The sequence below is a fragment of the Streptomyces sp. NPDC002676 genome, assembly GCF_053592455.1.
Window position 1 is genome coordinate 114205 of record NZ_JBSFVT010000003.1, and the last position, 57255, is coordinate 171459.

Sequence of the window (57255 nt, forward strand, 5' to 3'; positions counted from 1 at the left end):
CGCGTCCAGGAGGAGCTTCTCGTCGTCCGTGGCCCGGACGATCGCCGGGATCGCCTCCAGGCCGGCCTCACGGCAGGCTCGCCAGCGCCGCTCGCCCATGATCAGCTCGTACCGGGCCGGGCCCAGCTGCCGGACGACGACGGGCTGGAGGAGACCGACCTCCTTGATGGAGGTCACCAGCTCGTGCAGTGCGTCCTCGTCGAAGACCTCACGCGGCTGGCGCGGGTTCGGGGTGATCGAGTCGAGGGGGATCTCGGCGAAGTGGGCACCCAGCGGAGGCGCGGGCGTCTCCGGGGCAGGGCCCGCCGAGGGCTCCTCGGGTTCACGTGAAACAGGCGGCAGTGTGGCGACCTTCGCCGCGGCCACACCGCGGTCGGTCGTCAGCACCGGGAGGGCAGCGGGAGACGCGGACGCACCACTCCCCATCGCGGCCGGGGCCGGGTTCTTCTCGGTCGGGGCAGCAGGGATCAGTGCGCCGAGACCACGGCCCAGCCCCCTCCGTCGTTCACTCACTGGATCCCCTCCACCATGCTCGGGTCGTTCTGGGCGCCGATATGGGCCTGGCTCGCGTCATAGCTGATGCCGATGCCCTTCAGCGCGATTTCTCGGGCCGCCTCAAAATAGGAGAGGGCACCGCTCGATCCTGGATCGTAGGTCAGCACCGTCTGCCCATAGCTCGGCGCCTCGGAGATACGGACCGAGCGGGGAATGCTCGTCCGCAGCACCTCGTCGCCGAAGTGGGTGCGCACCTCTTCCGCGACCTGGGAAGCGAGACGCGTCCGGCCGTCGTACATGGTGAGCAGGATGGTCGACACATGCAGGGTGGGGTTGAGGTGCCCCCGCACCAGGTCGACATTGCGCAGCAGTTGGCCCAGGCCCTCCAGCGCGTAGTACTCGCACTGGATGGGGATGAGGACCTCCTGGCCCGCGACCATCGCGTTGACCGTCAACAGGCCCAGGGACGGCGGGCAGTCGATGAGGATGTAGTCCAACGGCTGCTCGTACGCCTGGATCGCCCGCTGAAGCCGGCTCTCGCGGGCCACCAGCGACACCAGCTCGATCTCCGCACCGGCGAGATCGATGGTGGCGGGGGCGCAGAAGAGTCCTTCGACGTCCACCACGGGCTGGACGACCTCGGCGAGAGGCCTGCTCTCCACCAACACGTCGTAGACCGAAGGGACTTCGGCGTGATGGTCGATCCCCAGAGCCGTGGACGCGTTGCCCTGGGGGTCGAGGTCGATCACCAGGACACGGGCACCGTGCAGAGCCAGCGAAGCGGCAAGGTTGACGGTCGTCGTCGTCTTGCCCACACCGCCCTTCTGGTTGGCGACCACGATCACTCGGGTCTGCTCCGGTCGCGGCAGGCCTTCGCCGGCCCGCCCCAGAGCCTCCACCGCCAGTTGGGCAGCACGACCGATGGGAGTGTCGTCCATCGGGGACGGTGTTTCACGTGAAACATCCACCCCCATCGACTCGGTACGGGGACCGGGGACCGGATCGGTCATCGGTCCCGCGATGTTGGCGTCGGACCGCAAGGATTCACTCTCCTCGACTTCAGGCTCGCAATGAACAGAGCCTCCCATGTCTTCGGGGTCGTGAACCAGTGAGGCCTGGTGTTCTGTGGAGAAATCCACCTCTGTGGACAACTCCGTACCCCGGGAGGGGGGCGGAGCGCTCCGGGAAGGGGCCGGAGCACCCGGGGAGGCCGTGTCCTCTCCAAGCGAACCGAGAGGCTTCCGGTCGCGAGGTTCGGCCGCAGCGCGGCCACGACTGATGATGCCGTGCAGCAGTGAGCGACGTTTCACGTGAAACACGATGCACAGCGCCGACGACCGGACCTCAGCGACACTCCGGCTTGCATGGGTTTGGCAGCTTGTGTGGAGTACGTCTCGTCGTCAGGACGGATCAGCGGCGCCGACGCGCACGACCGGCCCGAGCCGCCTTCGCCCGCTTGGCCGCGAACCGCACACCGCCCGGAGACTCTCCGACCTCGACCCGCACGACCGTGGACAGCGGATCCACCACGCCCTCACCCACATGCAGGATGGACGTGGAGACCGCACCGAGCTTGCTGAGCGCCGCGGCCGCGGCCTTCAGCTCCTCCTCGGCGGTGTCGCCCTTGAGCGCGAGCATCTCGCCGTACGGACGCAGCAGCGGGATGCCCCAGGTGGCCAGCCGGTCCAGCGGGGCCACGGCGCGGGCGGTCACCACATGGACCGGCGGCAGCGTGCCCAGGACCTCCTCGGCGCGACCGCGCACGACCGTGACGTGGTCGAGGCCGAGCAGCTCGACGACCTCGGTGAGGAAGTTGGTGCGCCGCAGCAGGGGCTCCAGCAGCGTGATGTTCAGATCGTCCCGGACCAGGGCCAGCGGGATGCCCGGCAGCCCGGCGCCCGAGCCGACGTCGCACACGGTCACCCCCTCCGGAACAGCCTCCGAGAGCACCGCACAGTTCAGCAGGTGCCGCTCCCACAGGCGGGGCACCTCCCGTGGGCCGATCAGGCCACGCTGTACGCCTGTCTCGGCGAGCAGCTCCGCATAGCGGACCGCATCGGCGAAGCGATCACCAAATACTTCCCGCGCCTGCTCGGGCACGGGGGGAAGCTCCGCTGCCTCCGTCACGGGGACCGTCCTTCCGTACAGCGCCGGCGCTCCGCGCGCCGGCCACCAGAACTACCAGGCTGACAAAGTTCGGCCCCGCCTGCGCTACAGACGGGGCCGGTGAAACGTGGGACCGATCAGGCGGGCAGCACGACGACGAACCGCTGCGGCTCCTCGCCCTCCGACTCGCTGCGCAGTCCGGCGGACTTGACCGCGTCGTGCACGACCTTGCGCTCGAACGGGGTCATCGGCTTGAGCTTGACGGGCTCGCCGGTGTTCTTGGCCTCGGCCGCGGCCTTGGCGCCCAGCTCGGACAGCTCGGTCCGCTTCTTGGCCCGGTAGCCCGCGATGTCCAGCATCAGCCGACTGCGGTCACCGGTCTCCCGGTGCACGGCCAGCCGCGTCAGCTCCTGCAGCGCCTCCAGCACCTCGCCGTCCCGGCCGACCAGCTTCTGCAGTTCACGGCTGCTGGTGTCGCTGATGATCGACACGGAGGCGCGATCGGCCTCGACGTCCATGTCGATGTCGCCGTCGAGGTCGGCGATGTCCAGCAGACCCTCCAGGTAGTCCGCCGCGATCTCACCCTCCTGCTCCAGGCGGGTGAGGGTGTCTGCACCCTCGGCAGCGGCGGAGGTGGTGCCTTCCGTCACGGGATGGGCTCCTTCTTACTTCTTGGACGGGGACTTGGGCCGCTGCGGGCCACCCTTGCGCTGGCCGGACTGGGCCTTGCTGCGGGTGCCGTTGCCGGGCTTCCGCGACTGCTGGGCAGCGGCGGGCTTGGCGTCCTGCGGCTCGTCGGACTTCTCCAGCGAGGTGGACTCGGTGTCGCCCGCCTGCTTGGGCCCGCCGGACTGACGCTGGGCCTTGGTCTGGCGCTTGGGCTGCTGGCGCCGGGCCGCGGCGGCGGTGGTCGTGCCGCCGTCCTCGGTCTCCAGCACGGCCTGCGCCTCGCTCTTCACCACGGTGCCGTCGGCCTGGGCGGCAAGGCCGGCCTTGCTCAGGGAGTTGATGAACTTGCGCTCGAACTCGTTGCGGTCGCGGCCCTTGGCGACGATGGCCTTGATGATGGCCTTCTCGCCGCGCCGGCTGACCTTGCCGTGGTGGGTGACGTGCTTGGTCAGGCGCTCCAGGTAGGCGGCCTGGGCCTTGGAACCCGGGGTCGGGTTGTTGCGGATGACGAACATCTGCTGGCCCATGGTCCACACGTTGGTGGTCAGCCAGTAGACGAGGACACCGACGGGGAACCGGATGCCGAAGAAGGCGAACATGATGGGGAAGACATACATCAGCATCTTCTGCTGCTGCATGAACGGCGTCTTCACCGTGGTGTCGACGTTCTTCGTCATCAGCTGGCGCTGCGTGTAGAACTGCGACGCGGACATCAGGACGATCATGACCGCGGTGACGACGCGGATGTCCGTCAGCGAGGCGCCGAGCTTCGCGGCCGTGTCGGCGCCGTCCAGGAACTTCGCGGCCAGCGGGGCGCCGAAGATGTGCGCGTGCTGCGCGCTCTCCAGCAGGTCCCCGTTGATGACGCCGACCTTCTTGCCGCCCGCGATGCCGTTGAGCACGTGGTACAGGGCGAAGAAGAACGGGGACTGCGCCAGGATGGGAAGGCACGAGGACAGCGGGTTGGTGCCCGCGTCCTTGTACAGCTTCATCATCTCTTCGGACTGACGCTGCCGGTCGTTCTTGTAGCGCTCCTGGATCTTCTTCATCTCCGGCTGGAGCGTCTGCATCGCGCGCGTCGCCTTGATCTGCTTCACGAAGAGCGGGATCAGGCAGATGCGGATCAGAATCACCAGGGACACGATGGACAAGCCCCAGGCCCATCCGGTGTCAGGGCCGAAGATCGCGCCGTACACCACATGGAACTGGACGATGACCCATGAAACGGGTGTCGTGATGAAGCTGAAGAGGCTGGCAATCGTGTCCACTAATCATGCTCCTTGGGCATGGGGCGAGGTCTCTGCGGCCGGGCTCGAAGGAAGCTCAGTGGGAGTCTTCTCCTCGGTGGCCGGTTCGGCGGCGGAGGGCCCGCCCTTGCGTGCACGCCAAGCGTCACGCAACAACTCGTGCCACCGCGGGCGCTTGCGTGGCGGAACATGGTCCACACCGCCGAGCGACCACGGATTGCACCGGAGGATGCGCCAGGCGGTCAGTGCCGTTCCCTTGATCGCACCGTGCCGGTCGATGGCCGTGTAGCCGTAGTGGGAGCACGACGGGTAGTACTTGCACACCGGCCCCAGCAATGGACTGATCGTCCACTGGTACAGCTTGATCAGGGCCAGCAGTGGGTACTTCATCGCGCGCCCCCTCCCAGCAGCCGCTCCAGGGCGGCATCGAGGTCTCGGGCCAGCTGTGCGTGGTCCGCGTCGCCCGCTCCGGGCAACGCTCGTACGACTACCAGGCTACCGGGGGGAAAGAGGCCGACTCGGTCGCGCATCAGATGGCGCAGTCTGCGCTTCACTGTGTTGCGCACGACCGCACCACCCACGGCCTTGCTCACGACGAAACCCGCACGCGTCGGGGGAGCGCTCTCCCCAGGCGCGTGCGGGTCCGTGGCACCGCTACGAAGGTGGACGACGAGGGTCGGGCGACCTGCCCGACGACCCCGTCGTACCGCGGTCGCGAAGTCCTCGCGCCGCCTCAGCCGATGCTCGGTAGGCAGCACGACGTCATGACCTGATCAGGATCAGGCGGACAGGCTGGCGCGACCCTTGCTACGGCGGTTCGCGAGAATCGCGCGGCCGGCACGGGTGCGCATCCGCAGGCGGAAGCCGTGGGTCTTCGCGCGACGACGGTTGTTCGGCTGGAAGGTGCGCTTGCTCACTCGGGGGCTCCAGAAAGAATCAGTAGTGGCGGGGTGCCGTCCTGGCTGTCACCGTGCGCCCACGAGTAGCTCGCGTCACGCCCGAGTGCACCGCTTCCCGATCACCTGAAGTGATCTGTGCCCATCGGAGGCAGGCGGCAGCAGCCATCGACAACTCGACCTGGTTACGGTACGCGGGGCTACGCCATCCGGTCAAACCGGGGGTGACTGAGAGACACTATCCACAGGCTGGGGACAACAACTTGAACCCTACCCGCCGCGCTGACTACCGTGGCTGAACTCCGATTCGTTCCCTTATCCCCAGCCGAGCGGGATTGCCCCCGCCCGTCCACCCGAGATTCATCCCGACCCGTCCGCGAACCACACGTTCGTGGGACCTGTGAGAGAGCGTGCCCTGTGGCTGACGTACCTGCCGATCTTGCCGCAGTGTGGCCACGCGTACTGGAGCAGCTCCTCGGCGAGGGCCGCGGTCAGGGTGTCGAGGCGAAGGACGAGCACTGGATCCGGCGCTGCCAGCCGCTCGCGCTGGTCGCGGACACCGCGCTGCTCGCCGTGCCGAACGAATTCGCGAAGAACGTACTGGAGGGCCGTCTCGCGCCGATCGTCAGCGAGACGCTGAGCCGCGAGTGCGGCCGGCCCATCCGCATCGCCATCACCGTGGACGACTCCGCCGGCGAGCCGCCGGCTCCCGCGGCCCGCCCCGCCCAGCAGCCGCAGCCCCGCTACGAAGAACCGCGCTACGAAGAGCCCCGCTACGAGGAGCCGGAGCTGCCCTCCGGACCGTACGAGGGCTACGGTCGCCACCGCGCCGGCGACCAGCTCCCGGGCACGGACCCGGCGTCCCGCCCGGACCAGCTGCCGACCGCCCGCCCGGCGTACCCGTCCGAGTACCAGCGCCCCGAGCCCGGCGCCTGGCCGCGGCCCGCGCAGGACGAATACCGCCAGGACGAGTACCGGAAGGACGAGTACAGCTGGCAGCAGCAGCGGCTCGGCTTCCCGGAGCGGGATCCGTACGCCTCGCCCTCGCAGGACCCGTACGCCACCCCGGCCCAGGACTACCGCTCGCAGGGCATGGACCGCCCGTCGTACGAGCAGCAGCGCGGCGAGTACGACGCCCCGCGCGCGGAGTACGACGCACGCCAGGACTACGACTCCGCGCGCTCCGAGTACGACCAGCGCGACCCCGGCCGCCGTGAGCGGACCGAGCAGCCGGGCGGTGCAGGTCCCGCGCACCGCGCGGGCACCGGCCGCCCGGACGTGCCGGCGCCGGGCGGCGCCGGTTCGCTGGCCGCGCAGTCCTCGGCGGCGGGCGGTTCCGGCGAGCCGACGGCACGGCTGAACCCGAAGTACCTCTTCGACACCTTCGTCATCGGCGCCTCCAACCGCTTCGCGCACGCCGCCGCGGTGGCCGTCGCCGAGGCGCCGGCGAAGGCGTACAACCCCCTCTTCATCTACGGGGAGTCGGGGCTCGGCAAGACGCACCTGTTGCATGCCATCGGGCACTACGCGCGCAGCCTCTACCCGGGCACGCGCGTGCGGTACGTCAGCTCCGAGGAGTTCACCAACGAGTTCATCAACTCCATCCGCGACGGCAAGGGCGACAGCTTCCGCAAGCGCTACCGCGAGATGGACATCCTGCTCGTGGACGACATCCAGTTCCTCGCGGACAAGGAGTCGACGCAGGAGGAGTTCTTCCACACGTTCAACACGCTTCACAACGCGAACAAGCAGATCGTGCTGTCCTCCGACCGGCCGCCCAAGCAGCTGGTCACGCTGGAGGACCGGCTGCGGAACCGTTTCGAGTGGGGCCTGATCACCGACGTCCAGCCGCCCGAGCTGGAGACGCGCATCGCGATCCTGCGCAAGAAGGCGGTGCAGGAACAGCTCAACGCCCCGCCGGAGGTGCTGGAGTTCATCGCCTCCCGGATCTCGCGGAACATCCGCGAGCTGGAGGGCGCACTGATCCGGGTGACGGCGTTCGCCTCGCTCAACCGGCAGCCGGTGGACCTGGGTCTGACCGAGATCGTCCTCAAGGACCTGATCCCGGGCGGCGAGGACAGCGCGCCCGAGATCACCGCGACGGCCATCATGGCGGCCACCGCCGACTACTTCGGGCTGACGGTGGAGGACCTGTGCGGCACCTCGCGGGGGCGCGCGCTGGTCACGGCCCGGCAGATCGCCATGTACCTGTGCCGCGAGCTGACGGACCTGTCGCTGCCGAAGATCGGCGCGCAGTTCGGCGGACGCGACCACACGACCGTCATGCACGCCGACCGCAAGATCCGCGCGCTGATGGCCGAGCGGCGCTCGATCTACAACCAGGTGACCGAGCTGACGAACCGCATCAAGAACGGCTGACCGCCGGGCGTACGGCCGCGCCGGAGGGGGCGCCCTCGGGGACATCCCGGGGGCGCCCTCCGGCGTTCAGGAGGCCCTCGGCGGCCGTTGGCGGCCGTTGGCGAGCCCGTCGTGGAGACTCCCGGACCCGTCGTCGAGGTCCCCCGACCCGTCGTGGAGGCTCCCGGACGGGTTTCCAACGACCTTCCAACGACCTTCCAGCGACCTTTCAACGGGCTCGCGGCGGGCTCCGGCGCCTCCGGACCTCTCGCTCCCCGGCCACCCGCCGTTCGATTAAGTGCCTGGTTACGGCCACTCTCCACAGATTCGGTGACTTTCTGCCGTCCACATCCTGGGGACTGTGGAGTTGTCCCGAACTGCGTCCACAGGGAGGCTGTTCACCCGGCGTCCGCCCAGCTCAGCTGCCTGTGGAATCGTGGACGAACGATCTCCACAGACTGTGGACGAAGCGAAGATCCACAGACTGTGGACGAAGTTGTCCACGGGCAACCCACAGGCTGGGGCCGGTTGTCCCCAGCGATCCCCGGCTTCTCCACATGGCTGTCCGCTGTTCGGCAACGCAACGCACCCGCTCACCGCGTCGAGTGAAAGGCGTCACACGAAGATGCCGGATTGGGGTGTGGGAAACGTGGGTAAACCTGGGGACGCAGCTGGGGAGAACTGCCCTCGGGCTGTGGGCGGGGTGTGCAGAACTTTCTGTTCTCCACAGAAACCCCGGGTTGTCCACGGCCTGCACCCACAGGGCCGGTGGATAAAAATCCTGCTCTGACCTGGGAAAACAGGGTTATCCACGGTATCCACAGGCCCTACTACTACTCCCGACTAGAGAGAGCTGGGAATCCGTTTCGAAGCGGGACCTGTGCACAACTCGCTCCGCCGTGCCCGGCTGCCCCTCCGCCCGACTTGACCCCGACGGGCACCTACTGTCAGTGCGGTGCGTCAGACTGGTCCCCGGTGTCCTTCCCTCCGCAGTGGGCGGTGACACCGAGTCGGAGGACTCAGTAGCAACAGCAGGAGGCGGCTTACGGTGAAGATCCGGGTGGAACGCGACGTACTCGCGGAGGCAGTGGCCTGGGCGGCACGCAGCCTTCCGGCCCGTCCGCCGGCGCCTGTCCTCGCCGGCCTGCTGCTGAAGGCCGAGGACGGCCAGCTGAGCCTGTCGAGCTTCGACTACGAGGTCTCCGCGCGGGTGAGCGTCGACGCCGAGGTCGAGGAGGAGGGCACCGTCCTCGTCTCCGGCCGCCTGCTCGCCGACATCTCCCGTGCCCTGCCCAACCGCCCGGTGGAGATTTCCACAGACGGTGTACGGGCGACCGTGGTCTGCGGCTCCTCCCGCTTCACCCTCCACACCCTGCCTGTGGAGGAGTACCCGGCGCTGCCGCAGATGCCGAGCGCGACGGGCACCGTGCCCGGTGAGGTCTTCGCCGCCGCCGTCTCCCAGGTGGCCATCGCCGCGGGCCGGGACGACACGCTGCCGGTGCTCACCGGTGTGCGCATCGAGATCGAGGGCGACACGGTCACCCTGGCCTCCACCGACCGCTACCGCTTCGCGGTCCGCGAGTTCCTGTGGAAGCCGGAGAACCCGGACGCCTCCGCGGTCGCCCTGGTCCCGGCCAAGACGCTGCTGGACACCGCCAAGTCCCTCGGCGCCGGTGACAGCGTCACGCTGGCGCTGTCCGGCTCGGGTGCGGGCGAGGGCCTGATCGGTTTCGAGGGCGCGGGGCGTCGTACGACCACGCGGCTGCTCGAGGGCGACCTGCCGAAGTACCGCACGCTGTTCCCGACCGAGTTCAACTCCGTCGCCGTGATCGAGACCGCGCCCTTCGTGGAGGCCGTCAAGCGTGTGGCCCTGGTCGCCGAGCGCAACACCCCGGTGCGGCTGAGCTTCGAGCAGGGCGTGCTGATCCTGGAGGCCGGGTCCAGCGACGACGCACAGGCTGTGGAAAGGGTCGACGCGCAGCTGGAGGGCGACGACATCTCGATCGCCTTCAACCCGACCTTCCTGCTGGACGGTCTGAGCGCGATCGACTCTCCGGTGGCGCAGCTGTCGTTCACGACGTCCACGAAGCCGGCGCTGCTGAGCGGGAAGCCGGCGGTGGATGCGGAAGCCGACGACGCGTACAAGTACCTGATCATGCCGGTGCGGTTGAGCGGCTGACGTTTTCCACAGCTGTGCACAGTGCCGGGTGCCCCGAGGGTGCCCGGCGCTGTTGCTGGGCGGGTGTCGGGTCGCTTGCCGGCGGTGGGCGTTTTCGCAGGTGAGCGCGTATGCCCACAGCTGTGCACGAAGGGTCGCGATTAGGCTCGGACCCGGGCACGAAGGTGCCCCAAACGCCACCAGCGACCCTAAGGAACACAACTGATGGAGCTCGGTCTCGTCGGACTCGGCAAGATGGGCGGCAACATGCGCGAGCGGATTCGCCGCGCGGGCCACACCGTCGTCGGATACGACCGCAATCCCGACCTCGCGGATGTCCACAGCCTGGAAGAGCTTGTGGGCAAGCTCAGCGCTCCGCGCGTCGTCTGGGTGATGGTCCCGGCCGGTGAGCCCACCCAGTCCACGATCGACGAGCTGGCCGAGCTGCTGGAGCCCGGCGACGTGGTCGTGGACGGCGGCAACTCCCGCTGGACGGACGACGAGAAGCACGCCGAGGAGCTTGCCGCCAAGGGCATAGGCTTCGTCGACTGCGGCGTCTCGGGCGGTGTCTGGGGCCTGGAGAACGGCTACGCGCTGATGTACGGCGGCGACGCCGAGAACGTCGCCAAGGTGCAGCCGGTCTTCGACGCGCTCAAGCCGGAGGGCGACTTCGGCTCGGTGCACGCCGGCAAGGTCGGCGCGGGCCACTTCGCGAAGATGGTCCACAACGGCATCGAGTACGCGATGATGCAGGCCTACGCCGAGGGCTGGGAGCTGCTGGAGAAGGTCGACTCCGTCACGGACGTCCGTGAGGTCTTCCGCTCCTGGCAGGAAGGGACCGTCATCCGGTCCTGGCTGCTCGACCTCGCCGTCAACGCGCTGGACGAGGACGAGCACCTGGACGGGCTGCGCGGTTATGCACAGGACTCCGGTGAGGGACGCTGGACTGTGGAAGCCGCGATCGACAACGCGGTCCCGCTGCCCGCGATCACCGCGTCGCTGTTCGCGCGGTTCGCCTCCCGCCAGGAGGACTCGCCGCAGATGAAGATGATCGCCGCGCTGCGCAATCAGTTCGGCGGCCACGCCGTAGAGAAGAAGTAGTCCACAGATCCGCAGGGTCGCCTCCGCGATCCACAACCCCGGGGGAGGTCGGCGAAACGACCATGCACGTCACGCATCTTTCGCTGGCCGACTTCCGCTCGTACGCCCGGGTCGAGGTACCGCTGGACCCGGGCGTCACCGCCTTCGTCGGCCCGAACGGTCAGGGCAAGACCAACCTCGTCGAGGCGGTCGGCTATCTCGCCACGCTCGGCAGCCACCGCGTCTCCTCCGACGCCCCGCTGGTCCGCATGGGCGCCGAGCGGGCCGTCATCCGGGCGCAGGTCAGGCAGGGCGAGCGGCAGCAGCTGATCGAGCTGGAGCTGAACCCCGGCAAGGCGAACCGCGCCCGCATCAACCGGTCCTCGCAGGTCAGGCCGCGGGACGTGCTGGGGATCGTACGGACCGTCCTGTTCGCGCCCGAGGATCTCGCGCTGGTCAAGGGCGATCCCGGTGAGCGGCGCCGCTTCCTGGACGAGCTGATCACCGCCCGAGCCCCGCGCATGGCGGGGGTGCGCTCCGACTACGAGCGGGTGCTCAAGCAGCGCAACACGCTCCTCAAGACCGCCGCTCTCGCGCGGCGGCACGGCGGGCGTTCCATGGACCTTTCCACCCTCGACGTGTGGGACCAGCACCTCGCGCGCGCGGGCGCCGAGCTGCTCGCCCAGCGGCTGGACCTGATCGCCGCGCTGCAGCCGCTGGCCGACAAGGCGTACGAGCAGCTGGCCCCCGGCGGCGGCCCGGTCGCGCTGGAGTACAAGCCGTCCGCGCCCGGCGAGGCGCACACGCGCGAGGACCTGTACGCGCAGCTCATGGCGGCCCTCACGGAGGCGCGCAAGCAGGAGATCGAGCGGGGCGTCACCCTGATAGGCCCGCACCGGGACGATGTGCTTCTCAAACTCGGCCAGCTGCCCGCCAAGGGCTACGCCTCCCACGGCGAGTCCTGGTCCTACGCCCTCGCCCTGCGCCTGGCCTCGTACGACCTGCTCCGCGCGGAGGGCAACGAGCCGGTGCTGATCCTGGACGACGTCTTCGCGGAGCTGGACGCGCGCAGACGGGAGCGGCTGGCCGCACTGGTCGCGCCCGGCGAGCAGGTGCTGGTCACCGCCGCCGTGGACGACGACGTACCCCATGTACTGGCCGGCGCCCGGTACGCGGTGGCCGACGGGACGGTGGAGCGCGTATGAGTACCGAGGAACCCACCCCGAAGGCCACCGGGAAGCCGAAGGAGCCCGGGAAGGCGCCCGAGCCCTCCGGTGTCGACCTCGCGCGCGTGGCGTTGCGCGCCGCGAAGGAGCAGGCACGCGCGCGCGGGGATGCGGCGCGGCAGAAGAAGCAGGCCCGGCGCGGCGGCGGTCTGCGCTCCGGCGCGCGCGCCGACGGCCGCGACCCGATGGCGCTCGGCTCCGCGATCAACCGGCTGATCACCGAGCGCGGCTGGGAGGCCCCGGCCGCGGTGGGCGGGGTCATGGGCCGCTGGCCGCAGATCGTCGGGGAGGACCTGGCCAAGCACTGTGTGCCGCAGCGGTACGACGAGGACGAGCGCGTGCTCACGGTCGGCTGTGACTCCACGGCCTGGGCGACCCAGCTGCGGCTGCTCGCGCCGACGCTGGTCGCCCGCCTCAACGAGGACCTCGGCCACGGCAGGGTCCGGCTGCTCAAGGTGCAGGGCCCCGGCGGCCCGGCCCGCCGCTACGGCCCGCTGCGCGCTCCGGGGAGTACGGGGCCCGGCGACACGTACGGCTGACGCCCCCGAAGACCCCTGAGGCCCCCCCGAAGACCCCTGAGGTACGGGTGACGTACCTCACGTCACCCCTGCCCGGGTGCGGTGCGGACGTATCCCCGTGCACAGGCGCGTTCCGGGCCTGGCACACCCTCGTACACAGGTGTGGATCGCCATCTGACCCGGGAGTAGCCAAGGGTTGACGGCTCGAAGCGCTGAGTGCCACTGTGAGCCGCTTGAAGACCCCTTCCGTATATCGGGACCCGGCCGAGACCGGTTGAGGGCGGCACATGGGGACTCAGGTACCGGCAAACCCCCATCACTGTCGGCGCTACCGGTAGACTGGAACGTAATCCCGCCCCAATCGTGGGGACCGCCCGGGAAAAGCTGAGCAAACGCTGATCAAGGCTTACCAACGCAACATGCCGCAGCCGCTCCGGCAACCCTCTCCCAGAGAGGGGTACCCCCAGGAGCCCGGCTCGTGCTGTGCCAGAAAGGGCGCTTCGTGGCCGATTCCGGCAACCCCAACGAGAACATCCCGTCCACCGACGCCGGCGTGAACGGCGAGGCCGCAGACTCGGGCGCAGCCTCCGCCTCCTACGACGCCAGCGCCATCACCGTGCTCGAAGGGCTGGACGCGGTCCGCAAGCGGCCCGGCATGTACATCGGTTCCACCGGCGAGCGCGGTCTGCACCACCTGGTGTACGAGGTCGTCGACAACTCGGTCGACGAGGCGCTGGCCGGGTACGCGGACACGATCGACGTGACGATCCTCGCCGACGGCGGCGTGCGCGTCGTCGACAACGGCCGTGGCATCCCCGTGGGCATCGTGCCCTCCGAGGGCAAGCCGGCCGTCGAGGTCGTGCTCACCGTGCTGCACGCGGGCGGCAAGTTCGGCGGCGGCGGTTACGCCGTCTCCGGCGGTCTGCACGGTGTGGGTGTGTCCGTCGTGAACGCGCTGTCCACGAAGGTCGCCGTCGAGATCAGGACCGATGGCCACCGCTGGACGCAGGACTACAAGCTCGGCGTCCCGACGGCCCCGCTCGACCAGCACGAGGCGACGGACGAGACCGGCACCTCGGTCACCTTCTGGGCCGACCCCGACATCTTCGAGACCACCGAGTACTCCTTCGAGACGCTGTCGCGGCGTTTCCAGGAGATGGCGTTCCTCAACAAGGGTTTGACGATCAAACTCACCGACGAGCGCGAGTCGGCGAAGGCCACCAGCGGCGCGGACGAGGCGGGCGCGGACGAGAGCGCCGAGGTCAAGTCGGTCATGTACCACTACGAGGGCGGCATCGTCGACTTCGTGAAGTACCTCAACTCCCGCAAGGGAGAGGCCGTCAACCCCACGGTGATCGACCTGGAGGCCGAGGACAGGGACAAGAGCCTGTCCCTCGAGGTCGCGATGCAGTGGAACAGCGGCTACAGCGAGGGTGTGTACTCCTTCGCGAACATCATCCACACCCACGAGGGCGGTACGCACGAGGAGGGCTTCCGCGCGGCCCTCACGAGCCTGATCAACAAGTACGCGCGCGACAAGAAGCTGCTGCGCGAGAAGGACGACAACCTCACCGGTGACGACATCCGTGAGGGTCTGACCGCGATCATCTCGGTCAAGCTGAGCGAGCCGCAGTTCGAGGGCCAGACGAAGACCAAGCTGGGCAACACGGAGGCCAAGACCTTCGTGCAGAAGGCGGTCTACGAGCACCTCAACGACTGGCTGGACCGCAACCCGGTCGAGGCGGCGGACATCGTCCGCAAGGGCATCCAGGCGGCCACCGCGCGGGTGGCGGCCCGCAAGGCGCGTGACCTGACCCGCCGCAAGGGCCTGCTGGAGTCGGCGTCCCTGCCGGGCAAGCTGTCGGACTGCCAGTCCAACGACCCGACCAAGTGCGAGATCTTCATCGTCGAGGGTGACTCCGCCGGCGGCTCGGCCAAGTCCGGCCGGAACCCGCAGTACCAGGCGATCCTCCCGATCCGCGGCAAGATCCTCAACGTGGAGAAGGCCAGGATCGACAAGATCCTGCAGAACCAGGAGATCCAGGCGCTGATCTCCGCCTTCGGCACCGGTGTGCACGAGGACTTCGACATCGAGAAGCTCCGCTATCACAAGATCATCCTGATGGCGGACGCCGACGTCGACGGCCAGCACATCAACACCCTGCTGCTGACCTTCCTGTTCCGCTTCATGCGGCCGCTGGTCGAGGCCGGGCACGTGTTCCTGTCCCGTCCCCCGCTCTACAAGATCAAGTGGGGTCGGGACGAGGTCGAGTACGCGTACTCGGACCGTGAGCGCGACGCCCTGCTGGAGCTGGGGCGCCAGCGCGGCAAGCGCGTCAAGGAGGACTCGATCCAGCGCTTCAAGGGCCTCGGCGAGATGAACGCCGAGGAACTGCGCGTGACCACGATGGACCAGGAGCACCGGGTCCTCGGCCAGGTCACGCTGGACGACGCCGCCCAGGCCGACGACCTGTTCTCGGTCCTGATGGGCGAGGACGTCGAGGCCCGACGCCAGTTCATCCAGCGCAACGCCAAGGACGTCCGCTTCCTCGACATCTGAGTCGGTCTCAGCTGACCGCACCAGGAAGGATCTTCACCAGCAATGGCCGACGAGAACACCCCGAGCACTCCCGAGACCGAGGGCGGCGAGACCGTCCTGCGTGTCGAGCCCGTCGGGCTCGAGACGGAGATGCAGCGCTCGTACCTCGACTACGCGATGTCCGTCATCGTCTCGCGTGCGCTGCCCGACGTCCGGGACGGCCTCAAGCCCGTCCACCGCCGCGTGCTGTACGCCATGTACGACGGCGGCTACCGCCCCGAGCGCGGCTTCTACAAGTGCGCCCGCGTCGTCGGCGACGTCATGGGCAACTACCACCCGCACGGCGACTCCTCGATCTACGACGCCCTGGTGCGCCTCGCCCAGCCGTGGGCGATGCGGATGCCGCTGGTGGACTCCAACGGCAACTTCGGCTCTCCGGGCAACGACCCGGCGGCGGCCATGCGCTACACCGAGTGCAAGATGGCGCCGCTGTCGATGGAGATGGTCCGCGACATCGACGAGGAGACCGTCGACTTCACGGACAACTACGACGGCCGCTCCCAGGAGCCGACCGTCCTGCCCTCCCGCTTCCCGAACCTGCTGATCAACGGCTCCGCCGGTATCGCGGTCGGCATGGCGACCAACATCCCGCCGCACAACCTGCGCGAGGTCGCGGCCGGCGCCCAGTGGTACCTGGAGAACCCGGAGGCCTCCCACGAGGAGCTGCTGGACGCGCTGATCGAGCGCATCAAGGGCCCCGACTTCCCGACCGGCGCCCTGGTGGTGGGCCGCAAGGGCATCGAGGAGGCGTACCGCACCGGGCGCGGCTCCATCACGATGCGCGCGGTGGTCGAGGTCGAGGAGATCCAGAACCGGCAGTGCCTGGTGGTCACCGAGCTGCCGTACCAGACGAACCCGGACAACCTGGCGCAGAAGATCGCCGACCTGGTGAAGGACGGCAAGATCGGCGGCATCGCGGACGTCCGCGACGAGACGTCGTCCCGTACGGGCCAGCGCCTGGTGATCGTCCTCAAGCGGGACGCGGTCGCCAAGGTCGTCCTGAACAACCTGTACAAGCACACCGACCTGCAGTCGAACTTCGGCGCCAACATGCTGGCGCTGGTCGACGGCGTGCCGCGCACGCTGTCCCTGGACGCGTTCATCCGCCACTGGGTGACGCACCAGATCGAGGTCATCGTCCGCCGGACCCGGTTCAGGCTGCGCAAGGCCGAGGAGCGCGCGCACATCCTGCGCGGTCTGCTGAAGGCCCTGGACGCCATCGACGAGGTCATCGCGCTGATCCGGCGCAGCGAGACCGTAGAGATCGCGCGCACGGGCCTGATGGGCCTGCTGGAGATCGACGAGATCCAGGCGAACGCGATCCTCGAGATGCAGCTGCGCCGGCTCGCCGCCCTGGAGCGCCAGAAGATCGTCCAGGAGCACGACGAGCTCCAGGCGAAGATCACCGAGTACAACGAGATCCTCGCCTCGCCGGTCCGCCAGCGCGGGATCGTCAGCGAGGAGCTGGCGGCGATCGTCGAGAAGTACGGCGAGGACCGCAAGACCAAGCTGATCCCGTACGAGGGCGACATGTCCATCGAGGACCTGATCGCCGAGGAGGACATCGTCGTCACGGTCACGCGCGGCGGCTACGTCAAGCGGACCAAGACGGACGACTACCGGGCGCAGAAGCGTGGCGGCAAGGGCGTGCGGGGCACGAAGCTGAAGGAAGACGACATCGTCGACCACTTCTTCGTCTCCACCACGCACCACTGGCTGCTGTTCTTCACCAACAAGGGCCGGGTGTACCGGGCAAAGGCATACGAACTGCCCGAGGCCGGCCGGGACGCGCGCGGCCAGCACGTGGCGAACCTGCTCGCCTTCCAGCCGGACGAGGCGATCGCTGAGATCCTCGCGATCCGCGACTACGAGGCGGTGCCGTACCTGGTGCTGGCCACCAAGTCCGGCCTGGTGAAGAAGACGCCGCTGAAGGACTACGACTCGCCGCGCTCCGGCGGTGTCATCGCCATCAACCTGCGCGAGCGGGAGGACGGTTCGGACGACGAGCTGATCGGCGCCGAACTCGTCTCGGCCGACGACGACCTGCTGCTGGTCAGCAAGAAGGCGCAGTCGATCCGGTTCACCGCCTCGGACGACACCCTGCGCCCGATGGGCCGCGCCACCTCGGGTGTGAAGGGCATGAGTTTCCGCGAGGGCGACGAGCTGCTCTCGATGAATGTGGTCCGACCCGGTACGTTCGTGTTCACTGCCACCGACGGTGGGTACGCGAAGCGGACCGCCGTCGACGAGTACCGCGTCCAGGGCCGCGGCGGCCTCGGTATCAAGGCCGCCAAGATCGTGGAGGACCGTGGTTCGCTCGTCGGCGCGCTGATTGTCGAGGAGCACGACGAGATCCTCGCGATCACCCTGTCCGGCGGTGTGATTCGTACGCGAGTCAACGAGGTCAGGGAGACGGGCCGTGACACCATGGGCGTCCAACTGATCAACCTGGGCAAGCGCGATGCCGTGGTCGGTATCGCACGTAACGCCGAGGCGGGGCGCGAGGCGGAGGAGGTCGACGGCGATGAGCCCGTGGACGAGACCGCCGAGGATGCCGCGACCACCGGCACGGACGAGGGTGAGGCGCCCTCGGCCGAGTAGCACGAGGAGAGAGTCATCGTGAGCGGAGCCACGGGCGCCGGATCGGCCGGTACCTCCACGGGTACGGAAACGGACGGCGGCGGCCGTGGCTCCGCCGCGCGTGCGACGGATTCGCACACGACGCAGCTGCGCAAGGTCGACGCAGGCCAGGCCGGCGCTCCCGCAACCGAGGCGCATGGATCCCAGGGGGGAACTGTGACGGACACCCGAGGCCCGCAGATCCAGCCGGGCACGGCCCCGGGCGACGGGCGGTCCGCGTCCCCGCTGCCCGGGGAGCGGCGCCCGGAGCAGCCCGCCGGGCCGTACCACCCGCCGCAGGCCTATCCGGCGCAGGAGCCGGCCGGGGCCGTACGCCGGCCGCGCACCGGCGCGCGCACCACGCCCCGCGTCCGCAAGGCGCGGCTGCGCGTGGCCAAGGCCGATCCGTGGTCGGTGATGAAGGTCAGCTTCCTGCTCTCCATCGCGCTCGGCATCTGCACGATCGTCGCGTCGGCGGTGCTGTGGATGGTCATGGACGCGATGGGCGTCTTCTCGACGGTCGGCGGCACGATCTCGGAGGCGACGGGCTCGAACGAGGCGAACGGCTTCGACCTCCAGTCGTTCCTCTCCCTCCCCCACGTCCTGATGTTCACGACGATCATCGCGGTCATCGACGTCGTCCTCGCGACGGCGCTCGCGACGCTCGGCGCGTTCATCTACAACCTCTCTGCGGGCTTCGTGGGCGGCGTGGAGCTGACCCTGGCCGAGGACGAATGACGGTCCCCCGACAACCGATTTTGGGACTGACGTGGTCGTGCGCTAATCTTCAGGAGTCAGCGCGCGGGACACACACCGCAAAGCGCGGCGGGGCTATAGCTCAGTTGGTTAGAGCGCATCCCTGATAAGGATGAGGCCACAGGTTCAAATCCTGTTAGCCCCACCAGCACGAAGACCCCCGGTCCAGCAGGACCGGGGGTCTTCGGCATGTACGGAGAGTCGTGCGGAGAGCTGTGCGGAAAGCCGTGTGGCGGGCAGAAAAGTGGGCAGCAAAAGGCCCGACCGCTGGCGACGGGGGATGCACCAGCGATCGGGCTATGGCCAAGGGTAACAAGGTTGCCTGAGGCATGGGGCCAAGTCCGGCGGAATTCAGGATTGTTGGCCGATCATCGTCGAATCGGCCGTGTCTCCTCCACCGTTTCTCCAGCGCCTACTCGTCGCACGGGGGGTCGTAGGACAGGCGCGGCAGGTACTCGTGCCACCGTTGCCGGGTCAGGACGTCCGGGGTGACCGCGCAGATGTGACGGATCGCCTGCTCGGTGTCCAGGCTCCACAGGCGGACCGTGTCGGTGCCGCTCGACACCCCGAGCACGTTGCTGGCCGGGCTGAAGGACAGGAAGTTGCCGGTCTTGGCGTTCGGGCTCATCGACTGGCCGATGGGTGTGGCCTCGGAGGGGCGGGTGACGTTCCACAGCCGGACCGTGTTGTCGTCGCCGCCGCTCGCCAGGGTGTTGCCGCTCGCGCTGAACGTGAGCGAGGTGACCGCCTCGGTGTGGCCGGTGAGGGGGGAGCCCAGCGGGCTCGCCGCACCCGGGTCGGTGACGTCCCACAGGCGGACCGTGTCGTCGTCGCTGCCGGAGGCGAGGGTGTGGCCGGCCGGGCTGAAGGCGAGCGTGTTGACGGGCCCGGAGTGCTCCGTGAGCGGCCGTCCGAGCGGTACGACACGGGCCGGGACTCTCACGTTCCACAGGCGGACGGTGCTGTCCGCGCTGCCGGAGGCGAGGGTGTGGCCGTCCGGGCTGAAGGCGAGGGCGTTGATGTAGCCGCGGTGGCCGGTGAGCGGCGGGCCGAGCGGTACGGCGCGGGCGGGGTCCGTGACGTTCCACAGCCGGATGGTGCGGTCGTCGTAGGCCGTGGCCAGCGTGCGGCCGTCCGGGCTGTAGGCCAGCGCGTCCGGGCCCATGAACCGGGTCCGCAGGGCCAGGGGGTGCCCGAGCGGCACGGGACGGGCCGGCCGGCGTACGTCCCACAGATACACCGTGCGGTTGCCCGTGAGGACGGCGAGGGTGTGGCCGTCGGGGGAGAACACCATGGCGCGCTGGCCGCCGTCCGCGCGCATGAACGGTTCGCCGAGCAGCACGGGCCGGCCGGGGGCGGTCACGTTCCACAGCCGGATGCGGCCGTCGCGCCCGGCGGTGGCGAGCACCTTCCCGTCCCGGCGGAACGCTCCGCCGCGGCCGACCATGTCCGACGTCGGCACCGACCACAGGCGGACCTTGCTGTCGCCGCTGCCGGTGGCGAGGGTGTGCCCGTCCGGGCTGAACCCCAGGGCGTACATCTCGCCGCTGCTGCCCGCGAGCGGCTCGCCGACCTGCGAGGGCGACGCCGGGTCGCTGACGTTCCACAGGCTGGCCGTGCTGTCCGCGCTGGCGGCGGCGAGCATGCCGCCGCGCGGGCTGAAGGCCACCGACCAGATGGGACCGGTGTGGCCGGTGAGCGGGCCGCCGATCGCCGCCGCGCGGGACGGGTCGGTCACGTCCCACAGGCGGATGGTGTCGTCCGCGCTGCCGGAGGCGAGCGTCTGCCCGTCCGGGCTGAAGGCCAGCGAGTGCACGAGGTCCGTGTGGCCCTTCAGCAGCGGGGGCAGCTGCTTCGGCCGGCCCGGGTCGTGCACGTCCCACAGGCGGATCGTCTGGTCGTCGCCGCTCGCCGCGAGCGTGCGCCCGTCGGGGCTGAACGCCACGCAGCGCATCGCGGCCGAGGAGCCGCGCAGCACGCCGAGCGGCGTCGGCCGGGCGGGGTCGGACACGTTCCACAGCCGGACCGTGTGGTCCTCGCCGACGGAGGCCAGCGTGCGCCCGTCGGGGCTGAACGCGACCAGGTAGATGGTGCCCGTGTGACCGGTGAGGGGCTTCCCGAGCGGGGACGGCCGCGCGGGGGAGCGCACGTCCCACAGCCGGATCGTGCCGTCGTCGCCGGTGCTGGCGAGGGTGTGCCCGTCCGGGCTGAAGACCGCGCTGGAGACCCAGCTGGTGTGGCCGGTGAGCGGCTTCCCGAGCGGCCTGGGCCGGCTCGGGTCGTGTACGTCCCACAGGCGGACGGTCCGGTCGTAGCTGGCGGTGGCCAGGGTGCGGCCGTCGGGGCTGAAGGAGGTCAGGTAGACCGCGCCGGTGTGGCCGAGCAGCGGGGTGGCCAGCGGCGCGTTCACGATCGAGAGCAGCCTGCTGAGGGTGCCCTTGTCGTGCGAGCGCAGCCGGTGCGCCACCAGGTCGAGTTGGGCGGCCAGCGACGGATCCGTGTGCTGCACCCGGTCGGCCTCGGCGAGCACCTGCTCGAACACGGCGTCGTCCCGCTGCTGCCAGGCGAGCACCGCCGAGCCCGCCGCGAGGACGGCGAGGGCCATCACGACCGCCACCGCGCCCCGGCTGATCCACACCGTGCGCCTGCGCAGCCGTACCGAGGCGGCCAGGAACTGCATCGCGCCGCGCGTCAGATAGGTGTCGCCTGCCGAGCCGGCCCAGCTGCGGGCCTGCTCCAGCCGGGAGCCGCGGTAGAGCAGCGAGTTGTCGCGGCCCGAGTCCTCCCAGGCCCGGCCGTCCTCCTCCAGCCGCTGGCGCAGCAGGTGGTCGTTGCGGCCCTCGTCGATCCAGTGCCGCAGCCGCGGCCAGGCGTGCAGCAGCGCCTCATGGGTGATCTCGACCGTCTCCGCGTCGAGCGTCACCAGCCGGGCGCGCACCAGCGCTTCGAGCGACTCCTCCGTCTTGCCCGGGTCGGTGGACTCCGCCGCCAGCTGGCGCCGCGTCCCGCGCCGGCGCGTGGCCTGCGTGTCCTCGCCCAGCCGGACCAGCCGCAGCAGGAGCAGCCGCGCGGCCGTACGGGCGGCGGGGTCCAGGCCGGACCAGGCGCGCTCGGCGGTCGCCGCCACCGCGCCCTGGATGCCGCCGGCCGCGCGGTATCCGGCCAGCGTCAGCCTCCCCGCCTTGCGGCGTTGCCAGGTGGCGAGCAGGGCGTGCGACAGCAGTGGGAGCACCCCGGCGTCGTGCGCCCCACGCGGCCCGTCGGCGCTGACCTCGCGGACGATCAGCTCGGCCAGCCCCGGTTCCAGCTCCAGCCCGACGGCCTTGGCCGGGCCGGTCACCGCCTCGCGCAGCTCCGCGGTGGTCAGCGGGCCGAGCACCATGTGCCGGTGCTGGAGCGCGTCGGCGAGCTCGGGATGGCGCAGGCACTGCTCGTAGAAGTCGGCACGGATGCCGAGGACCACCAGCACGGGCGCGCCTTCGCCCAAGGCGCCGGGCGGGGTGCAGGCGGCGTGCAGGAGCTGGATGAAGGTACGCCGGTCCGCCTCGTCGGCGCAGAGGGTGAACGTCTCCTCGAACTGGTCCACGATGACGACCGGACGCACGTCCGCGGGCGCCTCGCGGCGGGCCCACTCCCGCAGGGCCGCCCGCACCGCACGGCCGGTCGCCGGGCTGTCCGCCCCCGGCGCCGCCGGGTTCTGCGCCGCCGCCAGCTCGGCCTCCCGCGCGCGCTCGGCGACGGGGGCCAGCTCGGGTATGCACCGGGTCAGCTCGGCCAGCGGATCGGCTCCGGGGACGAACTGGAGGACGGCGCCGGGGCGGTCGGCAGGATCGGCCGGGTCGGTCCGGTCGGTCAGATCCGTCGGATCTGTGGAGGCGGTGGGGGCAGCGGTGCGTTCGGCGGGGTCCGCTGCGGCCGGACCGGCACCGTGGCCGTGGTCCGTCAGGGCGCCGTCGCGTACGGCGGGCACCAGGCCGGCGTTCAGCAGGGACGATTTTCCCGCTCCGGAGGCGCCCACCAGCATCACCAGGCCGCCCGTCTTCCCGGCGGCGTGGAGCTGGCAGACGAGGGCATCGGTGCTTCGTTCCCGGCCGAAGAACCAGCGGGCGTCCTCCTGGCGGTACGGCGACAGGCCCCGGTAGGGGCACACGCCACCGGTGACGGGCGGGGCCTGGGCCGCCGCGGCCGGGGTCTCCGCCTCGGCCGGTGCGGGCCGCTCGCCTGCCGGGTCGGCCACCGCCCGCTCCCACAGCCGCTGCCAGTGGGCCAGTTCGTACAGGCCGCTGGAGACCGGAACGGGCCGGGCGCGCCGCGCCTCGGGTATCAGGATGTGCAGGACCGCCGCGAGGGCGGTGAACTGCGCGGGGACGTTCTTGGCCCGCCGCCAGTCGCTGATGCGCTGGGCGGACACGCGGACGGGGCGCCCGCGTTCGTCGACCCGCTGCAGCCGTACGACCCCCTCGGACACGCTCTTGAGAGGAGGGTTCCCGGCCTCCTTGTAGAGCAGCGCGAGGCGCTCGGCGAAAGCTGTGCGTGCCCCTGAGTCGGAACTCAAGGTCCCACCCCTTACTTCCCCCGCAGCTGGACGTCCGGACCGGAAAACTCACCTTATACGCCTGACCTGCGGATTAGCCCAGGACCGGAGACCGGAATCTCCTCGTCGGCAAAAACAGGTGGCAGGATTTCGACGCAGTGGCAGACCGGTCACACACCGTCTGGACAGACCACCGACTCAGCGCTCAAAGAGGCAGCCATGGCGCCGAAGGTTCTCGGTCAACTTCCGTCGAAGCGCATGACACAGGTCATTTGATCCATGATTCGTTCGATTCGTGCCTGATTCGCCGACTTGGCATGAGTCGACTGCCCCGTACCGTCCGGCACCGGTCCCCGCGTGGGGAGGGACCGGTGCCGGACGGACAGGGGTCTCGCCCTGGAAATCTGACGCACCGTCAGTTAAGGTTCCGGCCCGCCTGCCGTTCGCCCATGGGGTGAGAAGGGGTGTGTGCCATGGAGAAGCGTCCCCCGTGCCCGCGACCGCCCGGTGCACCGCGCTGGGTCGCGATGTTCTACCAGCCCTCCCGGGACTCCTGGGCGGTGGGCGCGGAGTCCCCCGACCGGGGGCCCGTGCTGTACGCCGTCGGGGACATGACCCAGACCGTACGGGCGCGCGGTGACGAGGCGACCGTCGCCCTGTGGGGTCCGAAGGACGGCGACTGGCACCGCTTCGACGCCCCTGGCCCCCAGGCCCGCGCCACCGCGCCGGAACCGACCCCGGACGGCCCGGGGGAGCCGGCCCGGCTCGCGGAACGCATGACGGACCGTCGGCACCAGGTGCTCCTGGCCGGTCTGAGCAGGGCGGGCCTGTACGAGCTGACCCCCGAGGACGGCGAGGCGGTCCGCGAGATGGCCGACCGGCTCGGCGAACCGACGGTCCGCAGGGTCGCCCACTGGCTCTCCTCGGCCGGGGACGGGCGCTGACGCCGGTTCGGTGAGCGGTCCGCAGGGCAGTTACGTCCTCGAAGGCTCCGAGCTGACCGGAGGGACGCATGCCGGAGGAACGTATGAAGGTCTCCGTGGACCGGAATCTCTGCTACGGCTCCGCCGAGTGCGCGCACCGGGCTCCGTCCGTGTTCGCGTTCGAGGACGGCTACGGCGTCGTCCGGCCCGGCCGGGAGGCGGCCGGGGACGATCCACAGGTGCGGGAAGCGGTGCGGGAGGCAGCCGAGAAGTGCCCCTCGCAGGCCATCGCCGTCGCCGAGTAGCCGCGGAGCAGACGGAGCCGGCGCCTCAGTCGTCGGTGCCGGCCGTGTAGCGCCAGCCGAAGTTCGCCAGTGCCCGGGCCCTGGCCTCCGCGACCGCCATGCGGGCCATGCGTTCGGCGGGGTCGACGTGGGAGGCCTGGCCGGTGGCCTGCCCCTCCCACTTGCGGTACAGCAGGCCGACCTCCGCCGAGAACCAGCCACGGCTCACCGCGTTCAGCGCCAGCAGCAGCCCGGTGTCCTCCGAGGCCGGCAGGGCCATCCAGCCGCCCAGGGCGGTCAGCAGCTGCCGGCGGACGCAGAGGGTCGCCGGGTGGACCTGGGCGCGGAACCCGTTCTCCTTCCAGAAGGAGAGCACGGCACCGCGCTCGACGGGGCCCTCCTCCGGGTCGCCGGGGAAGCCGACGGTCGAGCCGTCCGGCAGCAGGTCGAGCACTCGGGACGTCGTCCAGCCGATCGTGCCGTCCGTCTCCAGCACGGCCAGGTCGCGGGCGAGCGTGCCCGGCGGCAGCTGGTCGTCGGCGTCCAGGACCTTCACGTACGCGCCCGAGGCGTGCGCCAGCGCGATCGTCCGGGCGACGCCGGGCCCGCCCGGACGCCCCTGGCGGAAGGTCACCCGCGCGTCGTCCGGGACGTACGGGCGGACGTCGTCCGTGCTGCCGTCCTCCTGGATCACCCACTCCCAGTCCCAGCCGTCCGGGAGCCGCTGCTCGCACAGCGACTTGTACGCCTCCGGCAGGAATCCGGCGGAGGGGCCGTGGACAGCGGTGACAACGGTGATGCGCCGGGTCACGGCGGCAATCACCACCTTTCCAGAGCAGTGGTGAAGAGCAACTCGGTACGGTCGCCCGGCAGTACGACGTAGGCGACCTCGACGACCCGGCCGCCGGTGTCGTACGAGGTCTTGCGGAGTGCGATCACCGGCGCGCCCGGGGGCAGTTCCAGCTCCCGGGTCTCCTCGGGCGTCGGCGGACGCGCCGTGAACCGCTCCTCGATGCGGTCGAGTTCGAGGCCCACGGTGGACAGCTGATGGTGGGTGCCGCCGGGCCAGGGCTCGTTCGACGCGTCCAGGAGGTCGGGGTTGGGCGCCACCACGGAACGCGGGAGGTAGGAGGTGACGAGGCTGAAGGGGGCCGTCTCGGCGGCGTGCCGGGTGCGGTAGCGGCGTTCGAGGAGAGCCGTGCCCGCGGGCACCCCGAAGAGCTCCGCCAGCTCCCTTGACGCCCCGGTCTCGCGGTACCGCGCCAGGAAGACGAGGTCGCCCGTGGCCAGGCCGGTCTCGTGCTCGGTCGCGCCGGTCGAGGACCGGACGGCCGGCCGTTTGTGGACCCGGTCCTTCTCCCACTGGTGGCGCCGGTTGTCGCGCACGGTCCGGGTGCGCGGGGCGATCCCCCCGCACGCCTTCTCTTCGTATGCCTTGGGCACGGCTTCAGCCTATGACCAGCGGCTCCAGAACGCGCGAGACCCCCGGCCGGGCCCGGCCGGGGGTCGTTCCGTGTCGACTCGACTGATGTGCTGCGTACGCAAGTCGCCGTGGTGTCGAGCCTGCGGTGTCGCGCGCGTGCGGCCGGTCAGCAGTCGAGCGGGGCCGTGGACTGGGGCAGGGACCCGGCGCTCTCGGCTTCCGTCTCGGTGAGGGGTTCGTTGAGGGGCTCGGCGAGGTTCTCGTTGCTGGGCCGGTGCCTGCAGCTCGGAGACTTTCCGTGGGCCTCGGCGCCGATGCGCTGCTTGATCGTGGGGGGCAGGGCCGTGGCATGGGACCAGTACCAGGACCAGTAGGGCGTCTGCGGGACCGCCGGAACCGTCCGGTGCGGGGTGCTGTCGCTCTTCGGGTTCTCGGTCCGGGGTGCGGCCGTCGCGGTGGCGGTGGCGGCGGTGACGAGTCCGAGCGCCGTGCACAGCGCGAGGAAGGCGGTGACGATGGCGGTCCACAGCTTCATGACCTTGTTCTCGGCCATGGCCCCTCACTTTCAGGTTGGGCGATTTGCGTACTTTCCTCATGATGTGTATGGGGATCGCGAAGTGGTGGACCCACGCTCGTGGCGCGTCGATGTTCAGATCAACACCACTCGGATGGGTGCAAGAGAGGCAGAAAACGCTCAAAACCTGGTGAGGAGGAGCGAAGGGGGAGCAAACTAACCGTCCGTGCGGGTGTGATCACCCTGCGGTCGAAACGCCGGTCGACCTGGCCTATTGCGCTGCCGGAGGCGGGAGTTGGGCCCCGGCGTAGGTCACCGATCGATATCGGCCGGTGTGTATAGTCGGGCGCCAGAGGTCCACTACGTCAAGGAAAGACGAGGTCGCGCGGTGAAGAAGCTCCTCCTGGTCGCACTGGCCGCCATCGGCGGGCTCCTCGTGTACCGCCAGATCCAGGCGGATCGCGCCGAGCAGGATCTGTGGACGGAAGCCACCGACTCCGTGTCCACGGGTTCGTGAGTGCCGATACCAGAAACTGACACGGACCCCGGTCGCCCGAGCGGCCGGGGTTTCGTGTTGCCGGGCTCCGGCGGGTGGTGTACGGCCCCGGGCGGTGCCCGCTGACCGCGGTCCCGACAGGGCGGGCGTTTCGGACGGCCGCACGCATTGCCCGGATGGCGCAGCGGTGCGCGGGGCAGGATGGGCCACGTTCCGGGTGACGGGTGCGGCGCGGTTGCGTGGTGCGGAGCGGCTGGGGGTGCTGGTGCGGAGGCGCGGGCGTACGAGGGTGTGGGCGCCGGGCGTACGGCGGCAGGTTCGCGCCATGGCGGTGGCCATGACTGTCGCCGTCGCTGTGGCCGTGGGGGCGCTGCCGGGCGGGGCCGCGTCCGCCGCGGGCGCGCGGCCGGGATCGTACGGCTTCGCGCCCGGCGCCGGTAGGGTCACGGGGGCCGAGGGCCCCGTCGACGCCGTACGGCTGGAGCCGGGCCGGACCTACCGCAGCTCCCTCCCGAAGAACGGCAGGCTGTACTACCGCCTCGACGTCGCCGCCACGACCACGGCATACGTCCCCGTCACCGCCGTACCGCCCGCCGACGCCACCGTCACCGCCACCGACGGCATCCGTGTGTCGGTCCAGGACGCGCACGGGGGCTCCTGCTCCTTCGCCTCAGCCCGCTTCGGTGCCGGGCTCAGCCCCCGCCCCGTCACGGCCCTCGGCCGGCGCGAGCCCGGCAAGGGGCTGTGCCAGGGCCCCGGCCCGTACTACGTGCTCGTCGAACGCCTCGACGCCGAGGGCGCCGGCGCCGCGGCCCCGGCGCAGCGCTGGGACCTGGAGCTCGCGGCCGTCACGGAACCGCGGCTGGCGCGGCCCGGGCCCACGACGGCTCCGCAGGCCGGGGACTCCGCCTCCCCCGAACCCCTCACCGGCAAGCCCGAGGACCGCTCCGGCGGCGCGGGCTTCACCTGGGCCCGCCCGCTCGGCCAGGGGGTCTGGCGCACCGGCCTGGCACCCGGCGAGACCGCCTTCTTCAAGGTGCCGCTCGACTGGGGCCGGCACCTTCAGGCCACCGCCGAACTGGGCGATGCCCCGGGCCGCGGCTATGTCGGCGGCGCGCTGAACCTCTCCCTCTACAACCCCGCGCGCGGCTACGTCGACGACACCGGCCTCGGCTACACCGGCACCGCGAAGTCCGCCTCCCTCAACCCGCTGCCGCCGGTCGAGTACGCCAACCGGTACGCCGTCATCGGCCGGGACGCCGCCATGCGCTTCGCCGGGGACTACTACCTCGTCGTCCACCTCAGCCGGCAGCTGGCCGGACCGTTCGGACAGGGGCCGTTCCCCGTGACGCTGCGGGTACGGGTCGACGGGCAGGCGCACGCCGGTCCCGGGTACGCCGGGCGGCCCGAGCCGGACGGCGTCTTCACGGTCACGGACCAGGACCGGGAGGCGGCGCGGGCGGGCGGTACGGGCGGTACCGGGGGCGGCGGCACCGGCGGCGGCGACACCGCGATGAAGGCGGTCGCGGTCGGCGGGATCGGTACGGGTACCGCGTTGCTGCTGGTGCTCGGCGGCTGGACGGTCGCCGCCCGGCGGGCTCAGACGCGGGTCAGAGCCCAGAAGCCCACGGCGTAGCAGACCAGCGCCAGGAGCAGCACCGGGATCGCCACTTTGGCCGGGGGCCCGGGGCGCCGGTTCGCACGCCGGGCCCGCCGGCCGCGTACGGAGGGTGCCGACGGAGGCGGTGGGGCCTCGGCGGTGTACGAAGCGGTGGAGCCGGTGGACCCGGTGGAGCCGTCGCCGTGGGGCCAGGCCGCCGGGGCCGGGTAAGCCGGAGGCGGGGGTGGGGGCGTGGGCGGGGAGTACGGCTGCTGGGGGTGAGGCTGGGGTGTGTACGACTCCGGCGGGTACGGGGGCTGTGCGGCGGCCGACGGCGTCTGCGGCGGCGGGAGATGGAAGCTCCCCGTGTCCGACATGGTGGACGGCGGCGCGGCGGAGGGGAGGTCCTCGCCCGTGACCGCATGCATGCCGGAGTCGGTGCTGCCGGAGCCGGTATCGGTGTCCGTGCGGGAGTTCGTGGCAGCGCTCGGGTCCACGCCCGTGCCCCTGACCCACTCCGCCGCCACCCCCGAGGCGGCCTTGAGGGGTCCGTCCGGGCCGAACCCGGACGGCAGCGGCCCGAGTTGGTCGAAGATCTCGATCAACTCGTCGTCGATACCGGGTTCCGGGAGGAGTTCCACGGCGGTGGCGAGCGCCTTGCGCGCCCCCGTGGCGGTGCGGAAACGGGCCTCGGGGTCGGGGTGGAGCAGGGCGGAGATGACCTCCCACAGCGGCTCGGGAATGCCCTTGGGGGCACCCGGGACGCCGTGTTCCACGAAGTACTCCACGAGCGCCTTGACGTCGGGCTTGGCTCCTTCGAGCAGATACACGGCGACCAGACCCACGGCGAACAGGTCGGCGGGGAAATCCGGTTCGGCGCCGAGGAGTTGTTCGGGGGCGAGGTAACCGGGGGTGCCGACGACGAGGTTGGTCTCCGTCAGGCGGGGCTCGCCGAGCCGCATGGCGATGCCGAAGTCGGACAGCCTGAGGCGCGGCCGGCCGGTGCCGGTGGCTTCGAGGAGGACGTTGGCGGGCTTGATGTCCCGGTGGACGACCCCCTCGGCGTGGACCGCGGCCAGCCCGGACAGGAGCTGGTCGAGCAGGGTGCACACGAACGCCGGCGGGAGGGGGCCGTAGTCGCCGACCAGGTGGACCAGGGAGCCGCCGGCCACCAGCTCCATGGTGAACAGCACCTTGTCGTCGTCGGCGGCCCAGCTGGCCGGGGCGAGGACATGGGGGTGGTCGATCCGCAGGGCCTGCTCCCGTACGAAACGCAGGAGGGAGTGGGCATCGCGCTGCTGGAGCACCTTGGCGGCCACGTAACGCCGTCGGCGGTGGTCCCAGGCACGCCATACGGCGCCCACCCCACCGCGCCCGATCGGGTCGGCCAGCTCGTACCGGCCGGCGAAGACCTCACCCATGGCTGCGCGTCGCTCCTCCCCCTGCGGTTACCCCTTGCCTCCCCCCTTGCTCCCCCCTTGAAACCCTTGCGGCCCCCCTTACCCCCCGGCGTCCCCCCCCCTGCTGCTGCCTCGGCCCGGCCCCGGACCCCCCTCCGGTGAACCGGGCCGCGGCGTCAGTTCTGGTGGGACTGGTAGTGCGCGACCGCGTCCGAGGTACGGCCGGCGCCGTAGACCCGGAGGAACTCTGCCAGCTCGGGGTGGGTCGGGGCGAGGGAGTCGGCGGCCTCGATGATGTCGCCGGCGGCAGCCACCGAGCGCAGCAGCGACTGGATCTCGCGGACCACCCGCTTGACCGTGGGCGCGCCCGAACTGTTCGTCGTGTGCGTGGTGTTGCTGAGCACCGAGCCCCCCTGCGACTTCTTGATCTCGTCCATGCGCTCGGTCGCCTCGGCGGCGCTGACGCTGCCGTCCGAGACCTGGGCCGCCAGCTCCTGCAGCAGCTGCACCCGCTGGACCACCGCGGGATTGCCGATCTTGGCCCGCTGGCCGCTCATCAGCTGCGAGAGCATCGGAGCGGACAGGCCGAGGGCCGCCGCGAGCCGGGCCTGGTTGAGCCCGAGATCGTCGATGAGCTTACGGAAGAGCGCCCCCAGCGGCTCCCCATACCAGTTCCGCTGCAGCTCGCGCGCTCTCGCGGTGGCTTCCTGCTGTGCGGCGTCCATTGCGTCTCCCCATCGCTTCCCCAAAAAATCCACGGTTCGCTGTAGCGAACCACGCCGAGCATCTTACGGAGAGTGGTCATCCTCGGGGACCCTAATCTTTTTGCGGGATACCGGGGGTGACCCGGTACTCTGTTCTGCGACGCCCACCGGGGCATAAACCCTCCGGCAGGGTGCTCACGTACGGGGCCTTAGCTCAGTTGGTAGAGCGCCGTCTTTGCATGGCGGATGTCAGGGGTTCGACTCCCCTAGGCTCCACTCGGAAATGCCCTCTGACCTGCGGAAACGCGGTGTCTGGGGGCATTTTTGGTGCGTACGCGGTGCGCACGTGTGCGCGCGGGGGCGCGCAGGAGGATCCCCCGGGACCTCGTTGGTGCGGCCTGCCGGGGCGCGCACCGCGGTCGCCCGTACGGTGAGCGTCGAGTACCAAGCGGTACGGCGTTCGGAAATCGACATCGTGTCCGGTGGTTGTTTTCGGACGGGTGAAGCGTCCGGTGCCGGGTTTTGCCGCTGACATCCGCAGGGAAGCCTTTCCCCGCCCAACGGGGAGGAAATAGGACATCCTGGCTGGCGAGGTGTTGGGGCACACCGGCTGACGGCCTTACCGGGGACGGGGATGACATGGGCCGTTGGCAGCCGCTGCCTGAATCTCTTGAACCCGAAACCAGGGACCTGCTGGAGCGCATGCGGGCCCTCAAGGATGCGACGGGCATGAGCCTGGCCGAGCTGGCAAAGCGCACCGCGCACAGCAAGTCGGCCTGGCACCGCTATCTCAACGGCGAGAAGCTACCGCCGCGTTCAGCGGTCGAGGCACTGGGACGGCTCAGGCCGGCCGACACGTCGGAGCTGCTGTGCCTGTGGACGCGTGCCGAGGCCGTGAGCGAACGGATCGCAGCCCCCCGGCAGCCTGAACTCCCGCCGTCACCGGAGCCCCCCGCGCGCGGGAAACGCCAGCGACGCCACCTTCTGTCAGCCGCCGCCCTCACGCTCTCGGCCGCCGCCGCTCTCGCCTGGCCGACGATCGCGGGATCGTCACTGCCGGCCAGCCGTCCGGCGCCGACGACTGCCCCGGCAGCTTCCCCGCCGTCGACGTCCTCTGTCACCCTCGCGCCATGCCGGGGCGAAGGCTGCGAGGGCCAATATCCAACCCCGTCAGGCTGCACGAGCGACGCGCGAACGGAGAGCAGTGTGGCCACCTCCACCATCTCGGTGCGGCTGCTCTTCAGCCCCGGCTGCGGTGCGGTGTGGACCGAAGTCTCCTCGCGCGTCGCCACGATCCGCGAGGTCTCCATCAAGGTGGAGCCGAAGGACGAGCTCTCCTCTCCGCCCAACGACCGCTTCCCGTCCAGCAGCCCGATGCTGGCCACGACCGACCCGCGGGCCGCCGAGGCGTGCGCCGTCGTGGGAGACACTTTGGCCTGCACCAGCCCGGGCGGCGGCGGAGAGGTCAGCCTCATCGGCGGCCGACAGGCGAACGCCGGAGGGGAAACCGGTTCCCGCTTGCCGTTGACGTTCGTTCCGAAGCCAGGATCCCGAGAGTCGGCTTGACGCCGTTCTTGTAGTGGGTCCTGTGCTGCTGCGGCGGCTGTGGATCAGAAGGCGGCGGGGTCGAGCTCCCGCAGGACCGCCTGGCCCGCCGCGCGGTGTTCCGAGGCCGTGGCCGGGTCCGTCTCGGCGAGTACGGTCGCGATGCCTTCGTGGGCCAGGGCCTCCTCGTAGCGGTAACCCAGCCTCGGGGCCAGCTCCAGTGCCTGCTGGTGCAGGCGCAGGGCCTCCTCGGGGAGGCCGGCCAGGCGGCAGGTCTCCCCGTAGCCGTTGAGGAAGCGGATCTTCCAGTGCTCCTCGAACAGCTTGTCCAGCAGCGCGAAGGCCTCCCGGTGGCTGGCCAGGGCCTCCTCGTACCGACCCATCTGACGGAGCGCGACGCCGAGGCAGTTGAGGGACCAGGCCTCGTTGTGCACATGTCCGTCCTCGCGGGACAACGCCAGCGCCCGGCGCAGGTGCTCCGTCGCCTCGTCGGGCGCCTCGGGGGCGATGGCCACGCCGAGGGTGATCCGGGCCGTCAGCGTGGGCGGCCAGGCGGGGTCGGCGTGCGGGATGCGCAGCACCTCCCGGGCCCGCTGTGCCGCCTCCTCGCGGTGGCCCAGCTGCAGCATCGCCCAGGCCTCGGCCGCAGCCGCGTGGGCCGCGCCCGTCGGGCTGCCGGCCTGCTCGTACAGCTTGCCCGCCAGCCGGAAGAGATCGAGCGGCTCCTCGACGTGTCCCGTGTCCCAGCTCAGATAGCCGCGACGCAGGGCCAGTTCGGCCTCGGCGTGGGTGTCCCCCGCCTGGGACACGCCGAGTTCGGCCGCCTCGTACGCGGCGGCGGCCTCCGCCATCCGGCCCGCGTTGTACCGCGCGAAACCCAAGTCGCTGTGCGCCTCGGCAAGTTGCAGCGGGTCGCCCAGGCGCTGCGCGGCGGCCAGTGACCGCTCGAAGAGGACGTTGAGGTGCGTCGTGCCGCAGCGCCGCGCGAAGTACGCCCGCAGGAAGCGTGGCAGCTCGCACACGTGCGTGTCGGCCCCGATGGCGGCAGCCGTCTCGAAGGCGGCCATCAGGTTTCCGTACTCCGCGACGAGCCAGGCGAAGGCCGTGTGCTTGTCCGCGAACCGCGGCAGTTCGGACGGGGGCCGGCCCGCGGAGGCCGAGCGGCTGGGCGCGAGGAACGGCATCGTGGCGTCGGCGGCGGCTGCCGCGTGCACGTAGTAGTCGAGCACCCGGCCCAGCGCCCGCTCCCGCTCGGCCTGCGGGTCCTGCTCCGCGCAGGCCCGGCGCGCGTGTTCGTGCACCAGGTCGTGCAGCCGGTAGCGGCCCGCCGTCGGCTGCTGGACGAGGTGCGCGTCGAGCAGGTCCTCCAGCATCGCCTGGACGCTGCGCAGCGGCACGTCCGCCAGCGCCGCCACCACGTACTCGTCGAAGGAGGCCCCGGGCAGCAGGCCCAGCAGCCGGAACAGGCGGGCCTGGGACCGGTTCAGCTGCCGCACGGACATGGCGAACGCCGCGCTGAACACAGCGTCGAACTCGTTCACGCCCTCCGCCATCCGCTCCATGAGGATGCCCACGGTCCAGCCCGGCCGGTGCCGCAGCCGGGCCCCGGCCAGCCGCAGGGCCAGCGGCAGCCTGCCGCACAGCCGCAGCACCTCGGCAGCGGACTCCGGATCGCGGGCCAGCCTGCCTTCCGGTCCGCCGGGGTCACCGCTGGCGCGGGCCAGCAGCTCCGCGCTCTCCTGCGGGCTCAGCACGTCCAGCGACACCGGGGGCACCTCGTCCAGGCCCAGCAGCCGGTTGCGGCTCGTGACCAGGGCGATGGAGTCGCCGGCGCCGGGCAGCAGCGGGCGGACCTGCTCGGCGTCGGCGGCGTTGTCGAGGACCACGACGGCCCGGCGGCGGGCCAGTTCCGACCGCCAGCAGGCGGCCAGCTGTTCCAGGCCCTTCTGCGGGACCCGCTCGGACGGGACGCCGAGCGCCCCGAGCAGCATCCGCAGCGCGGAGTCGGGATCGAGCGGTTCCCGGCCCTCGGTGAACCCGTGCAGGTCCACGTAGAGCTGGGCGTCCGGGTACTGCTCGGCGAGCCGGTGCGCGGCGTGCACCGCCAGGCAGCTCTTGCCGACGCCCGCCATGCCGTCGACGGCGACCACCCGGTGGCTGTCCACCGCGGCGAACACGGCGGCGAGCTGGTCCTCGCGGCCGGTGAAGTCGGGCACGTCGCGCGGCAGATCGTTACGAGGCCGCGGATGAACCTGACGGCTGGCCTTCGGGGGCGCCGGCAAGGGGTTCGAGGACCGCTCCCACAGGGGCCGCAGGGGGCGGGGATCGCGCTTGACGAGGCGGCAGAGGGCGACCACCGCGGGCCACGGCGGCACGGTCTGCCCGCTGAGATAGCGCGAGAGCGACGAGGAACTGAGGCCGGTGTCCCGCGCAAGAGCCCGTACGCCGAGCCCGGACAGTTCCTGAAGCAGGCGCAGCCGGGCCGCCAGCTCCTCCTGCGGCTCGCCTCTCCCCGTCCGCTGTTCCAACTCCACCGTTCCCCCGCCTCCCTGTCCCGCCCCGGCAGAAAACCGCCGGGCAACGTCGCTGCTGGTCAAGGCCGTTGCAGCTGTCCCACGGTGTCCCATCGCCATCGCCGTGGCAAGCGGGTCGGGCTGAGATGGAGTCACACCCCGGGACGACGGGGCGACGAAGCGAAAGAGGAGCAGATCAGATGCAGTCTCGTATGCAGAACCCCGCCACGGTGCTGTCCGGTGCGATGCAGCCCATCCAGGAGCTCATGAAGACCGTGCACTCCGCCGGGGTGGACGCGCAGATCCTGGAGCTGGTGCACCTGCGGGTCAGCCAGATCAACGGCTGCAGTGTCTGCGTCGACATGGGCGTCACGTCGGGCCGTAAGGCCGGAGTGAGCGACAAGCGGCTGGTCATGGTCGCCGCCTGGCGGGAGGCCCCGTACTTCAGCGAGGAGGAGCGGGCCGCCCTGGCGCTGGCCGAGGCCGCGACGCGGCTGGCCGACCGTCCCGACGCTGTGGGCGACGACATCTGGGACACGGCCGCCACCTACTTCGACGAGAAGCAGCTGGCCGCGATCGTCCTGCTGATCGGCGTCACCAACCTGTTCAACCGCCTCAACGCCACGACCCGCCAGATCGCCGGCGCGTGGGGCTGACGGGCACCAGGAGGAGAACCGCAGTGGGCACGGAGAGGAGAACCGCAGTGAAGACGTCCCCGGCATTCACGGACGAGGAACGCAGCGCGATGAAGGAGCGCGCCCAGGAGCTGAAGGCGGCCACGCGCCGCGGATCGCGTGGCGCCCGCAAGGCGGACGACGAGGCCGCTGTGCTCGCGAAGATCGCCGAGATGCAGGACTCCGACCGGGTCATGGCCGAACGGATCCACGCCGTCGTCAAGGCGAGCGCCCCGGACCTCGCGCCGAAGCTCTGGTACGGGATGCCCGCCTATGCCAAGGACGGCAAGGTCGTCTGCTTCTTCCAGAGCGCGCAGAAGTTCAACGCGAGGTACGCGACCTTCGGCTTCAGTGACAAGGCGAACCTCGACGACGGCTCCCTGTGGCCGGCCTCCTACGCCCTGAAGGAGCTGACCGCCCTCGGCGAGGCGCGGATCGCCGAGCTGGTGAGGAGAGCGGTGAGCTGAGCGACGGCAGCCATGCACCGACTGCAAGACGACATGCCGCTGTTTCACGTGAAACATGCGGAGGGGCGGGCGAGAGTCCCACCTCGCCCGCCCCCGGCCTTCCCAGCCCCGATCACTCCGGCCGTCTCAGCCCAGATCCCTCCGGCTGGCTCAGTCCTGATCGTCGTGACGCGAGGCCTCGTCCTCCTCCTGCTTCGCCTGGACCTCCGGGTCCAGGACGGCGCCGCTGCCGTCCACCGAACTGATCCGGCCCGTCTCGGGCACCTCCGTCGGCGCGGGCGGCTCGACCAGCCAGTCGGGGTTGGCCTGCTTGTCCCACCACTTCCAGGCCGCGAACGCCGCGCCCCCCACGACGGTCAGCAGCGCCAGCGCCTTCACGGCACGGCCCCTGCGCGAGCGCCGCTCCTTGCGCCGGGCCAGCTTCTTGATCTCCTCCGCCGTGACCTGACCGCGCAGCGCGACCAGTGCGGCGGCACCGCGCGCGGCGGCCTCCTCGCGCACCGGACCGGCCGCGGCCACCGCGTGCTCGATCCTCGGACGCGAGTACTCGGCCGCCTGCCGGGCGGCCTTACGGGTAAGGACGGCTGCTTCGTGCGCGGCCAGGTCCACCTTGGGCGGCACATGCGTACGGGCCTGCTCCAGACGCGGGGCGAGCCGGACGTCGTACTGCACACGAGCCTGTTCAGCGGCCTGCGACACCACGGGCGCGAGCCGTACGCGTGCCTCCTGCGCGTAGTGCGCGGCACGCTCCACGGCTGTGTCGGCATACGGCGCCACCACTTCCGCGGCGTGCAGCACGCTGTCCTTCGCCGAGCCGGTCGCGGCGCGCACGCTGTCGATGCGGGTCACGGGTTTCCTCCTCCTCGGTGGCGGTACGGTAATTCGCCTTTCCACCCTTTTACGGATCATGCCTGTCAACGGCCTGCGCGGCATGCGAGGACGGGCATATGGGTGTCTATTGCCCCTCTACGGAACGAATCCGGGCAAGAAGAGCTTTGGCGACGACACTGCCACGAAAAACCGCCCCGCGCCCCCTTACCGGCGGAACTCGTGCCCGCCTGGCGGCGAACGGTCCCGGCCGTGCGAGGATCAGGGGGTCACGGAAAGACAACGGAAGGCAGATCGTGGCCGAGCAGCTTTACGCCACCCTGAAGACCAACCACGGCGACATCAAGGTTCAGCTGTTCCCGAACCACGCGCCCAAGACGGTCAAGAACTTCGTCGAACTCGCCACCGGCGAGCGCGAGTGGAAGCACCCGAAGACCGGCGCCGTGAGCACGGACAAGCTCTACGACGGCACGATCTTCCACCGGGTCATCGAGGGCTTCATGATCCAGGGCGGCGACCCGCTGGGCACCGGCATCGGCGGCCCCGGCTACAAGTTCGAGGACGAGTTCCACCCGGACCTCTCCTTCAACAAGCCGTACCTGCTCGCCATGGCCAACGCCGGCCCGGGCACCAACGGCTCGCAGTTCTTCATCACGGTCGCGCCGACGACCTGGCTGAACCGCAAGCACACCATCTTCGGTGAGGTCACCGACCCGGCCAGCCAGAAGGTCGTGGACGCCATCGCCGCCGTGGCCACGACGCCCGGCAACGACCGTCCGCTCAAGGACGTCGTCATCGAGTCGGTCGTCGTCGAGACGCACGAGGGCTGAGACCCGCTGCCTGCTCGGAACGTCCCGTGAGGAACGCTCCGCAGGGAACCAATCGCCCCGCTCGTCCGTAAGGATGAGCGGGGCGGGGTATTGCCAGGGGGTAGTACCACCACGAGCGAGGGGACCGCATGGACCAGGCAGCAGGGAGCACGCAGGACGCCAGGAGCGGCCTGCCGGTGTGCTACCGGCACCCGGACCGCGAGACCGGCGTGCGCTGCACCCGCTGTGACCGCGCCATCTGCCCCGAGTGCATGATCAGCGCCTCGGTCGGCTTCCAGTGCCCCGAGTGCGTGCGCGGCGGACAGGGCAGCGGGCCCGCCCCGGCCGCAGCCCGGCCCCGCACGGTGGCAGGCGGGACGATCACGGCCGACCCGCGGCTGCTCACCAAGCTGCTGATCGGCCTCAACATCGCCTTCTACCTGGTCCAGCTGGCCGTCGGCGACAGCTTCACCACCAGGTTCGAGCTCATCGGCCAGGCCTACACCTACCACCTCAGCGGGGTGCAGGGCGTCGCGGAGGGCCAGTACTACCGGCTGCTGACCTCGATGTTCCTGCACGGCGGGTACGTCCACATCCTGTTCAACATGCTCAGCCTGTGGTGGATCGGCGGCCCCCTGGAGGCCGCGCTCGGCCGCGCCCGCTATCTCGCGCTCTACGTGGTCTCGGGCCTGGCGGGCAGCGCCCTCACCTATCTGCTCGCCGCGCAGAACCAGCCGTCCCTCGGCGCTTCGGGAGCGATCTTCGGTCTTTTCGGTGCCACCGCCGTGCTGATGCGCCGCCTGAACTACGACATGCGGCCGATCATGGCCCTCCTGGTGATCAACCTGATCATCACCTTCGGGGTCTCGAACATCGCCTGGCAGGCGCACATCGGCGGCCTCGTCGCGGGCGTCGTCACCGGGTACGCGATGGTGCACGCCCCCCGGCAGAAGCGGGCGCTGATCCAGTACGGCACCTGCGCGCTGGTGCTGGCCGTCACCCTCGTTCTCGTCCTGGTCAGGACCGCTCAGCTCACCTGATGCCGAACCGTTGTCCACAGTGAGTGCCGGATCTTGTGCACGCTGTGCGGGCACAGCTGTGCCCCCTGTCGCTCGGATGTGTTTTCCCAGGTCGGACAGGGGGCGAACGGGCGTACGGCGGCCGGTAGGGCAGTCACACCGGCGTCAACCTCAGATGAGTTATCCACAGATCGTCGTTTCTTTTCCCCACCGTGTGGACAGTGTGGACAGCGCCTGTGGATAACTCAGTGGATAGCCCTGGGCAGAGCTACCGCCACCGCGCCGGCTGTGCTACTTCCACTGCGTGGAGACACCGAAGCCGGCGGCGATGAAGCCGAAGCCGACCACGATGTTCCAGTTGTCCAGGGCGTCGATGGGCAGCGACCCGTCGGTCACGTAGAAGACGACGATCCAGGCGAGGCCGATGATGAACATGGCCAGCATGACGGGCGCGACCCAGCCGCGGCTGTCGAGCTTGATCGCCTGTGCCGTCTTCGCCGGCGGCGGCGTGTAGTCGGCCTTCTTGCGGATACGTGACTTCGGCACGAGGGTCTCTCCTGTCGATGCGCTGCGTGGCCGCGCAGGTAACTGGGTCGGGCTCGGGGCAGCGTACAAGGGGACAGTAAGGGCACACTGAGTGCTCCCCCGGGCGTCCGTTAGCGTAGTGCTTCCGCGGCGCCGAAGGAGATAAGGGTACGTTGAGCAATTCTGCCGACTCCCCCGGGACGGGATCAACGGGTCCCGGCCCCGCTCGTGGGCTCCGCTTCTTCCGGCCCGTGCGGCTACGGCCCGTGCGGGTTCTCACCGCCGCCGTCTTCGCGCTGGCGGGGCTCATTTTCTTCACCAGCTTCGACACGGCCAAGGGCACCGACATCCGCCGGGACGACTCCCTGCTGAAGCTGTCCGACCTGATCCAGCAGCGCAGCCGCAAGAACAAGGAGCTGGACGAGTCCAACGCGGCCCTGCGCGACAGCGTGGAGTCCCTGGCGAAGAGCGACGGCGGGAGCACCAAGGCCCAGGACCGCAAGCTCACCGGGCTGGAGAAGAGCGCGGGCACCCAGCCGCTGACCGGCAATGGGATCACCGTCACCCTGAACGACGCCCCGCCGAACGCCACCGCCAAGCTCCCTGGCTATCCCGAGCCGCAGCCCGACTACCTGGTCATCCACCAGCAGGACCTGCAGGCCGTGGTGAACGCCCTGTGGCAGGGCGGCGCCCAGGGGATCAGGGTCATGGACCAGCGGCTGATCTCCACCAGCGCGGTGCGCTGCGTCGGCAACACCCTGATCCTCCAGGGCCGCGTGTACTCTCCGCCGTACAAGATCACCGCGGTCGGGGACCCGGGCCGGCTCCAGCGGGCGCTCGCGGCGAGCAAGGCGATCCAGACCTACATGGTGTACGTGAACGTCTACGGCCTCGGCTGGAAAGTCACCGAGGACGGGACGGTGACTCTGCCGGGCTACTCGGGCACAGTGGATCTGCACTACGCGAAGCCCGTGCAGTAGAACCCCATGCAGTAGAAGCCTGTGACGTAGGTGCCCCGCCCGCCAGGAGCCGCCGGTGCGCGTGATCGTCAGGACCGTCAGCGAACTGTGCATCACGATCGGCGCCCTGATCGTGCTCTTCGTTGGCTATGTGCTGTTCTGGACGGGAGTGCGGGCCGACGGCGCGATGCGGCACCAGATCGACCAGCTGCATGAACAGTGGTCGAGGGGGAGTGTGCACAACGTCAGCGCCTCAGCCGGCCGGGCCGGGAGCCCGCGCCCGCCGGCGCCGTACCGCCACGGCAAGCCTTTCGCGATCATGTACATCCCGAGGCTCGGTTTCACGTGGAACAAGCCGGTGCTGGAGGGCACCGACGCGGGCGTGCTGCAGAAGGGCCTCGCCCACTACGCCGGGACCGCGCGGCTCGGCCAGGAGGGGAACTTCGCGGTCGCCGGCCACCGCCGCACCTACGGCGACCCGTTCAAGGACTTCCCCCGGCTGCGGCCGGGCGACGCGGTGGTACTGACCGACGGGACGACCTGGTTCACGTATCGGATCGACAAAGGGCCCTACAAAACCGTCCCTACGGACATCGCGGTCATCGATCCTGTGCCACGTGAGTCCGGATACACGCGCCCCGGGCGCTACCTCACGCTGACCACGTGCGAACCGGAATGGGGACACAGCCACCGGCTGATCGTCTGGGCGCACCTCGACTCCACCCAGCCCGTGGAGTCAGGCGAACCGAGGGCTCTGCGCCGTTAGTCTGGTGCGGTACGGCGTGAGTCAGGTGCCGTGGGGATACGGAAGGAACGGCATGTACGGCTGGATCTGGCGGCATCTGCCGGGGAGCGTATGGGTGAAGGCGCTGCTGTCACTCGTACTGGTCCTGGCCGTGGTCTACGTCCTCTTCCAGTACGTCTTCCCCTGGGCCGAACCGCTGCTGCCCTTCAACGATGTGACGGTGGACAACCAGTGAGTGCGCGGATTCTCGTCGTCGACAACTACGACAGCTTCGTCTTCAACCTCGTCCAGTACCTGTACCAGCTGGGCGCCGAGTGCGAGGTTCTGCGCAACGACGAGGTGTCGACGGCGCACGCCCAGGACGGCTTCGACGGCGTGCTGCTCTCGCCCGGCCCCGGGACGCCGGAAGAGGCGGGCGTGTGCGTGGACATGGTCCGCCACTGCGCCGCGACCGGTGTGCCGGTCTTCGGCGTCTGCCTCGGGATGCAGTCGATGCAGGTGGCGTACGGCGGTGTGGTGGACCGGGCGCCGGAGCTGCTGCACGGCAAGACCTCGCCGGTCGAGCACGAGGGCAAGGGCGTCTTCGCGGGCCTGCCCTCCCCCTTCACGGCGACCCGCTACCACTCCCTGGCCGCTGAGCCTGCGACGGTCCCGGCCGAGCTGGAGGTGACGGCCCGCACGCACGACGGCATCATCATGGGCCTGCGCCACCGAGAACTCCCGGTCGAGGGCGTGCAGTTCCACCCCGAGTCGGTGCTGACCGAGCACGGGCACCGGATGCTGGCCAACTGGCTGGTGGAGTGCGGGGACCAGGGTGCCGTCGCGAGATCGGCGGGGCTCGCCCCGGTGGTGGGCAGGGCCACGGCGTGACCGCGCTGCGCCCCGAGCGCGAGGACTTGTACGGCGAGCAGCCGCCGTACGGGTCGTACGGCAGTGCGCCGTACGCGGGCGTGGGCGCAGGAACGGGTGCGGGTGCGGGTGCGGGTTCGGGTGCGGACATGGGTGATCCGCCGACGGCACCGCTGCCGGCCTTGGGCGACGAGGCGCTGCCGATCCCGGACGACGAGACCATGGCGCTGAGGATCCCCGATCCACGGGCCTCCGATGCGTCGTCGCTCGGCCTGGAGAACGCATCCGTACGCGCCTCCAGGGCCTCTTCCGCCTCTGCTGCCACTGGAACCACGCCGGGCGGCCGTGCGGCCCGCAGAAAGGCCGCCAAGCGGCGCGGCGGGCGGCACAGCGGCAGCCGTGAGGCGGCACCCGCACAGGAGGCGGACCCTCAGCGGGACCCGCAGCGCCCGCTGACCCGGGTGGAGGCCCGGCGGCAGGCGCGGCTGAGCAAGCCGAGCCCGGCGGTCATCGCGAGCCGGGTGATCGGCGAGGTGTTCATCACCGCCGGCGTGCTGATGCTGCTGTTCGTCACCTACCAGCTGTGGTGGACGAACGTCCGGGCGCACGCGCAGGCGAGCAGGGAGACCAGCGCCCTCCAGCACGACTGGGCGAGCGGCAAGCGGGCGCCGGGTGCGTTCGAGCCGGGCCAGGGCTTCGCGATCCTGCACATCCCCAAGCTGGACGTGGTGGCCCCGATAGCGGAGGGCGTCAGCAACCGGCAGGTGCTCGACAAGGGCATGGTCGGGCACTACGGCGAGGGCGCGCTGAAGACGGCGATGCCGTACGACAAGACGGGCAACTTCGGACTGGCCGCCCACCGCAACACGCACGGTGAGCCGTTCCGCTACATCAACCGGCTGAAACCGGGCGACGCGGTCGTGGTGGAGACGCAGGACACCTACTTCGTGTACAAGGTGACGTCGACGCTGCCGGTGACCCCGCCGTCCAACACCAGCGTGCTGGACCCCATCCCGCCGCAGTCCGGGTTCACCGGACCGGGCCGCTACATCACCCTGACGACCTGCACGCCGGAGTTCACCAGCAAGTACCGGCTGATCGTCTGGGGCAAGATGGTCGAACAACGCCCGCGCGCCAAGGGCAAGCCGGACGAGCTGATCGAGTAATCGAGAGGGAACTGTGGCAGCGACCGCCGACGAGACCGAAGAGCACGCGGAGGAGTCCGAGGAGTCGCCGGCCCCGGGCCGCCGGCGTCCCGGCCGGATCGCCCTGGCGGTCAGCGTCTTCGGCGAAATCCTCATCACGGGGGGCCTGGTGCTCGGCCTGTTCGTCGTCTACTCCCTGTGGTGGACGAACGTGATAGCGGACCGCAAGGCCGACCGGCAGGCGCACAAGGTCCGCGACGAGTGGGCCCATTCCGCCGATTCGAGCCCCGGCGCGCTGGACACCAGGGACGGCATCGGCTTCCTGCACGTGCCCTCCATGAAGAACGGCACGGTCCTGGTCGAGCAGGGCACCGGCACGGACGTCCTGAACGACGGCGTCGCCGGCTACTACACGGAGCCCGTGAAGGCGGCCCTCCCCATGTCGGGCAAGGACGGCAACTTCGCCCTGGCCGCCCACCGCGACGGCCACGGCGCCAAGTTCCACAACATCGACAAGGTGAAGAAGGGCGACCCGGTCGTCTTCGAGACGAGGGACAACTGGTACGTCTACAAGGTCTTCGCGATCCTCCCCGAGACCTCGAAGTACGACGTCAGCGTCCTCGCCGCGGTCCCCAAGGAGTCCGGAAAGAAGAAGCCGGGCCACTACATCACCCTGACGACCTGTACCCCCGTGTACACCTCCCGCTACCGGTACGCGGTGTGGGGCGAGCTGGTCCGCGTGGAGAAGGTGAACAGCACGCGGACTCCGCCGGTGGAACTGCGTGGCTGACCGGGGTTTCCTGAGGACCTCGGTCGCTTGGTGGAACTGCGCGCCGTCCGGAGTGACGGAGACGCCAAGGGGCCCCCGCCAGAACTTCCTGGCAGGGGCCCCTTGCGTGGCGGTGCGGGGCGTCAGCCGTTGACTCCGCCGAAGAAGTTCGTGCCGCCCTGGTCGCCGCCATTGACGTCCACGGTTTGCAGCACGATCTGGGTGGTGCTCGGATCGGCCTGGGTGCCCGGCTGCGGGGACTGGCCCACGACCCGCGCCTTGTCGTCGGTCGGGCCGCTGACCTGGACCTGCGTGTAGCCGTACTGTGCCAGGGTGTCCCGGGCGTCCTTCAGCTTCATGGTCTGGACCTGCGGGACCTGACCCTGCTGCCCCTGGTCGCCGCCGTCCTGTCCCTGGAACTTGCCGACGTTCAGCACGACGGGCGTGTTCTTGGAGAGCGCCCCCGAATTCGGCGCCGGGGTGGAACTCTGGACCTTGCCGTCCTGGCTCTGGTCGTTGACGGGCACGTCGGTGCAGCTCGGTGCCAGGCCCAGCTGCGTCAGCTCGGTCTTGGCGTCGTCACACGACTTGCCGATGATGTCGCCCGGGATCGTGACCTTTTCCTCCGGCTTGGCGACCGTGAGGGTGATCGTGGAGCCCTTCTCGACTTCCTTGCCGAGCACGGGGGTCTGTTCCAGGACAGTGCCGGCCGGCTCAGCCGACACCTTCTCCGTCTTCTCCACCGTGAACTGGTACTTGTCGCTCTCCAGAGTCGCCTTGGCGTTGGCGAAGGTCTGACCGACGACACTCGGCACAACGACCTTGGGCGCGCCCGTCGAGACGACCACGTTGATGACGGTGTTCTTGGCGACCTTCACGCCCTCATGCTGGTCCTGTGAGCACACGTTGCCCTTGGGCTGGTTGGCACAGGGCTTCCGGGTGGGCTCGCCCAGCTTCAGGTCCGAGTTGATCGCCATCTTCTGGGCGGCGGCGTAGCTGTTGCCGATGAAGTTCGGCACCGCCACCTTGTCGTTGGCGGCGTCGTCCCCGCTGAACGCGTACTTCCCGATGAGGATCGCGCCGATCAGCACCAGGACGCCCGCGACCACCAGGAGGATTGTGGAGGTGTTGTTCTTCTTCGGCTGCTGGCGGCGCCGGTCGGGGCGCTCGTCGTAGCCGTAGCCGCCGTCGTCCGGGTTCATCGGCGGGAGCATGGAGGTCGCGCCGGCGCCCTGGTCGGGGCGCAGGGCCGTCGTCGGCTGGTCGTCGGGGTAGCCGCCGTAGCCCACCGCGCCCATCGCCGCCGTTGCCGCGACCGGCTGGCCGTCGAGGCAGGCCTCGATGTCGGCGCGCATCTCGTCGGCCGACTGGTAGCGGTAGTTCGGGTCCTTGACCAGCGCCTTCAGGACGATCGCGTCCATCTCGGGCGTGATCTCGGGGTCGAAGACGCTCGGCGCCTGCGGCTCCTCGCGGACGTGCTGGTAGGCCACCGCCACCGGGGAGTCGCCGACGAATGGCGGGCGGACCGTCAGCAGCTCGTAGAGCAGGCAGCCGGTCGAATAAAGGTCGGACCGCGCGTCGACCTGCTCGCCCTTGGCCTGCTCCGGGGAGAGGTACTGGGCCGTGCCGATCACCGCGGCCGTCTGGGTCATGGTCATGCCGGAGTCGCCCATGGCGCGGGCGATGCCGAAGTCCATCACCTTGACCTGGCCGTTGCGGGTCAGCATGACGTTGGCCGGCTTGATGTCACGGTGGACGATGCCGTTGCGGTGGGCGTACTCCAGGCCCTGGAGGATGCCGACGGTCATCTCCATCGACCGCTCGGGCAGGAGCTTGCGACCGGAGTGAAGCAGCTCACGCAGCGTGGAGCCGTCCACGTACTCCATCACGATGTACGGGATGGAGACCCCGTCGATGTAGTCCTCGCCCGTGTCGTAGACCGCCACGATCGCGGGATGGTTGAGCGAGGCGGCCGACTGGGCCTCCCGGCGGAACCGGGCCTGGAAGGACGGATCACGCGCGAGGTCCGCGCGCAGCGTCTTCACCGCCACGGTGCGGCCGAGCCGGGTGTCATGCGCGAGGTAGACCTCCGCCATGCCACCACGGCCGAGCACCTGGCCCAGCTCGTACCGGCCGCCGAGGCGACGCGGCTCTTCCATAGCTACCTACCAGCCCTCTCCGTCGGTCTCAGCCGCGCACCGTGCACGGCCAAAGGCTGCCGTCCGGGCCTACCGTACCCGGCTCGCGTTGTATGACCTGGCCAAGCCCGTAACCCGATACAGGACCGGTATCGCAACGTGCAACGATGTGAAGGAGACGTGAGCGGCGTCACTTCATGGGGCGGGCGAGGTCACTTCTTGCTGTTGATGACCGCCTCCATGACGTCCTTCGCGATCGGCGCGGCCAGGCCGCCACCGGAGATGTCGTCGCGGTTGGCGTTCTCGTCCTCGATCACCACGGCGACCGCGACCGGGGAGCTGTTGTCGGGGAGCTTGGCGTAGGAGATGAACCACGCGTAGGGGTTCGCGCTGTTCGCGACGCCGTGCTGGGCGGTACCGGTCTTGCCGCCGACGGTCACACCGCCGCCGATCTGCGCGTTCTTACCGGTGCCTTGCGCGACGACGGTCTCCATCATCGACTGCAGGATCTGCGCGTGCTCCGGCGTCAGCGGCCGGCTCAGCTCCTTCGGCTCGGTCTTCTCGACCGGGTCGAGGCTGGAGGACTGCAGCTCGTCGACCATGTACGGCTTCATCAGCTTGCCGTCGTTGGCGACCGCCGAGGCGACCATGGCCATCTGCAGCGGGGTGGCGGCGGTGTTGTACTGGCCGATCGAGGACAGCGCGGTCTGCGAGGGGTTCATGTTGTCGGAGAACACCGAGGCGTTGGAGCGGACCGGCGTGAACTGCTCGGAGTCGAAGCCGAACTTCTTCGCCTCCTCCAGCATCTTGTCGTTGCCGAGATCGGCGCCGATCTTGCCGAAGACGGAGTTGCAGGAGACCCGGAGCGCCTCGCGCATGCTCACGTTCTCGCAGCGGATGCTGCCCTCGTTCTTCAGCGGCGTCCGGGTACCCGTCATGATCCACGGCACCGGCGAGTCGGTCTTCTCGTCGGCCGAGGTGTACTTGCCGTTCTCCAGCGCCGCCGCGGCGGTGACCACCTTGAAGGTGGAGCCCGGCGGGTAGGTCTCGCGCAGCGCCCGGTTCAGCATCGGGTCGGCGGGGTTGTACTTCTTCTGCAGCTTCTGCCAGGCCTTGCCGTCGACGTCGGTGGTGCTCCCGGCGAACGACGAGGGGTCGTACGACGGGTAGGAGGCCAGCGCCAGGATCTTGCCGGTGGAGGGCTCCAGGGCGACCACGGCACCCTTGCCGCCACGGGACTTCAGGCCGTCCCACGCGGCCTTCTGCGCGGCGGCGTTGAGCGTGGTGACGACGTTGCCGCCCTGATGCTCCTTGCCCGTGATCATGTCCAGGGTCTTGCGGAAGAACAGCCGGTCGTCGTTGCCGGTGAGGATGCCGTCCTCAAGGGACTCCAACTGCGTGGCGCCGAAGGCCTGCGAGGCGTAGCCGGTGACCGGTGCCCACATGGGGCCGTTCTTGTAGGTGCGCTTGTACTTGAGGTCGTTCAGGCCCTTCGTGCTGACCTCGGAGGACCCGGTGATGGGGTTGCCGTCGACGATGATGTTGCCGCGCGGCGTGGAGTAGCGGGCGATGGTGACCCGGCGGTTCTTCGGGTCCTGCTTGAGGCTGTCGGCCTTGACGTACTGGAGCCAGTTGTCGCGCAGCAGCAGGGTCAGGACCAGGAGGCCGCAGAAGATCGCGATCCGGCGCAGGGGTTTGTTCATGACGGGCGGACCACCTGGGTCATCTCGGCGTCGGGGTTGCCGGCGGGGGTCGGTGCCGGGCGGCGGGCGGTGTCGCTGATGCGGATCAGGATGCCGATGAGCGCCCAGTTCGCGATCACGGAGGAACCGCCGTAGGCGAGGAACGGCATCGTCATACCGGTCAGCGGGATGAGGCCCATCACACCGCCGGCCACAACGAACACCTGGAGCGCGAAGGCGCCGGACAGGCCGATGGCGAGCAGCTTGCCGAACGGGTCGCGGGCGGCGAGGGCGGTGCGCACGCCGCGCTCCACGATCAGACCGTAGATCAGCAGGATCGCCATGATGCCGGCCAGGCCCAGCTCCTCGCCGAAGGTGGCGAGGATGAAGTCGGAGTTGGCGGCGAAGCGGATCAGCTCGGAGTGGCCCTGGCCCCAGCCGGTGCCCATGGTGCCGCCGGAGCCGAACGCCCACAGGGCCTGCATGGCCTGCTCGGAGTGGCCGTATACGCCCTTCTGGCTGAGCGTGTACTCCTTCATCGGGTCGAGCCAGGCCTGCACACGCTGCTGGACGTGGGTTTCGAAGCTCGCCACGCCGACCGCGCCGACCGCGGACATCAGCAGACCGAAGACGATCCAGCTGGTCCGCTCGGTGGCGACGTACAGCATGATCACGAACATGCCGAAGAACAGCAGCGAGGTACCGAGGTCGGTCTCGAAGACAAGGATCAGGATCGACATGAACCAGACGACCAGGATCGGACCGAGGTCGCGGCCACGCGGCAGGTAGAGCCCCATGAAGCGGCGGCTGGCGAGGGCGAGCGCGTCCCGCTTGACCATGAGGTAGCCCGCGAAGAACACCGCGAGCACGATCTTGGCGAACTCACCGGGCTGGATGGAGAAGCTGCCGACGTGGATCCAGATCTTGGCGCCGTAGACGGGCAGGCCGAGGCCGGGGACCAGCGGAAGCAGCAGCAGGATCAGCGCGCCGACCATGGAGATGTAGGTGTAGCGCTGCAGGACCCGGTGGTCTTTGAGGAAGAACAGTACGGCTGCGAACAGCCCGATGCCCATCGCGGTGTACATCAGCTGGGTGGTCGCCTTGCCGCCCGAGACGTTCAGGTGCTGGAGCAGCTTGGACTGGTCCAGCCGCCAGATGCAGACCAGTCCGAGCCCGTTGAGCAGGGTGGCCAGCGGCAGCAGCAGCGGGTCGGCGTACGGCGCGAACTTCCGTACGACGACATGGGCGATGCCGGCCAGCAGGCCGAGGCCGAGGCCGTAGCCCAGCAGGCCCGCGGGCACCTTGCCGTCGATGGCCAGGCCCACGTTGGCGTAGGCGAACACCGGGATGGCCACGGCGAAGACCAGCAGGGCCAGCTCGGTGTTGCGGCGGCTGGGCGCGCCGATGGCGCCGATCGTGGACGTGTGATGCGTCGGCGAGTTCGTAGTACTGCTCATCGTGTGACAGGGCCTCTCACGGCTTGCCTACTGCTTGCCGCACTGATCGACGACCTTCTTCTCATCCTCGGAGAGGCTGGGGCCGGGGTGGGGAGTCGCGGTCGCGGACGGGCTCGTGGACTTCGAGGGGGACTTCGACGGTGTCGACGCCGACGGGTTCGGCGTAGGTGATGCCTTGGACGTGAAAGCGGTACGGGTGGTTCCCGTGGTGCTTCCCGCCTTCCCCGGGCTCCGCGAGGTGTTCCGCTCGGTGTCGGGGGTCTGCGCGGCCTCGGCGGCCTTGCGCTCCACCTGCTTCTTGCATGCGGACGCCTGCAGGGCCAGCGCGTCGATCTTCGCCTGGGCGTCCGTCAGGCCGCCCTCCGTGATCGTGTTCTTGACCTGCTGCTGCTGGTAGGGCGGCAGGTACTTGAGTTCGATCTCGGGGTGGTCCTTCTCCACCTCCGACAGCGACACCCAGGCCAGGTCCTGGCTGATGCCGCGGTACAGCGCCACGTGCTCGCCCTTGGCGCCGACGTAGTACTGCGTCTGCGTCCAGCGGTAGCCGCCGTACAGGCCGCCGCCGATCACGGCCAGCGCGAGACCGCTGTACAGGGACCGCTTCAGCCACTTGCGGCTCTTGGCGGGCTTGGTGAAGTCCTCGTCGCCGTACTCGCCGAAGCCGTCGGACGGGGCGTAGCCGTTGGTGTCGCCGGAGCCGGGCGGGCCGAACTCCCCGCCGCCGCCCTGCCCGTGGCCCTGGCGGCCGAGATGCGAGGCGCGGCCGGCCGGGGTCTGCATGATGCCGTTGTCGTGCAGGTGGTGCGGGTTCTCGGCGACGGCGCCGACCACGACCGGGGTGTCGGACAGCTGCCCGGCGAGGGTGTCACCGGTGTCCAGGTCGAGGACGTCGGCGACGATGACGGTGATGTTGTCGGGGCCGCCGCCGCGCAGCGCGAGCTGGATCAGTTCCTGCACGGTCTCCTGCGGGCCCTGGTAGCTGGCGAGGGTCTCCTCCATCGTCTGGTGGGAGACGACGCCGGACAGGCCGTCGGAGCAGATCAGATAGCGGTCGCCGGCGCGGACCTCGCGGATCGACAGGTCGGGCTCGACGTGGTCGCCGCTGCCGAGGGCGCGCATCAGCAGGGAGCGCTGCGGGTGGGTGGTGGCCTCTTCCTCGGTGATGCGGCCCTCGTCGACCAGCCGCTGCACCCAGGTGTGGTCCTGCGTGATCTGCGTCAGCACCCCGTCGCGCAGCAGATACGCGCGCGAGTCGCCGACATGGACGAGGCCGAGCCGCTGCCCGGTCCACAGCAGGGCGGTGAGCGTGGTGCCCATGCCCTCCAGCTGGGGGTCCTCCTCGACCATGGCGCGCAGCTGGTCGTTGGCGCGCTGCACGGCGACGCCGAGCGAGGTGAGGATGTCGGAGCCGGGCACGTCGTCGTCGAGTGTGACCAGCGTGGAGATCACCTCGGACGAGGCGACCTCGCCGGCCGCCTGGCCGCCCATGCCGTCGGCGATGGCGAGCAGCCGCGGACCGGCGTAACCGGAGTCCTCGTTGCCCTCACGGATCATGCCCTTGTGCGATCCGGCGGCAAAGCGCAGTGACAGACTCATGCCCACCTCGCCCGTCGGCTCCGGGTACAGCCGGTCGTGTCGAGCCACACTGCCCACCCTCCGGTCGGGAGCGCGCCGGGGACCGGGGTGTGGCCCGCCGTTGCGTGCTCGCTCCGCTCGCGCTCACTCATGATGTAGCACTACTTCCGCAGCTCGATGACGGTCTTGCCGATGCGGATCGGCGCGCCCAGCGCGATCGGTGTGGGGGTCGTCAGCCGGGACCGGTCCAGGTACGTGCCGTTGGTGGAGCCGAGATCCTCGACGATCCACTGGCCGTCGCGGTCCGGGTAGATCCTGGCATGGCGGCTGGAGGCGTAGTCGTCGTCCAGCACGATCGTCGAGTCGTGCGCCCGGCCCAGGGTGATGGTCTGGCCCGCGAGCGCGACGGTGGTGCCGGTCAGGGTGCCCTCGGTCACGACCAGCTTGGTGGGGGCGTTGCGCCGCTGGCGCCCGCCGCCCTGCTGGGCGCGCTGCTGGCTGCGCTGCTGGCCGCGCTGCTGCGGGGGCGCGGCCGGCTGCCGGCCGCTCTGCTGCTGGCGTCCGGCTTCCCTGCGCGATCCGCGCTGTGTGACGCGCGTACCGAACAGGTCGCTCCGGATGACCTGCACGGCCACGATCACGAACAGCCACAGTACGGCCAGGAAACCCAGCCGCATGACCGTGAGGGTCAGCTCTGACATTGCCCCCGCTTCACCCTTCGGCTTGCCTATAGATAACGGTGGTGCTGCCCACGACGATCCGCGAGCCGTCGCGGAGCGTAGCGCGGGTGGTGTGCTGCCCGTCCACCACGATGCCGTTGGTGGAGCCGAGATCCTGGATCGTCGAGGGCGTTCCGGTCCGGATCTCACAGTGCCGGCGGGAGACGCCGGGGTCGTCGATCCGCACGTCGGCTTCGGTGCTGCGGCCCAGCACCAGCGTCGGGCGGGAGATCTGGTGGCGGGTGCCGTTGATCTCGATCCAGTAGCGGGTGCGCCCGCCGCTCGCGGGACCGGCCGCCGGCCGCTGGCCGGCGGGCTGCGGGTAGCCGTAGCCGCCGGGGCGGGCGCCGGGCGGCGGCGAGGCAGGCATCGGGGGGGCGCCGGCGGGGGCGGGCGGGTAGCCGTAGCCGCCAGGAGCGCCCTGGCCGCCGTGGCCGCCGGGAGCGGCGTGGCCCGGGCGGCCCTGCGGGACGGCGGGGGCCTGTGAGCCCTGCTGGCTGCTGGAGGAGGCGAGCGTACGGCTGCGCACCCGGTACAGGCCGGTGTCGAGATCGTCGGCCTTCTCCAGGTTGACCTTGATCGAGCCCATGAACGTGTACCGCTGCTGCTTGGCGTAGTCGCGCACCATCCCGGCCAGCTCGTCGCCGAGCTGCCCGGAGTAGGGGCTGAGGCGCTCGTAGTCCGGCGCGCTCAGCTCCACGATGAAGTCATTGGGGACGACCGTGCGGTCCCGGTTCCAGATGGTGGCGTTGTTGTCGCACTCCCGCTGGAGCGCGCCGGCGATCTCCACGGGCTGGACCTCGGACTTGAAGACCTTCGCGAAGGTGCCGTTGACCAGGCCTTCGAGACGCTGCTCGAACTTCTTCAGGACTCCCATGGGGCACCTCCTCCGTCGCTGCCGTTCTGCCTTCTACTACGTACTGCTCACTGATCGTATCTACGCGTCCGGCAATCAGCCGGTTCCCCCAGCGGCCACCCTTCGAACTCCTCCCGGCACCGGTTTCCGGCGCTCATCCTGGCAAGGATCGTAGAGGCGGCCCAGGACCAGTGTCCCGCACCCGGCAGCACACCTGTCCCGCTCCGGGAGAGACGGCCTGGACCGGTACGAGGTTGATACGTGAACAAGGACTCCCTGATACGTGCGGGGCGCGGGTAAGGACGCGGGCCGGGATACGGCCTGGGATACGGGCGCAGGGGCCGGGTCACGTGCGGGCGGGCCGGTGTGTGGGCTCGCCCCGCCTCGGCGTCCGGCCTGGGCATCGGGCCTGGCGAGAAGGGATGTGAACCCACCCCGAGCCACGTGCTAATGTTCTCGATGTCGGAAGGGGCCAGCCCGAAAGGGCCGGAAACGGAAGACACACCCAATGCGCGGGTGGCGGAATAGGCAGACGCGCTGGATTCAGGTTCCAGTGCCCGCAAGGGCGTGGGGGTTCAACTCCCCCCTCGCGCACGCAGAGGCTACGGGCCCATCGTGAAAACGATGGGCCCGTAGTCGTGTTCCGGGGGTTCTGGGGTGCTCCGGGGAGTTCTGTGGATGTTCCGGGTTGTGAGGAAGTTCTCAGCGGCGGGGCGCCGCCGAGTTGTCCACAACAGCCGGGTTTTCCACAGGGTCTGACGCGTTTCGGTCACCCGCTGTACGGTCTGCACGAGTTGATGTTCGGGCTGTACGGGGGAGGCGGTCGCGGTGACCGAGGCCGGTGCGGGAGTGGCGCAAGCGGCGGAGCCTGCGGGGCTGGTGGGGCCGGGGGACCTGTCGGTTCCGGTGCAGCCGTCGGTTCCGGCGGTACGCCGGCTGCCCCAGGTGCGCGGCTTCGCGCAGTGGCCGTCCCGCGGCACCGCCAAGGAGGAGGGCAAGGCGCTCAGGGCGAGCGTGCCGCGCTCCGTGCACCGCACCCTCGACCTCGACGGCTCCCGCCCGGACGCGGTCAGCGCGGTGGAGGAGTCAAACACCGGCCGCATCCCGGAGCTGACCCCGATACGGGTGGGACGGATGGCCGCGACCCCGTTCGCCTTCCTGCGCGGTTCGGCCGGCCTCATGGCGTACGACCTCGCACGCACCCCGTCCACGAGGATCGGCACCCAGATATGCGGCGACGCCCACGCCGCCAACTTCGGCCTGTACGGCGATGCGCGCGGCGGCCTCGTCATCGACCTCAACGACTTCGACGAGACCGTGCACGGCCCCTGGGAGTGGGACCTGAAGCGGCTCGCGGTCTCCCTGGTGCTGGCCGGGCGCGAGGCGGGCGCCGACGAGGACACCTGCCGCGCGGCGGCGCAGGACGCGGCCGGCGCCTACCGCCGCACCATGCGGCTGCTCGCCAGGCTGCCCGCGCTGGACGCCTGGAACGCCATCGCGGACGAGGAACTGGTCTCGCACACCGACGCCCACGACCTGGTCGGCACGCTGGCACGGGTCTCGGAGAAGGCACGCGCCAACACCAGCGGCCGGTTCGCGGCGAAGTCGACCGAGACCGCCGAGGACGGCGGACGCCGGTTCGTCGACGCGCCCCCGGTCCTGCGCCGCGTCCCGGACGCAGAGGCCGCCGCGGTGGCCACGGCCCTGGAGGAGTATGTGACGACTCTCTCCGAGGACCGCCTCCCGCTGCTCGCCCGGCACGCCGTGCACGACGTGGCCTTCCGCGTCGTCGGCACCGGCAGCGTGGGCACCCGCTCGTACGTGGTGCTGCTCCTCGACCACCGCGGACAGCCGCTGGTGCTCCAGGTGAAGGAGGCGCGCCCCTCGGCGCTCCTCCCGCACCTGGCCACGGCCGGCTTCGAGGCGGCTGCGGTGGCGCACGAGGGCCGCCGGGTGGTCCTCGGCCAGCAGCGGATGCAGGTCGTCAGCGACATCCTGCTCGGCTGGACGACGGTCGACGGGAGGCCCTTCCAGGTACGCCAGTTCCGCAACCGCAAGGGCAGCGTCGACCCGGCCGCCCTCGCCGCCGACCAGATGGACGACTACGGCCGCATGACCGGCGCCCTGCTGGCCCGCGCCCACGCCCACGGCGCCGACCCCCGCCTGATCGCCGGCTACTGCGGAAAGAACGAGGAACTGGACGAGGCGATGGCCGACTTCGCGGTCGCCTACGCCGACCGCACGGAGGCGGACCACGCGGAGCTGGTGACCGCGATCCGCACCGGGAGGCTCGCGGCCGAGCTGGGGGTGTGAGACCCGGGGGTGTGACGGGGCGGAGCTGCGCTTCCCTGCGGTGAGATACCGCACGTCCGGTTCAAGCCAGGCGCAGCGCTACCCTGGGGCGCGTGACGACCCCGGAAGCCGACCAGTCCGCACCACGACCCGAGGAGCGGCTTGAGCAGGCCGTACGGGCCGCCGAGCAGGCGTTGATCGAGTACGAGATCGCCGTGGAGACCTTCCGCGTCGAGGTCGAGAACTTCTCCCGGCTGCACGAGCAGAAGCTCGGCCCGCTCTACGCCCGCATCGAAGAACTGGACGCGCGGATCGCCGAGGCCAGGGCCGCCCGCACCGGCGACCCCGAGGACCTGCGCCATGCCGAGGAGGCCCGCGCCCGCGTCCAGCCCATCCCCGGCGTCGAGGAACTCCTGCACGGCTGGATGGACGGCCACGGCCTGTTCCCTGAGGCCGCCGCGATGCTCACCGACCAGGCCGTACGGCCCCCGGAGCGGGTGCGTCCCAGCGAGGAGGCCCGCAAGCTCTACCGCGAACTGGCCCGCAAGGTCCATCCCGACCTCGCGCAGGAGGAGGGCGAACGGCAGCGGCGTGAGGAGTTCCTCACTCGCGTCAATGCCGCCTACGCCCGCGGCAGCGAAGCCGAGCTGCGGGAACTGGCCGAGGAATGGGCGGCCGGCCCCGTACCGGCCGAGCGGCTGCCGAGCCCCAGCGAGGAGCTGTACGAGCGCCTCGAATGGCTCGCCCAGCGCAAGGAACTGCTCCACCTCGTCGCCCGCGAACTGGAGAACGGCGCGATCGCCGCCATGCTCCGCCTCGCCCCGGACGACCCCGACGGCCTCCTGGACGAGATCGCCGGCCGGCTGCACGCCGACATCGCCGAACGGGAGACGGAGCTGGCGGCCCTGCTGGCGGGGGAGTGAGCCACACGGTCCGTCGGGTAGCGTCGGGAGCATGAGTTTCGGAGCTGGTGTGCCCACGGTCGAGGTCACGGACCTCAAGGACGGCGACTTCCTGCTGGACGTCCGCGAGGACGACGAGTGGCAGGCGGGCCACGCCGCGGCGGCGCTGCACATCCCCATCAGCGAGTTCGTCGCCCGCTACGGCGAGCTGACGGAGGCCGCCCCGCAGGACGGCCGCGTCCACGTCATCTGCCGCTCCGGCGGTCGCTCGGCCCAGGTCACGATGTACCTGGTCCAGCAGGGCATCGACGCGGTGAACGTCGACGGCGGCATGCAGGTCTGGCAGGCAGCGGGCCGCCCGGTCGTCACGGACGACGGTCAGCCCGGCTTCGTGCTCTAGCTCGGCCTGCTGGTTCCGCCTGCAGTTCGTCGTCGGCTTGGGGGTCAGCTGAGCGGATGCGCCGCCAGCAGGTCGCCCAGCGCCTCCTCGTACGCCCCCGCCGGGCCGAGCGCCAGCTCCAGGTGCTTGGCCCAGGCGTGATACCGGTGCAGCGTGTACTCCGTGTCCGCGCCGAATCCGCCGTGCAGATGCTGTGCCGTCTGCACCACCCGGCGCACCCCCTCCGCCGCCCAGATCTTCGCCACGGCCACGTCCCCGGCAGCGGGCAGCGCCCCCGGCGCCCCCGAGGCGATCCGCCAGGCCGCCTGCCACAGGGTGGCCTCCATGGCGCGCAGGTCGATGTACCGGTCGGCGGCCTGCACGGCGACCGCCTGGAACGTCGCGATCGGATACCCGAACTGCTCGCGTTTCCCGGTGTATTCGCTAGTCATCCGCAGCACCCGCTCACCCAGCCCGAGCGCCAGCGCACACGTGCCGGTGGCCAGCAGCGCGTGCAGCCACTCCCAGGCACCGTCGGCCTCGATGACGTCCCCGGCCGGGATCCGCGCGGCCCGCAGCCGCAGTTCGGCCAGCCGCTCCCCGCTCGTGGACACCTGCTCGGCCAGGACCACCCCGTCGTGTTCCCGCGGCACGAGCGCCAGCACGGTGCGGCCGGCCCCGGTGTGCGCCGGTACGACGACCAGGTCCGCGTCGTACGCCCACGGCACCCCCGTCTGCACCCCGTCGAGCACCCACGCCTCGCCGTCCCGACGGGCGCTGACGGCGAGCCCCGCGGGACCGTGCCCGGTACGGCCCTGCGCGGCGACCGTCAGCACCACCTCCCCCCGCCCGGCCGGCCCCAGGAGGCGCTCCCCCAACTCCCTGCCGCCATAGGCCTGTACGACGGCCGCGCCCGCGCTGTGCTCCAGCAGCGGCACCCGCGCGAGCACCTTGGCGGACTCGCGCAGCACCAGGCACAGCGCGACGGCGTCCAGGCCCGCCCCGCCGTACCCGGCGTCGAGCAGCAGGCTGAGCAGATCGGCGTCCGCGAGCCTGCCCCACAGCTCCCGGTCGAGGCTCTCGGCGACGGCCCCGGTGGTGAGCGCCGGACTGGGCACCGCATCCACGACCACACCGGCGAACACCCCCCGTGCCGCCTCGGCCGCCGCCTGCTGCTCCTCGCTGAAGGTGAAGTCCACGACCTGTCCTCCCGGCGCATCCGGCCCACGTCCAGCTGGTCCCGTCGGATTCGGGCGGGCGGGCTGACGGGGCGTCAGGGAGGCAAGATAGAACAGGTTCTAGGAGAAGGGAATGGGGAACGGACTTGGGGCCCCTCCCCCTCCCCCTCCCCACCCCCGCCCCGTCACCTCAGCGGTCGAAGTCCAGCTCCACGTGTTCCGTCACCGGGTGCGACTGGCAGGCCAGCACGAAACCGGACTCCGTCTCGTCCTCCTCCAGCGCGAAGTTGCGGTCCATGCGGACCTCGCCCGAGACCAGGAAGGCCCGGCAGGTGCCGCACACCCCACCCTTGCAGGCGTAGGGCGCGTCGGGGCGGTTGCGCAGGACCGTCTCCAGCAGGGACTCGCCGTCCTGGACCGGCCAGGTGCCGCCGCGTCCGTCCAGCCGGGCGGTGACGGTGCTGTGCTCGGGCACTGGTGCGGTCGAGGCCGGCGCCGGGGACGCGTCCACGTGGAAGATCTCCTGGTGGATCCGGGCCCGCTCCACGCCCAGTTCGCGCAGCGCCTCCTCCCCGCCGGTCACCAGCCCGTAGGGCCCGCACAGGAACCAGCCCGCCACCCGCTC

General features: G+C 70.4%; 52 protein-coding genes and 3 tRNA genes (2 of these 55 cut by a window edge). 29 read left to right on the forward strand and 26 right to left on the reverse strand.

The genetic code is table 11. The features are described 5' to 3' along the window. The 8 genes from ACWD3E_RS10845 to rpmH form a co-directional block, all read right to left on the reverse strand. Positions 1-513: the beginning of a ParB/RepB/Spo0J family partition protein gene (locus tag ACWD3E_RS10845; RefSeq protein WP_451387222.1), read on the reverse strand. The gene continues 648 nt to the left of window position 1, outside the view; the window shows 513 of its 1161 coding nt (coding positions 1-513); it begins with the start codon at positions 511-513; the stop codon falls past the left edge of the window. Further along, positions 510-1583, reverse strand: a complete 1074-nt coding sequence (locus tag ACWD3E_RS10850; protein ID WP_451387223.1) for a ParA family protein — start codon at positions 1581-1583, stop codon at positions 510-512. The genes ACWD3E_RS10845 and ACWD3E_RS10850 overlap by 4 nt, the downstream gene beginning before the upstream one ends. Before the next feature lie 322 nt (positions 1584-1905). Next, positions 1906-2622, reverse strand: coding sequence for a 16S rRNA (guanine(527)-N(7))-methyltransferase RsmG (gene rsmG, locus ACWD3E_RS10855; protein ID WP_451387224.1), 717 nt, complete (start codon positions 2620-2622; stop codon positions 1906-1908). A gap of 116 nt (positions 2623-2738) precedes the next feature. Then, positions 2739-3251, reverse strand: coding sequence for a Jag family protein (locus tag ACWD3E_RS10860; protein WP_451387225.1), 513 nt, complete (start codon positions 3249-3251; stop codon positions 2739-2741). A 15-nt stretch (positions 3252-3266) separates the two neighbouring features. Further along, positions 3267-4538: a membrane protein insertase YidC gene (yidC, locus tag ACWD3E_RS10865; RefSeq protein ID WP_451387226.1), complete on the reverse strand. Its 1272-nt coding sequence runs from the start codon at positions 4536-4538 to the stop codon at positions 3267-3269. Positions 4539-4541: 3 nt separating this feature from the next. Next, positions 4542-4907 carry a membrane protein insertion efficiency factor YidD gene (gene yidD / locus ACWD3E_RS10870; protein ID WP_451349919.1) on the reverse strand — a complete coding sequence of 122 codons (366 nt, stop codon included), beginning with the start codon at positions 4905-4907 and terminating at the stop codon, positions 4542-4544. Then, a complete protein-coding gene (rnpA, locus tag ACWD3E_RS10875; protein WP_451387227.1) occupies positions 4904-5275 on the reverse strand; it encodes a ribonuclease P protein component in 372 nt (123 codons plus the stop codon). The genes yidD and rnpA overlap by 4 nt, the downstream gene beginning before the upstream one ends. A 21-nt stretch (positions 5276-5296) precedes the next feature. Continuing rightward, entirely contained in the window at positions 5297-5434 is a 138-nt protein-coding gene (gene rpmH / locus ACWD3E_RS10880; protein ID WP_005482975.1) for a 50S ribosomal protein L34, read from the reverse strand. A gap of 396 nt (positions 5435-5830) precedes the next feature. Between rpmH and dnaA the strand changes: the two genes are divergently transcribed. Then, positions 5831-7792, forward strand: coding sequence for a chromosomal replication initiator protein DnaA (dnaA, locus tag ACWD3E_RS10885; protein ID WP_451387228.1), 1962 nt, complete (start codon positions 5831-5833; stop codon positions 7790-7792). Between the two features lie 66 nt (positions 7793-7858). Here the strand turns inward: dnaA and ACWD3E_RS10890 are convergent, their stop codons facing one another. Continuing rightward, on the reverse strand, positions 7859-7993 hold the full coding sequence (locus ACWD3E_RS10890) for a hypothetical protein (RefSeq protein ID WP_451387646.1): 135 nt from the start codon (positions 7991-7993) through the stop codon (positions 7859-7861). 826 nt (positions 7994-8819) lie between these two features. On the opposite strand from ACWD3E_RS10890, the gene dnaN reads away from it, so the two are divergent. The 8 genes from dnaN to ACWD3E_RS10930 all read left to right on the forward strand — a co-directional run bounded on the left by dnaN (position 8820) and on the right by ACWD3E_RS10930 (position 18875). Beyond that, complete coding sequence (gene dnaN / locus ACWD3E_RS10895; RefSeq protein ID WP_451349922.1) at positions 8820-9950, forward strand: DNA polymerase III subunit beta; 1131 nt, start codon at positions 8820-8822, stop codon at positions 9948-9950. 204 nt (positions 9951-10154) lie between these two features. Continuing rightward, a complete protein-coding gene (gene gnd / locus ACWD3E_RS10900; protein ID WP_451387229.1) occupies positions 10155-11030 on the forward strand; it encodes a phosphogluconate dehydrogenase (NAD(+)-dependent, decarboxylating) in 876 nt (291 codons plus the stop codon). A 62-nt stretch (positions 11031-11092) separates the two neighbouring features. Beyond that, on the forward strand, positions 11093-12214 hold the full coding sequence (recF, locus tag ACWD3E_RS10905) for a DNA replication/repair protein RecF (RefSeq protein ID WP_451387230.1): 1122 nt from the start codon (positions 11093-11095) through the stop codon (positions 12212-12214). After that, on the forward strand, positions 12211-12774 hold the full coding sequence (locus tag ACWD3E_RS10910) for a DUF721 domain-containing protein (protein ID WP_451387231.1): 564 nt from the start codon (positions 12211-12213) through the stop codon (positions 12772-12774). The genes recF and ACWD3E_RS10910 overlap by 4 nt, the downstream gene beginning before the upstream one ends. A gap of 457 nt (positions 12775-13231) precedes the next feature. Continuing rightward, positions 13232-15313, forward strand: coding sequence for a DNA topoisomerase (ATP-hydrolyzing) subunit B (gene gyrB / locus ACWD3E_RS10915; RefSeq protein WP_451387232.1), 2082 nt, complete (start codon positions 13232-13234; stop codon positions 15311-15313). 42 nt (positions 15314-15355) lie between these two features. After that, a complete protein-coding gene (gene gyrA / locus ACWD3E_RS10920; RefSeq protein ID WP_451387233.1) occupies positions 15356-17953 on the forward strand; it encodes a DNA gyrase subunit A in 2598 nt (865 codons plus the stop codon). Positions 17954-17971: 18 nt separating this feature from the next. Continuing rightward, the gene (locus ACWD3E_RS10925; protein WP_451387234.1) at positions 17972-18709 is read left to right on the forward strand and encodes a DUF3566 domain-containing protein; all 738 of its coding nucleotides are present in this window, start codon (positions 17972-17974) and stop codon (positions 18707-18709) included. 89 nt (positions 18710-18798) lie between these two features. After that, positions 18799-18875, forward strand: a tRNA-Ile gene (locus ACWD3E_RS10930). A 264-nt stretch (positions 18876-19139) separates the two neighbouring features. Here the strand turns inward: ACWD3E_RS10930 and ACWD3E_RS10935 are convergent. Next, entirely contained in the window at positions 19140-23282 is a 4143-nt protein-coding gene (locus tag ACWD3E_RS10935; protein ID WP_451387235.1) for an nSTAND1 domain-containing NTPase, read from the reverse strand. 452 nt (positions 23283-23734) lie between these two features. Here ACWD3E_RS10935 and ACWD3E_RS10940 point away from each other — a divergent pair, with 452 nt between their 5' ends. Together ACWD3E_RS10940 and ACWD3E_RS10945 are read left to right on the forward strand one after the other, a co-directional pair. After that, the gene (locus ACWD3E_RS10940) at positions 23735-24205 is read left to right on the forward strand and encodes a hypothetical protein (RefSeq protein ID WP_451387236.1); all 471 of its coding nucleotides are present in this window, start codon (positions 23735-23737) and stop codon (positions 24203-24205) included. A gap of 83 nt (positions 24206-24288) precedes the next feature. Next, positions 24289-24489, forward strand: coding sequence for a ferredoxin (locus ACWD3E_RS10945; RefSeq protein WP_451350068.1), 201 nt, complete (start codon positions 24289-24291; stop codon positions 24487-24489). 25 nt (positions 24490-24514) lie between these two features. Here ACWD3E_RS10945 and ACWD3E_RS10950 read toward each other — a convergent pair whose 3' ends face one another. The 3 genes from ACWD3E_RS10950 to ACWD3E_RS10960 all read right to left on the reverse strand — a co-directional run bounded on the left by ACWD3E_RS10950 (position 24515) and on the right by ACWD3E_RS10960 (position 26444). Further along, positions 24515-25279, reverse strand: coding sequence for a glycosyltransferase family 2 protein (locus ACWD3E_RS10950; RefSeq protein WP_451387237.1), 765 nt, complete (start codon positions 25277-25279; stop codon positions 24515-24517). An 8-nt stretch (positions 25280-25287) separates the two neighbouring features. Then, the gene (locus ACWD3E_RS10955; RefSeq protein WP_451387238.1) at positions 25288-25911 is read right to left on the reverse strand and encodes a UTRA domain-containing protein; all 624 of its coding nucleotides are present in this window, start codon (positions 25909-25911) and stop codon (positions 25288-25290) included. Positions 25912-26057: 146 nt separating this feature from the next. Continuing rightward, entirely contained in the window at positions 26058-26444 is a 387-nt protein-coding gene (locus tag ACWD3E_RS10960; protein ID WP_451387239.1) for a DUF6344 domain-containing protein, read from the reverse strand. A 349-nt stretch (positions 26445-26793) separates the two neighbouring features. Between ACWD3E_RS10960 and ACWD3E_RS10965 the strand changes: the two genes are divergently transcribed. Both ACWD3E_RS10965 and ACWD3E_RS10970 read left to right on the forward strand, forming a co-directional pair. After that, the gene (locus tag ACWD3E_RS10965; protein ID WP_221886882.1) at positions 26794-26922 is read left to right on the forward strand and encodes a DLW-39 family protein; all 129 of its coding nucleotides are present in this window, start codon (positions 26794-26796) and stop codon (positions 26920-26922) included. A gap of 316 nt (positions 26923-27238) precedes the next feature. Next, positions 27239-28537: a hypothetical protein gene (locus ACWD3E_RS10970; protein WP_451387240.1), complete on the forward strand. Its 1299-nt coding sequence runs from the start codon at positions 27239-27241 to the stop codon at positions 28535-28537. On the opposite strand, the gene ACWD3E_RS10975 is transcribed toward ACWD3E_RS10970, so the two are convergent. Beyond that, on the reverse strand, positions 28501-29922 hold the full coding sequence (locus ACWD3E_RS10975) for a serine/threonine-protein kinase (RefSeq protein WP_451387241.1): 1422 nt from the start codon (positions 29920-29922) through the stop codon (positions 28501-28503). The two genes, ACWD3E_RS10970 and ACWD3E_RS10975, sit on opposite strands and share 37 nt — an antisense overlap. 155 nt (positions 29923-30077) lie before the next feature. Then, on the reverse strand, positions 30078-30626 hold the full coding sequence (locus ACWD3E_RS10980; protein WP_451387242.1) for a DNA-binding protein: 549 nt from the start codon (positions 30624-30626) through the stop codon (positions 30078-30080). A gap of 182 nt (positions 30627-30808) precedes the next feature. Between ACWD3E_RS10980 and ACWD3E_RS10985 the strand changes: the two genes are divergently transcribed. Both ACWD3E_RS10985 and ACWD3E_RS10990 read left to right on the forward strand, forming a co-directional pair. Continuing rightward, positions 30809-30881: transfer RNA gene (locus ACWD3E_RS10985), tRNA-Ala, on the forward strand. Between the two features lie 426 nt (positions 30882-31307). Next, positions 31308-32171, forward strand: coding sequence for a DUF2690 domain-containing protein (locus tag ACWD3E_RS10990; protein ID WP_451387647.1), 864 nt, complete (start codon positions 31308-31310; stop codon positions 32169-32171). Positions 32172-32215: 44 nt separating this feature from the next. On the opposite strand, the gene ACWD3E_RS10995 is transcribed toward ACWD3E_RS10990, so the two are convergent. Next, complete coding sequence (locus tag ACWD3E_RS10995; protein WP_451387243.1) at positions 32216-34684, reverse strand: ATP-binding protein; 2469 nt, start codon at positions 34682-34684, stop codon at positions 32216-32218. A gap of 179 nt (positions 34685-34863) precedes the next feature. Between ACWD3E_RS10995 and ACWD3E_RS11000 the strand changes: the two genes are divergently transcribed. Both ACWD3E_RS11000 and ACWD3E_RS11005 read left to right on the forward strand, forming a co-directional pair. Continuing rightward, positions 34864-35319 (forward strand): carboxymuconolactone decarboxylase family protein, encoded by a 456-nt coding sequence (locus tag ACWD3E_RS11000; RefSeq protein ID WP_451387244.1) that lies wholly within the window; start codon positions 34864-34866, stop codon positions 35317-35319. 89 nt (positions 35320-35408) lie between these two features. Further along, positions 35409-35804, forward strand: coding sequence for an iron chaperone (locus ACWD3E_RS11005; RefSeq protein ID WP_451387648.1), 396 nt, complete (start codon positions 35409-35411; stop codon positions 35802-35804). Positions 35805-35954: 150 nt separating this feature from the next. Here ACWD3E_RS11005 and ACWD3E_RS11010 read toward each other — a convergent pair whose 3' ends face one another. After that, positions 35955-36653, reverse strand: coding sequence for a DUF5324 family protein (locus ACWD3E_RS11010; protein WP_451387245.1), 699 nt, complete (start codon positions 36651-36653; stop codon positions 35955-35957). Positions 36654-36928: 275 nt separating this feature from the next. Here ACWD3E_RS11010 and ACWD3E_RS11015 point away from each other — a divergent pair, with 275 nt between their 5' ends. Then, positions 36929-37462 (forward strand): peptidylprolyl isomerase, encoded by a 534-nt coding sequence (locus ACWD3E_RS11015; protein ID WP_451387246.1) that lies wholly within the window; start codon positions 36929-36931, stop codon positions 37460-37462. Between the two features lie 128 nt (positions 37463-37590). Next, on the forward strand, positions 37591-38481 hold the full coding sequence (locus tag ACWD3E_RS11020; RefSeq protein ID WP_451387247.1) for a rhomboid family intramembrane serine protease: 891 nt from the start codon (positions 37591-37593) through the stop codon (positions 38479-38481). A 270-nt stretch (positions 38482-38751) separates the two neighbouring features. Here ACWD3E_RS11020 and crgA read toward each other — a convergent pair whose 3' ends face one another. Beyond that, positions 38752-39006: a cell division protein CrgA gene (gene crgA / locus ACWD3E_RS11025; RefSeq protein WP_451349941.1), complete on the reverse strand. Its 255-nt coding sequence runs from the start codon at positions 39004-39006 to the stop codon at positions 38752-38754. 152 nt (positions 39007-39158) lie between these two features. On the opposite strand from crgA, the gene ACWD3E_RS11030 reads away from it, so the two are divergent. From ACWD3E_RS11030 to ACWD3E_RS11055, 6 genes are read left to right on the forward strand one after another with little or no spacing between them, the layout of a single operon-like run. Continuing rightward, positions 39159-39965, forward strand: coding sequence for a DUF881 domain-containing protein (locus tag ACWD3E_RS11030; RefSeq protein ID WP_451387248.1), 807 nt, complete (start codon positions 39159-39161; stop codon positions 39963-39965). Between the two features lie 55 nt (positions 39966-40020). Further along, positions 40021-40710: a class E sortase gene (locus ACWD3E_RS11035; RefSeq protein ID WP_451387249.1), complete on the forward strand. Its 690-nt coding sequence runs from the start codon at positions 40021-40023 to the stop codon at positions 40708-40710. Between the two features lie 52 nt (positions 40711-40762). Next, positions 40763-40924 carry a hypothetical protein gene (locus tag ACWD3E_RS11040; protein ID WP_385397507.1) on the forward strand — a complete coding sequence of 54 codons (162 nt, stop codon included), beginning with the start codon at positions 40763-40765 and terminating at the stop codon, positions 40922-40924. After that, on the forward strand, positions 40921-41559 hold the full coding sequence (locus tag ACWD3E_RS11045) for an aminodeoxychorismate/anthranilate synthase component II (RefSeq protein ID WP_145879037.1): 639 nt from the start codon (positions 40921-40923) through the stop codon (positions 41557-41559). Before ACWD3E_RS11040 ends, ACWD3E_RS11045 begins: the two co-directional genes overlap by 4 nt. Beyond that, positions 41556-42704 carry a class E sortase gene (locus tag ACWD3E_RS11050; protein WP_451387250.1) on the forward strand — a complete coding sequence of 383 codons (1149 nt, stop codon included), beginning with the start codon at positions 41556-41558 and terminating at the stop codon, positions 42702-42704. The genes ACWD3E_RS11045 and ACWD3E_RS11050 overlap by 4 nt, the downstream gene beginning before the upstream one ends. 13 nt (positions 42705-42717) lie before the next feature. Further along, positions 42718-43473: a class E sortase gene (locus ACWD3E_RS11055; protein WP_451387251.1), complete on the forward strand. Its 756-nt coding sequence runs from the start codon at positions 42718-42720 to the stop codon at positions 43471-43473. A gap of 122 nt (positions 43474-43595) precedes the next feature. Here the strand turns inward: ACWD3E_RS11055 and pknB are convergent, their stop codons facing one another. The 6 genes from pknB to ACWD3E_RS11085 all read right to left on the reverse strand — a co-directional run bounded on the left by pknB (position 43596) and on the right by ACWD3E_RS11085 (position 51900). Continuing rightward, on the reverse strand, positions 43596-45611 hold the full coding sequence (gene pknB / locus ACWD3E_RS11060) for a Stk1 family PASTA domain-containing Ser/Thr kinase (protein ID WP_451387252.1): 2016 nt from the start codon (positions 45609-45611) through the stop codon (positions 43596-43598). A 191-nt stretch (positions 45612-45802) separates the two neighbouring features. Further along, the gene (locus ACWD3E_RS11065; RefSeq protein WP_451387253.1) at positions 45803-47293 is read right to left on the reverse strand and encodes a peptidoglycan D,D-transpeptidase FtsI family protein; all 1491 of its coding nucleotides are present in this window, start codon (positions 47291-47293) and stop codon (positions 45803-45805) included. Continuing rightward, positions 47290-48729 (reverse strand): FtsW/RodA/SpoVE family cell cycle protein, encoded by a 1440-nt coding sequence (locus ACWD3E_RS11070; protein WP_451387254.1) that lies wholly within the window; start codon positions 48727-48729, stop codon positions 47290-47292. The genes ACWD3E_RS11065 and ACWD3E_RS11070 overlap by 4 nt, the downstream gene beginning before the upstream one ends. Before the next feature lie 27 nt (positions 48730-48756). Further along, entirely contained in the window at positions 48757-50325 is a 1569-nt protein-coding gene (locus tag ACWD3E_RS11075) for a Stp1/IreP family PP2C-type Ser/Thr phosphatase (protein WP_451387649.1), read from the reverse strand. 140 nt (positions 50326-50465) lie between these two features. Continuing rightward, positions 50466-51005, reverse strand: a complete 540-nt coding sequence (locus ACWD3E_RS11080) for an FHA domain-containing protein FhaB/FipA (protein ID WP_451387255.1) — start codon at positions 51003-51005, stop codon at positions 50466-50468. A 10-nt stretch (positions 51006-51015) separates the two neighbouring features. Next, a complete protein-coding gene (locus ACWD3E_RS11085) occupies positions 51016-51900 on the reverse strand; it encodes an FhaA domain-containing protein (protein WP_451387256.1) in 885 nt (294 codons plus the stop codon). Positions 51901-52389: 489 nt separating this feature from the next. On the opposite strand from ACWD3E_RS11085, the gene ACWD3E_RS11090 reads away from it, so the two are divergent. The 4 genes from ACWD3E_RS11090 to ACWD3E_RS11105 all read left to right on the forward strand — a co-directional run bounded on the left by ACWD3E_RS11090 (position 52390) and on the right by ACWD3E_RS11105 (position 55473). Then, positions 52390-52473, forward strand: a tRNA-Leu gene (locus tag ACWD3E_RS11090). A gap of 285 nt (positions 52474-52758) precedes the next feature. Beyond that, positions 52759-54192 carry a DUF2252 domain-containing protein gene (locus ACWD3E_RS11095; RefSeq protein WP_451387650.1) on the forward strand — a complete coding sequence of 478 codons (1434 nt, stop codon included), beginning with the start codon at positions 52759-52761 and terminating at the stop codon, positions 54190-54192. Between the two features lie 92 nt (positions 54193-54284). Next, entirely contained in the window at positions 54285-55094 is an 810-nt protein-coding gene (locus tag ACWD3E_RS11100) for a hypothetical protein (protein ID WP_451387257.1), read from the forward strand. 49 nt (positions 55095-55143) lie between these two features. Beyond that, the gene (locus ACWD3E_RS11105) at positions 55144-55473 is read left to right on the forward strand and encodes a rhodanese-like domain-containing protein (RefSeq protein WP_451350073.1); all 330 of its coding nucleotides are present in this window, start codon (positions 55144-55146) and stop codon (positions 55471-55473) included. Positions 55474-55517: 44 nt separating this feature from the next. Here ACWD3E_RS11105 and ACWD3E_RS11110 read toward each other — a convergent pair whose 3' ends face one another. Both ACWD3E_RS11110 and ACWD3E_RS11115 read right to left on the reverse strand, forming a co-directional pair. Beyond that, a complete protein-coding gene (locus ACWD3E_RS11110; RefSeq protein WP_451387258.1) occupies positions 55518-56651 on the reverse strand; it encodes an acyl-CoA dehydrogenase family protein in 1134 nt (377 codons plus the stop codon). A gap of 169 nt (positions 56652-56820) precedes the next feature. After that, positions 56821-57255, reverse strand: the final stretch of a protein-coding gene (locus ACWD3E_RS11115; protein WP_451387259.1) for a 2Fe-2S iron-sulfur cluster-binding protein. Its footprint extends 630 nt past the window's final position; 435 of the gene's 1065 nt are visible here — the last part of the coding sequence; its start codon lies off the right edge, out of view; its stop codon occupies positions 56821-56823.

Bases quoted from the DNA above. Each gene is read 5' to 3' on its own strand.
- ACWD3E_RS10850 (WP_451387223.1), bottom strand. From the start codon at position 1,583: ATGGGAGGCTCTGTTCATTGCGAGCCTGAAGTCGAGGAGAGTGAATCC.
- yidD (WP_451349919.1), bottom strand. From the start codon at position 4,907: ATGAAGTACCCACTGCTGGCCCTGATCAAGCTGTACCAGTGGACGATC.
- gnd (WP_451387229.1), top strand. From the start codon at position 10,155: ATGGAGCTCGGTCTCGTCGGACTCGGCAAGATGGGCGGCAACATGCGC.
- recF (WP_451387230.1), top strand. From the start codon at position 11,093: ATGCACGTCACGCATCTTTCGCTGGCCGACTTCCGCTCGTACGCCCGG.
- ACWD3E_RS10910 (WP_451387231.1), top strand. From the start codon at position 12,211: ATGAGTACCGAGGAACCCACCCCGAAGGCCACCGGGAAGCCGAAGGAG.
- gyrA (WP_451387233.1), top strand. From the start codon at position 15,356: ATGGCCGACGAGAACACCCCGAGCACTCCCGAGACCGAGGGCGGCGAG.
- ACWD3E_RS10940 (WP_451387236.1), top strand. From the start codon at position 23,735: ATGGAGAAGCGTCCCCCGTGCCCGCGACCGCCCGGTGCACCGCGCTGG.
- ACWD3E_RS10945 (WP_451350068.1), top strand. From the start codon at position 24,289: ATGAAGGTCTCCGTGGACCGGAATCTCTGCTACGGCTCCGCCGAGTGC.
- ACWD3E_RS10960 (WP_451387239.1), bottom strand. From the start codon at position 26,444: ATGGCCGAGAACAAGGTCATGAAGCTGTGGACCGCCATCGTCACCGCC.
- ACWD3E_RS10970 (WP_451387240.1), top strand. From the start codon at position 27,239: ATGACTGTCGCCGTCGCTGTGGCCGTGGGGGCGCTGCCGGGCGGGGCC.
- ACWD3E_RS10975 (WP_451387241.1), bottom strand. From the start codon at position 29,922: ATGGGTGAGGTCTTCGCCGGCCGGTACGAGCTGGCCGACCCGATCGGG.
- ACWD3E_RS10980 (WP_451387242.1), bottom strand. From the start codon at position 30,626: ATGGACGCCGCACAGCAGGAAGCCACCGCGAGAGCGCGCGAGCTGCAG.
- ACWD3E_RS10990 (WP_451387647.1), top strand. From the start codon at position 31,308: ATGCGGGCCCTCAAGGATGCGACGGGCATGAGCCTGGCCGAGCTGGCA.
- ACWD3E_RS11000 (WP_451387244.1), top strand. From the start codon at position 34,864: ATGCAGTCTCGTATGCAGAACCCCGCCACGGTGCTGTCCGGTGCGATG.
- ACWD3E_RS11005 (WP_451387648.1), top strand. From the start codon at position 35,409: ATGAAGGAGCGCGCCCAGGAGCTGAAGGCGGCCACGCGCCGCGGATCG.
- ACWD3E_RS11020 (WP_451387247.1), top strand. From the start codon at position 37,591: ATGGACCAGGCAGCAGGGAGCACGCAGGACGCCAGGAGCGGCCTGCCG.
- ACWD3E_RS11040 (WP_385397507.1), top strand. From the start codon at position 40,763: ATGTACGGCTGGATCTGGCGGCATCTGCCGGGGAGCGTATGGGTGAAG.
- pknB (WP_451387252.1), bottom strand. From the start codon at position 45,611: ATGGAAGAGCCGCGTCGCCTCGGCGGCCGGTACGAGCTGGGCCAGGTG.
- ACWD3E_RS11065 (WP_451387253.1), bottom strand. From the start codon at position 47,293: ATGAACAAACCCCTGCGCCGGATCGCGATCTTCTGCGGCCTCCTGGTC.
- ACWD3E_RS11070 (WP_451387254.1), bottom strand. From the start codon at position 48,729: ATGAGCAGTACTACGAACTCGCCGACGCATCACACGTCCACGATCGGC.
- ACWD3E_RS11075 (WP_451387649.1), bottom strand. From the start codon at position 50,325: ATGAGTCTGTCACTGCGCTTTGCCGCCGGATCGCACAAGGGCATGATC.
- ACWD3E_RS11080 (WP_451387255.1), bottom strand. From the start codon at position 51,005: ATGTCAGAGCTGACCCTCACGGTCATGCGGCTGGGTTTCCTGGCCGTA.
- ACWD3E_RS11085 (WP_451387256.1), bottom strand. From the start codon at position 51,900: ATGGGAGTCCTGAAGAAGTTCGAGCAGCGTCTCGAAGGCCTGGTCAAC.